43 protein-coding genes (1 of these 43 running past the window's edge) are annotated in these 57671 nt (G+C 41.0%); 23 read left to right on the forward strand and 20 right to left on the reverse strand.

Annotated features, from left to right (window positions below; genetic code table 11):
* Positions 1–98: 98 nt before the first annotated feature.
* Entirely contained in the window at positions 99–626 is a 528-nt protein-coding gene (locus tag AC27JL_RS17470; RefSeq protein ID WP_487196203.1) for a sugar O-acetyltransferase, read from the reverse strand.
* A gap of 174 nt (positions 627–800) precedes the next feature.
* Here AC27JL_RS17470 and AC27JL_RS17475 point away from each other — a divergent pair, with 174 nt between their 5' ends.
* The 8 genes from AC27JL_RS17475 to AC27JL_RS17510 all read left to right on the forward strand — a co-directional run bounded on the left by AC27JL_RS17475 (position 801) and on the right by AC27JL_RS17510 (position 12765).
* Positions 801–4223 carry an FG-GAP-like repeat-containing protein gene (locus tag AC27JL_RS17475; protein WP_487196204.1) on the forward strand — a complete coding sequence of 1141 codons (3423 nt, stop codon included), beginning with the start codon at positions 801–803 and terminating at the stop codon, positions 4221–4223.
* A gap of 184 nt (positions 4224–4407) precedes the next feature.
* On the forward strand, positions 4408–5172 hold the full coding sequence (locus AC27JL_RS17480; RefSeq protein WP_243532145.1) for a DeoR/GlpR family DNA-binding transcription regulator: 765 nt from the start codon (positions 4408–4410) through the stop codon (positions 5170–5172).
* 46 nt (positions 5173–5218) lie between these two features.
* Positions 5219–7039, forward strand: coding sequence for a glutamine--fructose-6-phosphate transaminase (isomerizing) (glmS, locus tag AC27JL_RS17485; RefSeq protein WP_243532143.1), 1821 nt, complete (start codon positions 5219–5221; stop codon positions 7037–7039).
* A 112-nt stretch (positions 7040–7151) separates the two neighbouring features.
* The gene (locus AC27JL_RS17490; RefSeq protein ID WP_487196205.1) at positions 7152–8342 is read left to right on the forward strand and encodes an alpha/beta hydrolase-fold protein; all 1191 of its coding nucleotides are present in this window, start codon (positions 7152–7154) and stop codon (positions 8340–8342) included.
* A 159-nt stretch (positions 8343–8501) separates the two neighbouring features.
* Positions 8502–9809 (forward strand): DEAD/DEAH box helicase, encoded by a 1308-nt coding sequence (locus AC27JL_RS17495; protein ID WP_487196206.1) that lies wholly within the window; start codon positions 8502–8504, stop codon positions 9807–9809.
* 344 nt (positions 9810–10153) lie between these two features.
* Entirely contained in the window at positions 10154–11002 is an 849-nt protein-coding gene (locus AC27JL_RS17500) for a hypothetical protein (protein ID WP_305400030.1), read from the forward strand.
* Positions 11003–11009: 7 nt separating this feature from the next.
* Positions 11010–11918 carry an acyl-CoA desaturase gene (locus AC27JL_RS17505; protein ID WP_487196207.1) on the forward strand — a complete coding sequence of 303 codons (909 nt, stop codon included), beginning with the start codon at positions 11010–11012 and terminating at the stop codon, positions 11916–11918.
* On the forward strand, positions 11908–12765 hold the full coding sequence (locus AC27JL_RS17510; RefSeq protein WP_487196208.1) for an alpha/beta hydrolase: 858 nt from the start codon (positions 11908–11910) through the stop codon (positions 12763–12765). The genes AC27JL_RS17505 and AC27JL_RS17510 overlap by 11 nt, the downstream gene beginning before the upstream one ends.
* A gap of 168 nt (positions 12766–12933) precedes the next feature.
* On the opposite strand, the gene AC27JL_RS17515 is transcribed toward AC27JL_RS17510, so the two are convergent.
* From AC27JL_RS17515 to AC27JL_RS17550, 8 genes are all read right to left on the reverse strand, one after another.
* The gene (locus AC27JL_RS17515) at positions 12934–13836 is read right to left on the reverse strand and encodes a homocysteine S-methyltransferase family protein (protein WP_277053826.1); all 903 of its coding nucleotides are present in this window, start codon (positions 13834–13836) and stop codon (positions 12934–12936) included.
* 166 nt (positions 13837–14002) lie between these two features.
* A complete protein-coding gene (locus AC27JL_RS17520; RefSeq protein ID WP_006792550.1) occupies positions 14003–14248 on the reverse strand; it encodes a DUF3297 family protein in 246 nt (81 codons plus the stop codon).
* Positions 14249–14409: 161 nt separating this feature from the next.
* Positions 14410–14619, reverse strand: a complete 210-nt coding sequence (locus AC27JL_RS17525; protein WP_006792549.1) for a cold-shock protein — start codon at positions 14617–14619, stop codon at positions 14410–14412.
* Between the two features lie 187 nt (positions 14620–14806).
* Positions 14807–15016, reverse strand: coding sequence for a cold-shock protein (locus AC27JL_RS17530; RefSeq protein WP_006792548.1), 210 nt, complete (start codon positions 15014–15016; stop codon positions 14807–14809).
* Between the two features lie 292 nt (positions 15017–15308).
* Positions 15309–16313 (reverse strand): YeiH family protein, encoded by a 1005-nt coding sequence (locus AC27JL_RS17535; RefSeq protein ID WP_039038157.1) that lies wholly within the window; start codon positions 16311–16313, stop codon positions 15309–15311.
* Complete coding sequence (locus tag AC27JL_RS17540) at positions 16313–17308, reverse strand: TauD/TfdA family dioxygenase (protein WP_487196209.1); 996 nt, start codon at positions 17306–17308, stop codon at positions 16313–16315. The genes AC27JL_RS17535 and AC27JL_RS17540 overlap by 1 nt, the downstream gene beginning before the upstream one ends.
* Positions 17309–17317: 9 nt before the next feature.
* Positions 17318–18280 carry an aldo/keto reductase gene (locus tag AC27JL_RS17545; protein ID WP_487196210.1) on the reverse strand — a complete coding sequence of 321 codons (963 nt, stop codon included), beginning with the start codon at positions 18278–18280 and terminating at the stop codon, positions 17318–17320.
* A gap of 191 nt (positions 18281–18471) precedes the next feature.
* Entirely contained in the window at positions 18472–19221 is a 750-nt protein-coding gene (locus AC27JL_RS17550) for a GntR family transcriptional regulator (RefSeq protein ID WP_010557877.1), read from the reverse strand.
* A 170-nt stretch (positions 19222–19391) separates the two neighbouring features.
* Here AC27JL_RS17550 and AC27JL_RS17555 point away from each other — a divergent pair, with 170 nt between their 5' ends.
* From AC27JL_RS17555 to AC27JL_RS17590, 8 genes are all read left to right on the forward strand, one after another.
* Positions 19392–20159 carry a sulfite exporter TauE/SafE family protein gene (locus AC27JL_RS17555; RefSeq protein ID WP_248519968.1) on the forward strand — a complete coding sequence of 256 codons (768 nt, stop codon included), beginning with the start codon at positions 19392–19394 and terminating at the stop codon, positions 20157–20159.
* Positions 20160–20265: 106 nt separating this feature from the next.
* Positions 20266–22326, forward strand: a complete 2061-nt coding sequence (locus AC27JL_RS17560) for a glycoside hydrolase family 31 protein (protein WP_487196211.1) — start codon at positions 20266–20268, stop codon at positions 22324–22326.
* 89 nt (positions 22327–22415) lie between these two features.
* Entirely contained in the window at positions 22416–24155 is a 1740-nt protein-coding gene (locus tag AC27JL_RS17565; RefSeq protein ID WP_039038161.1) for a solute:sodium symporter family transporter, read from the forward strand.
* Between the two features lie 213 nt (positions 24156–24368).
* On the forward strand, positions 24369–26810 hold the full coding sequence (locus AC27JL_RS17570; protein ID WP_276753485.1) for a TonB-dependent receptor: 2442 nt from the start codon (positions 24369–24371) through the stop codon (positions 26808–26810).
* A 207-nt stretch (positions 26811–27017) separates the two neighbouring features.
* Positions 27018–28601, forward strand: coding sequence for an alkaline phosphatase (locus tag AC27JL_RS17575; RefSeq protein ID WP_058430036.1), 1584 nt, complete (start codon positions 27018–27020; stop codon positions 28599–28601).
* An 11-nt stretch (positions 28602–28612) separates the two neighbouring features.
* The gene (locus AC27JL_RS17580; RefSeq protein WP_487196212.1) at positions 28613–30403 is read left to right on the forward strand and encodes an alkaline phosphatase; all 1791 of its coding nucleotides are present in this window, start codon (positions 28613–28615) and stop codon (positions 30401–30403) included.
* Between the two features lie 112 nt (positions 30404–30515).
* On the forward strand, positions 30516–31244 hold the full coding sequence (locus tag AC27JL_RS17585; protein WP_487196213.1) for a hypothetical protein: 729 nt from the start codon (positions 30516–30518) through the stop codon (positions 31242–31244).
* Between the two features lie 278 nt (positions 31245–31522).
* A complete protein-coding gene (locus AC27JL_RS17590) occupies positions 31523–32614 on the forward strand; it encodes an HNH endonuclease (protein ID WP_487196214.1) in 1092 nt (363 codons plus the stop codon).
* Positions 32615–32782: 168 nt separating this feature from the next.
* Here AC27JL_RS17590 and AC27JL_RS17595 read toward each other — a convergent pair whose 3' ends face one another.
* Together AC27JL_RS17595 and AC27JL_RS17600 are read right to left on the reverse strand one after the other, a co-directional pair.
* Entirely contained in the window at positions 32783–34672 is a 1890-nt protein-coding gene (locus AC27JL_RS17595; protein ID WP_487196215.1) for a monovalent cation:proton antiporter-2 (CPA2) family protein, read from the reverse strand.
* A 119-nt stretch (positions 34673–34791) separates the two neighbouring features.
* Positions 34792–37188, reverse strand: coding sequence for a PKD domain-containing protein (locus tag AC27JL_RS17600; RefSeq protein ID WP_487196216.1), 2397 nt, complete (start codon positions 37186–37188; stop codon positions 34792–34794).
* 250 nt (positions 37189–37438) lie between these two features.
* Here AC27JL_RS17600 and AC27JL_RS17605 point away from each other — a divergent pair, with 250 nt between their 5' ends.
* Genes AC27JL_RS17605 through AC27JL_RS17615 form a run of 3 tightly spaced genes read left to right on the forward strand, consistent with a single transcriptional unit; the run spans position 37439 to position 41640 of the window.
* Complete coding sequence (locus AC27JL_RS17605; protein ID WP_487196217.1) at positions 37439–38095, forward strand: ABC transporter ATP-binding protein; 657 nt, start codon at positions 37439–37441, stop codon at positions 38093–38095.
* Entirely contained in the window at positions 38088–40523 is a 2436-nt protein-coding gene (locus AC27JL_RS17610) for an FtsX-like permease family protein (protein ID WP_487196218.1), read from the forward strand. The genes AC27JL_RS17605 and AC27JL_RS17610 overlap by 8 nt, the downstream gene beginning before the upstream one ends.
* 7 nt (positions 40524–40530) lie before the next feature.
* Entirely contained in the window at positions 40531–41640 is a 1110-nt protein-coding gene (locus AC27JL_RS17615) for a lipocalin-like domain-containing protein (protein WP_487196219.1), read from the forward strand.
* Positions 41641–41726: 86 nt separating this feature from the next.
* Here the strand turns inward: AC27JL_RS17615 and AC27JL_RS17620 are convergent, their stop codons facing one another.
* The 8 genes from AC27JL_RS17620 to AC27JL_RS17655 form a co-directional block, all read right to left on the reverse strand.
* Complete coding sequence (locus AC27JL_RS17620) at positions 41727–42620, reverse strand: DUF4097 family beta strand repeat-containing protein (protein ID WP_487196220.1); 894 nt, start codon at positions 42618–42620, stop codon at positions 41727–41729.
* Positions 42621–42826: 206 nt separating this feature from the next.
* Positions 42827–45358, reverse strand: a complete 2532-nt coding sequence (locus AC27JL_RS17625; protein WP_487196221.1) for a TonB-dependent receptor plug domain-containing protein — start codon at positions 45356–45358, stop codon at positions 42827–42829.
* Between the two features lie 291 nt (positions 45359–45649).
* On the reverse strand, positions 45650–46495 hold the full coding sequence (locus AC27JL_RS17630; RefSeq protein ID WP_487196222.1) for a DUF4198 domain-containing protein: 846 nt from the start codon (positions 46493–46495) through the stop codon (positions 45650–45652).
* 35 nt (positions 46496–46530) lie between these two features.
* Positions 46531–47040, reverse strand: coding sequence for a DUF2271 domain-containing protein (locus AC27JL_RS17635; RefSeq protein WP_006792520.1), 510 nt, complete (start codon positions 47038–47040; stop codon positions 46531–46533).
* Positions 47040–47672, reverse strand: a complete 633-nt coding sequence (locus tag AC27JL_RS17640; RefSeq protein ID WP_487196223.1) for a PepSY-associated TM helix domain-containing protein — start codon at positions 47670–47672, stop codon at positions 47040–47042. The genes AC27JL_RS17635 and AC27JL_RS17640 overlap by 1 nt, the downstream gene beginning before the upstream one ends.
* A 134-nt stretch (positions 47673–47806) precedes the next feature.
* Positions 47807–48202, reverse strand: a complete 396-nt coding sequence (locus tag AC27JL_RS17645; protein WP_487196224.1) for a YbaN family protein — start codon at positions 48200–48202, stop codon at positions 47807–47809.
* A 132-nt stretch (positions 48203–48334) separates the two neighbouring features.
* On the reverse strand, positions 48335–49648 hold the full coding sequence (locus AC27JL_RS17650; RefSeq protein WP_487196225.1) for a porin: 1314 nt from the start codon (positions 49646–49648) through the stop codon (positions 48335–48337).
* Between the two features lie 106 nt (positions 49649–49754).
* Positions 49755–50237: a MarR family winged helix-turn-helix transcriptional regulator gene (locus tag AC27JL_RS17655; RefSeq protein ID WP_008131907.1), complete on the reverse strand. Its 483-nt coding sequence runs from the start codon at positions 50235–50237 to the stop codon at positions 49755–49757.
* A 428-nt stretch (positions 50238–50665) separates the two neighbouring features.
* Here AC27JL_RS17655 and AC27JL_RS17660 point away from each other — a divergent pair, with 428 nt between their 5' ends.
* From AC27JL_RS17660 to AC27JL_RS17675, 4 genes are all read left to right on the forward strand, one after another.
* Positions 50666–51517, forward strand: coding sequence for a D-hexose-6-phosphate mutarotase (locus AC27JL_RS17660; protein WP_487196226.1), 852 nt, complete (start codon positions 50666–50668; stop codon positions 51515–51517).
* A gap of 62 nt (positions 51518–51579) precedes the next feature.
* Complete coding sequence (locus AC27JL_RS17665; RefSeq protein ID WP_058430050.1) at positions 51580–52113, forward strand: PH domain-containing protein; 534 nt, start codon at positions 51580–51582, stop codon at positions 52111–52113.
* On the forward strand, positions 52106–53665 hold the full coding sequence (locus AC27JL_RS17670) for a PH domain-containing protein (RefSeq protein WP_058430051.1): 1560 nt from the start codon (positions 52106–52108) through the stop codon (positions 53663–53665). Before AC27JL_RS17665 ends, AC27JL_RS17670 begins: the two co-directional genes overlap by 8 nt.
* Positions 53666–53791: 126 nt before the next feature.
* Positions 53792–56617: a TolB family protein gene (locus AC27JL_RS17675; protein WP_487196227.1), complete on the forward strand. Its 2826-nt coding sequence runs from the start codon at positions 53792–53794 to the stop codon at positions 56615–56617.
* A gap of 66 nt (positions 56618–56683) precedes the next feature.
* Here AC27JL_RS17675 and AC27JL_RS17680 read toward each other — a convergent pair whose 3' ends face one another.
* Positions 56684–57671 carry the 3' portion of a tetratricopeptide repeat protein gene (locus tag AC27JL_RS17680; protein ID WP_039038180.1) on the reverse strand. The gene runs 164 nt beyond the window's last position, so the window shows 988 of its 1152 coding nt (coding positions 165–1152); its start codon lies beyond the right edge, outside the window; it ends in the stop codon at positions 56684–56686.

Genomic DNA, 57671 nt, shown 5'->3' on the forward strand with positions numbered 1-57671 from the left:
GACGGGTTTTTTGCTTTCTGGGGTTTAAAACACCAAACCTTCAACACTCAGATCGGGCGAGCAAAGTGACACCTGACATCAAAAAACATCGATTATAATTATAGTGTTCTTATTTCACGAGCAGGGTTACCTGCAACAACAGTATCCGCCTCTACATTTTTAGTTACTACCGATCCCGCACCAATAACACTGTTATCGCCAATGGTAACGCCAGCTAACACGATAACTCCCGCGCCAATCCACACGTTATTACCTATTGAAATAGGAGCAGCAAAGTTTTCTTTATTGAGTCGCTGTGTAGGGTTAACCGCATGGGATACCGCTAGTAATTGAACATTGGGGCCTATTAAGCAGTCATCACCAATTGTTATCGCCCCCTCACTAATTGGAGCATCTAATACCGTACAGTTAATGTTTATGAAGCTACGATCACCAATAGTTATTTGATTACCATAATCGCAATGAAAACCCGATTCTATAATTACCCCTTCACCGCATTGAGCTAACAGCTCTTTAATGCGTTTTAAATTACCTTTACTTGGGCTTTTATTAAAGAGTCGGCATATTTCGCCAGTTTGCTTTCGTAGCGCTAATAGCGTTTTATCTAAGCTGTTAAATGACTGCATTTACTCTGTACTTCATTGTTTGTCCAAATGTTATAGGCATTATCGCATGCTTATATACCTTTACTAAGATGGTGTTGTAACTTTGTTGCTAATGAAGTCCTTGATCATAACTAGATTATATTACTACTTTATACAAGTTTATTAATGTAAAATTCACGTTACAAGGAGAGAGTGATGCAAAAAAATAAATTAGCCCAAGTATTTTGTTTAATAGTTCTTTTAACTGGTTGCGGGGGAGGCGGTGATGATAAAGGTCAAACGGTTAATAATGATTCAGGCTCTTCAGGAAAAACTGAATTCGTTAAGCCTGTTTATAATGGAAAATTATCTTTATTCGAAATAACACCCAATAATGTAACTGATTTAACTACTCGGTTTTCATATTTACTTGATAGTCTAAATTCAATAGTGTTTGGTGCGGATTACCAAAATTTATTTCTTCACGATCCAACTTTAAATAATCAAACTAATAATTCCGACTGTGTTACAGGCTCTTCTAACATAAAAGAGGAACAGGCTAATCAGCATTATATAATTACCTATAACAATTGTTCTGCCGCTGGATGGGTTTTCAATGGGCAATCTGATATTTATATTAAAAGAGCTAATGCTGAATTTGTTTTTGAGTATGGAATAGTACCGAATCTGACAATTAGTAACGAAGTACTTGGGGTTACCTATTCAACAGAAGGTTTTGCTATTGCTAGTAGCGATGATATAAATAGTGACAGTAGCGCTATTGTAAATATTCAATTTAAAAATGTAGATGAAAGTTCACATGATATTTTGTTTTCGGATGTAAGGCTTGATGCAATTTTAGATGCGACTCACGTTGGGTATGGTATTGGTTTTAACGGTGATATTTATTTTAGTGATTTAGGTAAACTTACGATAAAAACTAATGAGTTTTATCCAACGAATGATATATCTCTGCCTTCAATCATAGGAGCAAAATACAGCCTAATATCGCAAAATACTGCTAGTGTAGGTCTCAAAGCGAATGGTATTTCAACTATACATCTATCGAATCAATTTTTACCACTTCAGTTTTATTTAGCAGAGCTAGACGATGTTTATAAAAACACAGTTAATTCTGCTCCTAAGGCAAGTATTTTAGCCCCTGACTCAATTAAACGAAACTCTATAATTACACTTGATGCATCGCAGTCCAAAGACCCTGATTTAGAACCATTAGGTTATGAGTGGAAATTAACAGCTTTTCCTGAAAATGCTAGTTGGCAGATGAGCACAGGGAGTAAAATAGAATTTCTTGGAGATCTACCAGGTCTTTATCGTATTTCGTTAACAGTTGTAGACCCAAGTGGTGCAGAAAATACTACAGAGCATGAGTTCAAATTAGAAAAACTCCCAGCAGTTATTTCTGATATTACTGCATATGATGAAATTGAATTAGGTGAACACTATACAGCTATTATTAACTTATCTAATGATGAGTTCGATGGTCCTTTTGAGTACAAAATTGCTTATGGACCTAGTAATATCTCGATTTCAGAGCAAGGAGAGGTTGACTGGTTAAGCAACGCGCCTGACTTTGGTAGTAATTTAAAAGTAAGTTTTGCTGTTGATATTTCAAACTCTGATACGCAAACAAGAATTAAGCATCAAATCAACCTTCAATCACGTGGTGGTATAGATATTCGCTCAGTTGGGTATGTGGATAACTCAACATCCGGTGTAGCTTCAATTCAGCTTTTAAACAATAAAAGGGGTGTATTACGTAGTAATGATGATTATGTCTTAAGTCTCAGTGAGACAGGGTTGCTAGAATACAATAAATGGGTGCCCCCCTTAGCTTTTAATGTTGATCATGTAGGTGCATTTCTTAATCAGTCAGGGACGCAACTAAATTGGCTCAGTATTATGTACAACCAAGGGGCAGCTAAACATCAAATATTTTTAAGTAATGAGGACTCGAGTAGTTTGCTCATAGATGATGTTTCGGCTGACAATTATAATTCTTTGGTATTTGATTACAATGGAGATGGCATTGAGGATATTCTTCTTTCGGCAGGTCATTCGTATGATAGTTATCTTATTAATGGGAATGATTTTTCTATCACTAAGCTTATTGTAGCGCCGGACCTTTCACTTAATTATTCAAATAGCTTGATTCAAGTTTGTGATTTGAATAATGACGGCTTTAAAGAGTTAATTGATAGGGGAAGTATATTTGATGTCAAACAGAACAAATACCTTATAGAGCCTTTCTCTGAATATGAATTTAAGGCGTTTACTAGTGGTGATGATTGTCGTGTAACTAGGTATAAAGCTTCCGATCACTATAGTGAACTAATATGGTGGGAAGATGGTGAACTGCAGGTTAGTATTGAAAAGTTTGATACTAATTTCCATGATGGAATTTCAATCGGCCTTGAGGTAGATAGTCCATATAGTCATGTTTACTTTTCAAATTCAAAAGAGCTTTACTACTTTGATCAGCAGTGGGAACTGTTCTCTGTATCTATTGCTGAAAACCCCTTTGGCAGAGTAATAGGAGCCGTTGATTTTGATAATGATGGAATACAGTCTTTATTAGTAAGCAAAACAGATAGTTTAGAAGGAAGTTATTTATACGAAGAATATACGATGCAAAGCTTTAGCTATGAGAATGGGCGATGGCAGCTTGAGTATTCATCAGTGCCTCAAGGTCAACTTCCTAATCTTCATATAGTTGGTACTGTTGATGATACGGTTAGCATTTCAAATTTTGGCCGATTAGCTGAAATAACGCATAATAATGCATCTGTTACTTTCACTGGAGAGATGCTGTTAACGCAAGATAATGAAAATCAAATTGAGTATTCATTAACTCAAATTAACAACGAGACATTTATTGTTAAACGCAATATAGGTTCAACCAGTGTAATTTGGCAAACTAGCGTTTCAGAAGTGACTTTTTCTAATTCGTATGATTTTGCTTTTACAGAGTCCGAAACATACTTGAGTCTTAAAAGTGATATTAGATATTACACAATCGCTAAACAAACTGGTGAAGTCGTATCTAGAGCTTACTTTCCTTACTTGCCGTCGGAAGAGTTGTCGAAAGTAATAATAGGCTATTACGGTTTAGGTATAGCTTTTTACGAAAATCCAAGCTTATCGCCCATTTCAATTGACAGTAGTAATTGGCCTGTTCCTTTAGATTTCTTACAAGAATCAACAAGCCATGTAGCGCATGTACACGCTATTCAGCTAGATTCAGATCCTCAACTAGAGCTAATAATTGATTATCGTACTTTTAGTAGTTTCGATGAAGAAGGTGGTTTAATAGTATTAGATACGAAAACGAAAGCACTAGAAATTTTGGATGGGCAACAAACTAAGGGCTTTACAATTTACCACAAAGAGAAAATTCTTGATGAAGCTATAGGTGGCGTTTATGGCCGTAACTATCTGGCGCAGTACTCTATAGAAAAAACAATTAGCCTAGTGGATAAGTTATCAAATCAAGTTATTTGGGAGAGTCCACAAATCTCTAATAATTACCACGATGTACTAGTTGAAAAAGATGAGCGTGATGCTTGGAGTTTATATATTTTAGGTAGTGAGTTTTTAACATACCCATATTTGAACTAAAAAATAATAGCGTGCTCAGTAATCTAGTTTCTAGCTCATTGAGCAAGCTAGAATGTTTCACCACTTCTACATACTGTTAAATTTAAAAGCGCACATTGCGCTTTTTTTGCTCGTTCACTTGCCATTTAACTAGTTTCGTTTAGAATTACATATCTTTCGAAACGAAACTTAATTTACGAGCTTTATGACTAAACGAAACACACAGCAACGCCGTCATTTAATACTTACTCAGGTAAATGAGCTAGGTGAAGTGGCTGTTGAAAAGCTCGCTGAGCAGTTTCAAACATCTGAAGTAACCATTCGAAAGGATTTAACTGCGCTTGAAAAAAGCGGCTTGTTACTGCGCCGTTATGGTGGAGCTATTGCACTGCCTAAAGAAATCGTTACCGACGAAATAGACTCTAAACGCAAAGTAGCAATAGCTAAGGCTGCGGCAGCACTCATAAAAGATCATAACCGCATTATTATTGATAGCGGGCGCACTACGGCCGCTATGATCCCAGAGCTTGCAAATAAGCGAGGGTTAGTTGTAATGACCAACGCGATTAAAGTGGCGAGCCGTTTACTATCACTTGAAAACGAGCCAACACTTTTAATGACCGGTGGTACATGGGATCCACATTCTGAGTCGTTTCAGGGGCAAGTTGCCGAAAACGTATTATGCTCTTATGACTTTGATCAGCTATTTATTGGTGCAGATGGCATAGATGTAAAGCGCGGCACGACTACCTTTAATGAGTTAGTTGGCTTAAGCCAAGTTATGGCAAAGGCCGCCCGCGAAGTAATCGTTATGGTTGAATCAGATAAGATTGGCCGAAAAATACCAAATTTAGAATTACCGTGGAAAATAGTAACCACTTTAATAACCGATAGTGGCTTAGCAGATGATAAACGCAAAGCGATTGAGGCGTGTGGTGTAAAACTAATTTGTGCAGATATTATTGATTAGTAACTACAAAGTGAGTTACTAGAATTAAAAAATTAATGGAGACACTATGTGTGGAATAGTTGGGGCAGTTGCAGAACGTCCAGTAAACAAAATTTTAGTTGAAGGCCTAAAGCGTCTTGAATACCGTGGTTACGACTCAGCAGGCGTAGCATTGCTTGATGGCAACACACTTAATACTGTAAAAGCAGTCGGTAAAGTAGTTAACGTAGAAGCTGCACTTGAGAAAGCAGGCGTTAGCGGCCATACAGGTATTGCACACACTCGCTGGGCAACACACGGTAGCGTTACTGAAGAAAACGCTCACCCGCACGTATCAAACAACCAGCTAGCACTCGTGCATAACGGTATCATTGAAAACCACGCAAGCCTACGCGCATCGCTTAAAGAAGAAGGCTACGAGTTCCTATCTGAAACAGATACCGAAGTAATGGTGCACTTAATTCATAAGCTTCGTAAGCAACACACTACGTTACTTGCATCTGTTCAAGCAGCGGTTAAGCAATTTGAAGGTGCGTTTGGTACTGTTGTATTTGATAAAGCAAACGACAACGAAATCATCGTAGCGCGCTCAGGTAGCCCGCTTGTTATTGGTTTAGGCCTTGGCGAAAACTTTATTGCCTCTGATCAGTTAGCACTACTACCTGTTACTCGTAGTTTCATATTTTTAGAAGAAGGCGACGTAGCCCGCATTACACGTGACACTGTTGAAATTTTTGATGAAAATGGCGACGCTGTAGAGCGTGAAGTTATTGAATCAAATATCACGCAAGATGCGTCAGGCAAAGGCGACTACCGCCACTACATGCTAAAAGAAATTTACGAGCAACCACTTGCGGTACGCAATACCCTTGAAGGGCGTTTAAACGACGACCGCGTAGCAATTGACGCCTTTGGCGACAGCGCTCAGCAAATATTTAAAGATGTAAAACACGTACAAATTATTGCCTGTGGTACGTCATACCATTCAGGTATGGTTGCCCGTTACTGGCTTGAGCAATTTGCTGGCGTTAGCTGTAATGTTGAGATTGCCTCTGAGTTTAGATACCGCCAATCGTATGTACACGAAAACAGCCTACTTGTGACTATTTCACAATCGGGTGAAACAGCCGATACGCTAGCGGCATTACGCTTAGCTAAAGAGCAAGGTTACATGGCATCAATGACCATTTGTAACGTACCGGGTTCATCGCTTGTTCGCGAATCTGACCTTGCCTTTATGACTAAAGCCGGCGCTGAAATTGGTGTAGCTTCTACTAAAGCATTTACAACACAATTAGTTGGTTTGTTAATGCTTACTGCGTCTATAGCTCAAGAAAAACAGCTTGATCAAAGTGCCATTGTAAATGCTATAAAAGTACTTCCTGCTAAGCTTGAAGAAACATTACTGCTTGCTGATGGCATTGCAGATCTTGCAGAAGAATTTGCCGACAAACATCACTCACTGTTTTTAGGTCGTGGCTCGCAATACCCAATTGCAATGGAAGGTGCGCTTAAACTTAAAGAGATTTCGTACATTCACGCAGAAGCCTACGCAGCGGGCGAGCTAAAACATGGGCCACTTGCACTTATTGATGCTGACATGCCAATTATTGTTGTAGCACCAAACAATGAGCTATTAGAAAAGCTTAAATCAAACGTAGAAGAAGTACGCGCACGTGGCGGCATTATTTACGTATTCGCAGATAAAGATTCACACTTTGAGTCAGACGACACAATGCGTGTAATCAACGTAAACCACACTGACGACATTATTGCGCCAATTGTTTACACACTGCCATTACAGTTATTGTCGTACTACGTAGCGGTAATTAAAGGTACTGACGTTGACCAGCCACGTAACTTAGCTAAATCGGTTACGGTTGAGTAAAATCAATAAGTTATTGTTTGTTAGTTAAAACTAAAAAGGCGCTCAATGCGCCTTTTTTTGTACCTCAAAGCCTGTTAGATTAAATAACACACTATTTTATAAAGGATTAGTAATGCGTTTATTAGCCGTTATTTGTTTTGTTAGCTTTTTTGCTTTTAGTTCACAAAATGCCTTTGCACAATCTGGCACTAAACAGCAAAGTGTAGATTACTCTCAGTTCATGCACTCTATTAAATCGGCTGTTTTAAACGAAGAGCGTACTGTTGTAGTCCAGCTACCAAAGAACTACCAAGCTAACCCAAACAAAGTTTATCCGGTCATTTATCGCCTTGATGGCGCGGGTAACATACCGCTTATAAGTGCTGTGATGGAGCGCTTGCAAAATGATAATCGTGCGCCCGAGGTTATTATTGTCGCTATTGAAAACACCAATCGCTTAAGGGATTTATACCCCACAGTTAATAAAGAGCCACAAGGCCCGGTAGGTGAAGGCGGTGGTGCAGCAAAGTTTTTAGCATTCATTGAGCAAGAACTTATGCCCTTAATTAATAAAAGTTATCGTACGCACAATTATAATGTGATTGCAGGGGCCTCTGCGGCAGGCGTGTTTGCACTTTATACAATGCAAGCTAACCCAGATCTTTTCCAAGCGCATATTGCCTATAGCCCAGCGGTTTGGTGGAACTATGGTGCATCGGTAAAAGCAACTAAGGCGTTTATTAATACATCAAAAGACCTAAATAACTATGTTTACATTAATATAGGCGAAGAAGCAGGCATAATGCGTGAGCGATACAATGAACTTCAGCAAGCTTTGCAATCTAATAGCTTGCCAAATTTACGCTTCTTTAGTGATGCGTTTGATGGTATCTCGCATAACCTGACTTCGGTTGCTGGTTCATTTAATGCCTATCACAACTTATTTTTGCCTAAACAAATGCCCATAAGTGCTTTAACTGACGATGTAACCTCTATTGATACTTATTATCAAAGCTTATCTCAACAATGGGGCGAGCAGATTGCGCCATCGGATCGCGCTGTTAGATCACTCGGTTATAACTTAACGGGCAGCAAGCAATTTATCCGTGCTATTGAAGTGTTTAAGTACAATATAAAAAACCACCCAAAGTCAGTCGATGCGTTTTCAGCCTTATCTTATGGCTATGAAATGCAAGGCGATACTCGCCAAGCGCTTGAACAGATGGAATTTGCTTTAACGATAGCAGACGACTCATATCCATATATACATTACTTAAAAGAAACAAAAGCTAGATTACTAACGCAGCTAAGTAAAACGCAATAATGTAAAAGGATAAAGCGCAGGGAGAGCCTGCGCTTACAGTTACCCTTACAACACGTAGCTGTTACCTATGAGAACATTTAAATCACTAATCCCTACTTAATAAGCGCTAAATACGCTAAAATTACAGGCTACTTTTTTAGCAATAAGCCCGTAATATTCATGACCTCAGCAACAAGCCCTAGCACCTTTAACGATCTTGGCCTTATTCCAGAGCTACAAGCTCGTTTAACCGATTTGGAATATACCCAACCTACGCCAATTCAAGCTAAGGCTATACCTAGTGTGCTTGCGGGAAGTGACTTAATTGCGGGGGCAAATACTGGCTCAGGTAAAACAGCGACATTTGCATTACCAATGCTGCAAACCCTATTTTTAGAGCAAGGCGCTAAAAAAGCAGCGAGCAAAGGTAACTTTGTCACTGGGCTTATTTTGGTACCTACCCGTGAGCTTGCAACGCAGGTGGCCGATAGCGTTAAATCGTATTCTGCTAACTTTAATGGCGCCATTAAAACGGTGGCGGTATTTGGTGGTGTATCGGTTAATACACAAATGCAGGCTCTACGTGGCGGCGCCGATATTATCGTGGCAACACCTGGCCGTTTACTCGATTTAATCTCAAGCAATGCGATTAAGCTCGATAAAGTAACGACCTTAGTGCTTGATGAAGCCGACCGCATGCTAAGCCTTGGCTTTACCGAAGAACTTGCTGAGTTATTAGCGTTAATGCCTGCTAAAAAACAAACAATGTTGTTTTCAGCAACCTTCCCAGAGCAAGTCACTCTATTAACGCAAGAGCTGTTAACTAACCCTGTTGAAATACAAGTTCAAAGTAAAGACGAAAGCACCTTAGTACAGCGCGTATTTACGATTAATAAAGGCGAAAAAACTACGGTTTTAGCGCATTTAATTAAAGAGCATAAATGGCGCCAAGCGCTTATTTTTGTAAACGCTAAAAAAGACTGTGAGCACTTAGCAGGTAAGCTTGAAAAGCGTGGTATTAACGCACAGGTATTTCATGGTGATAAAGGCCAAAGTGAGCGTACTCGCGTAATTGAAAAATTTAAAGCGGGCGAAATCGAAGTACTTATAGCTACCGATATAGCAGCCCGTGGTTTAGATATTGCCAAACTGCCTGTTGTTATTAACTTTAACTTACCGCGTAGCCCCGCCGATTACATGCACCGTATTGGCCGAAGCGGCCGTGCTGGCGAAGTTGGCTTAGCGTTATCGTTAATTGATTATGAAGACTTTCATCACTTTAAAATAATAGAAAAGAAAAACAAACTTCGCTTAGAGCGTGAAGAAGTAACGGGTTTTGCAGTTAACCAAGCAAACCTTGATGCAGCACAAGCACTTAAAAACGAAAAGCCAATGGCAAAGCCAGCAGGCACAGGTAAGAAAAAGAAGAAAAACAAAGTTAACCCAGAAGATGATGCATGGAGTGGTTGGCGAAACCGTTCTAAGTAAGGTTTTATAGTAATTGCTTATAATTATCAGCATATTATATTTTTAAAAAGGCGCATTTGCGTCTTTTTTATTGTCTTTAATTTCTTGCTTTAACTGTGTATTTAGGTTTTTATAGGTTGCAAGTCACATTAAGTAGAGGCTTTTTGGAAATATAAAAATGGCATATGGATCATGTTTATTTGGTATAAAACCAATTATTACGTATTCATAGCAAATTAAAATATGCAGGGTATGTAATGGTCAAAACACAGAAAAATAAAGCTCCTAGTCATATAAGTAAACGGCGCAGAAATATTTCAATCCTACTATTGATAGGTGTTTGTTCGCTGCTAATTCGTGCACTAATGTCTTATAACTTTGACCGAACCGCTTTGCTCTATGTTGGCGTCCCTTTTTTTGTATCCGTTGCTTTACTATACATAGTTAAAAAACCTGAAAAACCAAGCTTAAATAGGTATTACGGACACTTAGTCTTGTGGTCGCTAATCGTTATGCTTGGCACGTCGGTTGTTTTGTTTGAAGGCTTTGTATGTGTGATCATGTTTATGCCAATTTACTTTGGCATATTATTTCTCATGTACTTATTTCAGCTTCTATCTTGCTATTTAAAGAGTAGAAACAAAGGGTCATATTACGCTCATATCTTACCTGTCGTTATTTTTTTAAGCGCATTTGAAGGTGTAGTGCCAAGTACAAGCTTTGAAAGAGAATATTCAATAACTAAAAATATAGTTATCAGCGCCACCCCAGAAGAAATAAAAAATAAGCTTATTGAGCCAATGCATTTAAATATAGAGCGTAATTGGCTGTTAAGTTTATTCCCTATGCCCAACAATATAGATGCAGGTACATTATCAGCAGGAGATGTACATAATATTGATTTTACTTATCATCGTTGGTTTGTAACAAATACCCACAAAGGGCATATGAAACTTGAGTTAACTCAAGTTGAAGATGACTATATTCGTACCACCTTTTTAGAAGATACAAGCTACATAAGTAATTATCTAAAGCTAAAAGGGACTGAAATCCGGTTTATAAAAGTAGATAATGAAAATACAAAAGTGATGCTGACTATTTATTATTATCGATTTTTAGATCCTGCTTGGTATTTTGGTCCACTTCAAAAATATGCTATTGGGCAAACCGCAGATATGCTCTTAAGTGAATTATTTATTCCTGAAACAACTTAGGGCTGCAATGTATACTAATGAAAGAATTATAACTAATGAGCAAAGTAATGCTAGCGTCGGGGATGTAGTTTTATCTCCAATTAAAGTGTTATGGGTTGGTAGCATGCTATTTACTGCCGTTTTAGGTGGGTGGTATACATTTTCATTCAGTGCGCTGCTGGTATTTATTGCAACGACGAGCATCATTTTATGTTTAGGGCACTCATTGGGTATGCATCGCAGGCTTATACATAAAAGCTATCAATGCCCTCTTTGGCTTGAATACCTCTTTGTACACTTGGGGGTCGTTGTGGGTTTAGCTGGACCAATTGGTATGATTAAAACCCATGATATGCGTGACTGGGCGCAGCGCCAACCTGAGTGTCATGATTACTTTGGCCATAAGCAACCTATGTGGAAAGACTTTTGTTGGCAACTCTTTTACGATATTAGATTAAATAATTCACCTACATTTAATATAGAAACTAAGGTAATAGAAAGTCGAGTGTATAGTTGGATGGATAAAACGTGGATGTTACAACAGCTCCCTTTAGCGTTTTTACTATTGTTGTTAGGAGGTATATCTTGGGTTATTTGGGGTATATGCGTGAGAGTAAGCATATCAATCATAGGCCATTGGCTGATAGGTTATTTGGCCCATAATATTGGTCAAAGGCATTGGCATGTAAACCAAGCGTGTATTCAAGGTTATAATGTCCCTTTTGCTGCGTTGCTAACAATGGGGGAAAGTTATCATAATAACCACCACGCATTTCCTGGTTCAGCTAATTTTGCATTAGAAAAAGGTCAATTAGATGTTGGTTGGCTAGTACTTAAAAAGCTAGAAAAGCTAGGTTTAGTTTGGGACTTAATCCAACTCGAAAATCTCCCTGTGCGAAGCAAATTAAAAAGAATCGATTCCCAATATGAAAACTAATTCCTTTTTAAAGTTGTTATTATTACTTGGTGTATTAACTTGTTTTAAATTAAGTGCAAATACGCCTTACGAAATTCCTAGAAGTAGCGTTATTCAGCTAACAGAACCTTCTAGTAAGCGTGTTTACCCTGTTTTTATTCAACTCCCTAAGTCATATAAAAATAAGCCAGGTAAAACATATCCAGTTATTTATTTAACCGATGCGCCGTATACCTTTCCTATAGTGGCAGGGGCTACACGGTTTCCTATGAATAGCGGCAAAATGCAGCAAGCAATTATTGTCGCCATTGGTTATGAAAAAGGGTCTATTGGATCTGCCAGTCGAATTAGAGACTACACACCTACCTTTGCAAAGGATTGGAAAAAACAAACAGGTAATGCGCAAGGGAACATTAAGTTTATTAAAAACACCGTTTTCCCTTATATTGAGCAAAACTACCGAGCAAGTCACACACAAAAAATCTACATAGGTAACTCGCTAGGCGGCTTATTTGGTGCCACTGTTTTATTTACAGAACCCGATTTATTTAGCCATTATATTATTGGTAGCCCGTCTGTTTGGTTTGATAGCAACGCAATCTTAGCGCTACAAGCAAATAAACCTAAAGTGCCTACAAAGGTTTATATATCGGTGGGAGCAAAGGAAATCCCAGCTTTTGGTGAAGGGCAAAATATGGTTGAGGGTGCCAAGCTATTGGTACAAAAAATTAATGCACTTAACAGTAACAACATACAATTAAAAAGTGTTGTTATTGAAGGGGCGAGCCATGCAACCGCATTTCCTACTACTGCAATACAAGGGCTTGATTGGGTGCTGGGAATAACACCGATCGACTCAAATATTTAATCATTCTAGCGTGCTAAATAGAGCGCTAACAGCGTTATGAATTTCTCATGTAGAACAACTACATGTCGATATTTATGCATTGTTATCACGCTATTTATCTGTCGCTATAAATGCCTAATAACTTAACACGATTGGTGCAGCCAATAAGCCCTAAAGGGCACTAAAAGCTTAAGCGCTTTCAAGTTCCTGTTTCCAGTTTACCAGCACTTCAATAAACTCTGGGCCTATACCACAGCAACCCCCAATAACAGTTGCACCCAGAGCGTGCCACTTCTTTGCAAAGCCTAGGTATTCTGAAGGTGAAATATCACGATACGCTTGCGAGCCTTGATTGGCTTGGTAGTCGTGGGCAATAGGCGTAAAGCCGTTTGCAAAGGCGCCCAAAGCCACGGTCTTATTAAGCTTCGACAATACCTTATTAGTATCTATTAAGGCTTGTTCTATTACTTCAGGGATCGAGCAATTAAATAAAATACCTGCAACATTGTGATCAAGCAGTTCAGTTACGGCGTCAGTTACAAATTCGCCTGAGCGCAGGGTTGCTAGTTCGCTAACTTCATCATTTAAGGTAAATGCGTAATAGCATGGTTTGTTTGAATTTTTAAGTACGCTTGCCATTACTTGTGCTTCTTCAATGCTAGAAATAGTTTCGCCAATCCATAAATCTACATACTCGTTTTGTGCTTCATAAAGTGTATTTAAAATAGTAAAACCACGCTTACGTTCAAATAGCTCCGGGCGGTAAGAGCCAAATACCGGAGGAAGCGAACCTGCTACCAGTATATTTTTATTTGCACTTTGAGCCGTTTTTTTTGCAATGATTGCAGCTTGGTTAGCAAGCTCGGCACCCTGTGCATCATAAAGCGCTTCGCCTAAATGAAACGGTACACAGGCGTAACTATTTACAGTAATTACTTCAGCGCCAGCATCTATAAACCCAGAGTGTGCTTGAGTAACAAAGTGTGGCGCTTCTATAAGTGCCTGTGCACTCCAAAGAGGTTGAGTAAACGGAGCACCAATGCGTTTGAGTTCGCGGCCCATGCCACCATCTAAAATAATTACTTTTTTCATAATAAGCTTCCGCTGTTCTATACAATATGACGTCATTCAAGCATGTTTTGCTTAAAAATATAGTGAAACTTCATCAGGTTTAACATGAAAATAGCTCAATACTTTTTAATAGACACAAAAAAAGCGACTGCCTAGAGGAGTCGCTTACTTTTAAATAAGGATTAGCTTATTTGTAAAACGCTTCTACCTTGCCTTTTACTTTCATAAGCAATGGCTGACCGCGGCGATCTAACGCTTTAGGTGCTGCTACTTTAATCCAACCTTCGCTAATGCTGTATTCTTCAACGTCAAAACGTTCTTTGCCATTTAGTGTAATACCAATTTCATGTTCAAACACTTCTTCTACATAAAATTTGCTGCGCGGATTAATAGAAAGTTGATCTGGTAATTCAGGTTTGTTTGTATCAGTCATAATAGGGATCTGCATAGAATATATTGTGCGCTATTGTAGGCAATACAGGAGTTATGCTCAAGCAAGACTGAAATAAATGTTTGAAGGGGTTTTACTAATACTTATAAGAGGTAATTAAGGGGGTAATAAATGCGTTAAAAAACGCATTTATTTAAAACATGTTAAATGCTAACAATGTTCTCAGCTTGTGGGCCTTTTTGACCTTGAGTAACAGTAAACTGTACACGTTGGCCTTCAGCAAGGGTTTTAAAGCCGTCGCCAGAGATTGCGCTAAAATGTGCAAACACATCAGGGCCAGACTCTTGCTCGATAAAACCAAAACCTTTTGCTTCGTTAAACCATTTTACTGAACCAGTAGTTGTAGTAGACATAATATGTATCCTAAAAAATTAATATAAGTGTGCCTGAAAAGAGGCGATTGAGCCGGAAAAAATAGTTAACTTGAGGATAACGCGCAGGATTATTACTAAAACAACGGGGTACTAACAAATAAAACAAAACTTCTTTCAAACTAGTATTCAAAATGGGTTATTGCTAACCCATTTAATTGTTTAGCAATTAGATGCTAACAATGTTCTCAGCCTGTGGGCCTTTTTGACCTTGAGTAACAGTAAACTGCACACGTTGGCCTTCAGCAAGGGTTTTAAAACCGTCGCCAGAGATTGCGCTGAAATGTGCAAACACATCAGGGCCAGACTCTTGCTCGATAAAACCAAAACCTTTTGCTTCATTAAAAAATTTAACTGTACCAGTTGTTGTATTAGACATAATAGATCCTAAAAATAAATAAAAGTGTGCCCTAAATAGGCAATTTAACAGGAAGAAAACGTGCATTTAACTGAGGATAACGCGAAGGATTATTACTAATATCAACGAGGTACTTACAAATAAACTGGGTTTTCATCAACCCGATGCCGAGCAGGATAACAGCATGTTTGATAATACACCAAGCTTTATTGTCATTTTATTTTTTAGCCTTAGAAAGAATTAAATTAAAAAGCCGTGTTTAACATGGTGTATATTGATCTTGAAATTTACGGCTTAAACCTTTTTTATTCAGTTAGTTAAAGAATATAAAGCCCAGTATTAATAACGCTATCCACACAGTTTCAGCCACAATTAAAATAATGGGTTTTATGCCCACTTCGGTAAGCTTTCCCAAGTTAGTTTTCATGCCAATGGCGGCAATAGCTGTAATTAAAAAGAACTTTGACAGTTCATTAGCGCTTTCGAGTAATACGCTTGGCAGCGAAAAACAGCTGTTAATTACCATTAAAATAACAAAACCAATTAAAAAGCCAGGTACCTTAGGTAAGTCGCTTTTATTGCTTTGATTGGAGCGATTAATTATAACCATCATTATAAGTACAACAGGCAGTAACATAGCTACACGTACAAGTTTGGTGAGTGTGGCAATGTCGCCGGTTTCTGGCGATACGGAATAGCCCGCGCCCACAACTTGGGCTACATCATGTATGGTACCACCTAAAAATACCCCTGCGTTATGGGCATCAAATTCTAGGTAATTAACAATGATTGGATAGAGAATCATTGCAATGGTCGACATAGCTGTTACGCCAATAACAGTAAGTAACGTATCGCGCTCTTTGTGTTCGCTGTTGGGCATAATCGACGAAATAGCCAATGCTGCCGATGCACCGCAAATAGCCACAGACCCACCAGTTAAAGCTCCAAAGCGCTTTTGTAAGCCAAATACGCGCGCAAGTATTACCCCTAAAATAATGGTGGTGAATATAGCACCAGCAAGCATAAGTGCAGTTTGCCAGCCCAGTGTAATTAAGTCGCCTAAAGCAATACGTGTACCCAAAAGTACAATGCCGACTCGCAAAATAGTGGAGCCGGTAAAGTCGATCCCTTTTGCGCAAGGGCTGTCACTTTGATACAAAAACGATACCGCCATACCGAGCAATAAAGCAAATAACATAGCGGGTGCGCCGTAATGTTCACTTAAAAATAAGGCTGCAAGCCCAGTCATTGCTGCAATACTTGCACCTTGCCAAAGTGGCGATACATACGCTTTTAATGCATTACTTACTCGCCGCATTAGGCGTTAGCTGCGGTTAATGCAACAAGTACTTGGCGCTTTCGCTCACCAGTAAATGGACGACGCCCGTGCATAGCCATTTCGTTATCAACCAGTGCTACATCGCCATCTTGCCAGGCTAAATCAAAGGTAAACTCTTTTGAAAGCGCAACAATTTTATCAAGTCCCGTTTTAGGAATAGCACTGCCATCGCCAAAAGTAATGGCAACCGATGGGTTTTCTCGTACGCCCTTCCAACCCATGTAAGCGGCAATAAGCTGGTTGTAAAAAACTTGTACGCCGTTTTCAAGGGTAACTACCGCAGGTAAAACCGGGGTAATTGCTTTTAAAGAGCCATCGTCTAGCCACTCCCACTCATAACCTAGCTCGGTAAGTTTACTGTGCGCTTCTTCTTTATTTTGTACGCTGAGCGTGCTTTTCCAACTGCGGCCTTGGCCCGATGTTGCATCGTCGGCTGCAGGCATGTAAGTGGTGTACTTTAAGCCTTTTTGTTCAAAGTCATCGGCTAATTGGCTATCAAATTGCTTTAAAGCGCTAAATAATTTATCTGAGCGGCAAAGCGGTGTTGCGCCGCCTTCCTCTGCTGCCGATTTACAAAAAAAGAATAATTTACTTGGCGAAATAGGCGTTTGAGCCATTTCGTGGTGTAAGTATATTTCTACATCTTTTGGCGCTTCGTTAGCGGTAAATACACGCTCGGTAAAGTTAATACGTACCGCGTTAGATAGCGACTCTTGGTAAGTAAAGTTATCGTAATCAAACCCTGCTGAAAACGTATCAAAGGTTTCAGCGCTATTAATCGGAAAGCCACGAAACAGTACAGCACCAGCGCTGCGCAGTTTGGTTTCTAGTTCGGGTTTATTTGCTCGAATGAAAGCCACCGCCTCTTCAACGGTGCTGGCGTTATTATTATTAACCACAATGCACGGAAAAACCGAGTCATCAAAGGTTAATTGAGTAGGCACTGCGGCGTAGTTAAGTTCGGTAGCTGACATTGTATTTTCCTAATCGTAAATAGGGTGAAAACGGTTAAACGCTGCTTCACAAAAGTGACCAGGGTCGTTAAAGCGGCGGTTAATATTAAGTGCAGAAATATCGGCCATTTCTTGCTCATTGAGTTCAAAATCAAACAGCGATAGATTTTCTGTCATGCGTTCAAGTTTTGATGTTTTAGGGATGATGGCTGTTCCGCGTTGCACGCCCCAGCGCAGCACAACTTGTGCTGGTGTTTTACCATGGTTTTGCGCCGCAGCTTTCACTACGCTTTGCTCAAGCACAGACTCTGTTTGATCGGCCATTTCAAGCTCTAGGTACGAAAGCGCGCCCAGTGGAGAAAATGCAGTAACCGGAATGTCGTATTGTTTTGCCAACCTTATAAGGCGCTCTTGCGTTAAATAAGGGTGCGATTCAATTTGCAGCATAGCGGGTTTAACGGTGGCGTAGGTCATTAAATCGTGGAGTAATGCGCTTGAGTAATTACATACACCAATGCGTTTTGCTTTGTTGTTATGTACTTGCTCTTCCATTGCTTGCCACGTTAAATGTAGTGGTACTTTTGCCAACTCCATGTGTGGGTTTTGGGCATCTGGGTCTACAAACCACTCTGACGGGTAGCGTGTCTCGATTGGTACAAAGGTTTGCGCAATCGGAAAGTGAATTAAGTATAGGTCGAGGTAGTCGAGCTTTAAATCGCTGAGTGTTTTATCAATCGCAAGCTCTACATGCTCGGGCGCATGAAAGGTATTCCAAAGTTTTGACGTTATCCATAGCTCTTCTCGGGTGCACAGGCCGTCGTTAATTGCTTGGGCTATGCCATCGCCAACCTGTTCTTCATTACCGTAGTCTGCGGCACAATCAAGATGGCGGTAACCCGCTTTAATGGCTTGATACACCGTTTGCGCGCAATCTTCTTGTGCTACTTTCCATAAACCGAACCCGACTGGCGGGATGTTATTTAATGAACTCATTGGGAATTCCTGTTAAAATTGCATAATGACTTTGGTCTTGTATAAGACATAAGTTATTATACGAATCTAACAGTGTCAACACTGTGCGCACCGCTAGGTGTTAAAACAGCGAATTAAAAAAGCTGCAGATAGCAAAAAGGCAGCGATTGCTGCTTTTAAAAAATTTTTATTTGTGAGTGGCTTTACATCTGTTAATCAAGCTCAATTTGGTAATGGTAATGATCGCTTCGGCACTTGCTTTGGCGGTATTCAATACGTTTACCTTCAATTGATTCGGTAATGCGTGACACTAATAACAGTGGATCGCCAGTTTTAATTGCGAGCATTTTTGCATCAGTTTCGTCGGCTAATACCGCTTTTATGCTGTCTTGGGTTTTGTGCACGGTTTGATTAAATTTGGTTTGGTAGTAGTGGTACAATGTATGCGGAATATCACTACTTTGATGTATATCAGGAAAGTAGCTTTGTGGAAGGTATATAGTTTCGCTCATACAAAATTCGTTATCAAGAATACGCCTACGCACAAGCTTAGTTACTTTGTCTTTTTTATTAAGTTGTAAGGCATCGATAACATCGTGTGGTGCGGGGCATAGCTCAACCGATAACAGCTCTGCCTTGGGTAAGTCTGCACCTTTACCATCGGCCTGAAGCGGGAAAAATCTAAACAGTGCGTCTTGCGCGGTATGCTCAGATACAAACGTACCTACACCTTGTCGGCGAGTGACTATTTTATCGTCGGTTAGTAAGTTAAGGGCTTTACGAACAGTGCCTTGGCTTACATTAAATTCTTCAGCAAGGCGAAACTCGCTAGGTAATGCTTCGCCAGGTACCCAGCGTCTTTCAACAATGAGCTGTTTAATATAATCAGCCACTTGTAAGTAAAGTGGTTGAAAAGCCAAGCTTGGGCCACTTAATTTGTGATCAAACATAGAGTTACTCATTGTTATTTACCGTTAAATTCAATCCACCTGTAGTTATAACATAGGTGGTACTTTTTGCGCATCTTTGCGTGCTATCAGTTAATTGTGAGCTATTGTATTACAGCTTGTTTTTACATTATGCCTAAAAACAAATCGTTACACTACAATAGCGCACCCCAAGGAAATTTAAAGTGTTCAGTATTTCATTCGAACTTATATTAGTTATGGCGCTTTGCTTAAGTGCAGCCACACTATTGCAAACACTCAGTGGGTTTGGTTTTGGGCTTTTAGTGGTAGCCAGTTTTACGCTATTAGATGTATTGCCATTAACGGCAACCACGTTTTTAGTAAGTTTGTTAGGGCTTGTTAACTCAACCACTGTGGTGGTTAAAAACCGCAATGCAGTAAAAATCCCCGAACTAAAACTCATGCTGTATACGGGCATTCCGCTAATGTTGCTAGGGTTTGTTTTACTTGAATATATGTCGGCGCATTTAACTCAGTTTTTAAATTTTATATTGGGCATTAGCATTTTATTGTGCTGCGCTTTAATGCTAGTAAAACGAAAGCGAACCGACAGGCAAAGTCGTCCTCGCTCCTTTTTAATTGCAGGTGGGGTAAGTGGTTTACTGGGCGGGTTGTTTTCAACGTCGGGACCGCCGCTGGTATTTCAGTGCTATAAACAAGCTTGGTCTATTGAGGCAATTCGTAGTACGTTACTTGCAGTGTTTACTATTGGTGGCATAGTGCGGGTGGGTATTGCTTTATTTGGCACCTTGCCTGATCTCGATATTATGTTTTTAATTGCGGCTGCAATTCCTTTAGTATTACTTGTGACTCATTTTTCAAGACGCTTAACCCCATACGTAGATGCAAAATGGATACGCATTATTGCCATCACGCTACTGGGTGTAAGTGGTGTATCGCTGGTGGTTACCTCGGCGCCTACCCTAGTTTAAAGTGAGTGGTGTTGATTAATTAAAGTTAAGTTTATTTACATTGACATAGGGATCACAATTATTTAACTTGTGTCTTATACAAGACTATAGTTGGTAAGGAACTCCCATGAATGCATTTGAATTACGTGAGCCAGACTGGAACGCAATAGAACCAGCGCGCTTAATTGCAGAGCCTAAATTGCAAGGCCATGTGCTAGTTTTACCGACTCAATTTGGTGAGGTCAGCGTTACCATAAGCGAGTTTGGTTTACGTTTAAATGCAGGCATAACGCAAGACCACGCGTTTAATATACTCAGCGCCACTCCTACTAATTTACCGCTATTACTTAATACATTAGGCCAAGGCTTTGAAGCAACAGCCGGTGAGTACCGTTTAGAATTTTACAGCGACCCATTTCATTTTAAGCTTTATAAAAACGACAAATTAGTACAGCAATCAGCAACCGATGGCCACTTTGTACGCCAGCATCGTTTACCGCCACTGGCTAAAACTGATCACGGCTGGATTTTAAGCCTGGAGCTTAATTACGACGAAGCCGTATATGGCCTTGGTGAAAAGTGGGGCAAGCTTGATAAACGCGGCCAACTTATTCGTTCATACAATCACGATGCACTGGGCGTAAATGCCGAAAAATCATATAAAAATACCCCATACGCTTGGAGCCCAGAGGGCTGGAACTTATTTGTACACACGCCAGCGCCTGTTACCCATGGCGTAGGTTACGCACTTTGGTCGCAACGTGCTTATGTGTGTTTAGTTGAAGACGACGCACTTGATGTATTTTTATACCAAGAGCAAACGCCTGCACAAAGTATTAATCACTACTGCGAGCTAACTGGTTTTGCACCGGTACCACCGCAGTGGAGCTTTGGCGTTATTTTATCAAAAGCGTACTACAAAAATGCTGATGAGCTATTAAGTGTTGCCCGCGAAGTACGTGCTAAAAATATGCCGTGTGATGTAATTACCCTTGATGGCCGAGCATGGCAAGACACCGACACCCGCTTTGCTTTTGAATGGGACCCAACACGTTACGCCGACCCAAAACCTGTGCTTGATGAACTAAAAGCCATGGATTTTAAAATTTGTGTGTGGGAATACCCGATGATCTCGGTAAACAACCCATTATTTGCTAAAGCGGCCGAGAACGGCTGGCTAATAAAAGACAAGCGCACAGGTAAAGCGTATCAATACGAGTGGGATTTAAGCCCCTTTGGCGAAGTGCTTACGCCATTGCCGGAGTCGGGTATTTTAGATTTTACTCACCCCGACGCTTACGAATACTGGCTCGAATCGCACAAGCCATTATTTGAGCTTGGCGTAGATATGATAAAAGCAGACTTTGGCGAACAGCTAGAAGACGAAAACATGGTATCGCACAGTGGCGACAGCGGCATTAGACTGCATAATGTTTATAGCATGCTGTACAACCGCTGTGTTTATGAAGCTGCCGAAAAGTACTGTAAAACAGGCCCTTTTTTGTTTAGCCGCTCAGCGTGGACGGGTAGCCAACGATTCCCTGCACAATGGGGCGGCGATCCACAAGCCGATTGGCAAGGCTTAGCAGCAAGTATTCGCGGCAGCTTAGCGTGGGGCATGTCGGGCGGGCCATTTTTTGCAACCGATATTGGTGGTTTTTATAAAGATACGCGCGATGCAGAGCTTTATGTACGCTGGGCGCAAGCGTCGGTATTTAGTGCGCACATGCGTTTACATGGTATTGGCCCACGCGAACCGTGGTCTTACACCGAGCAAGCAAGTGACGCGGTGTTTGCAGCGCTTAAATTGCGTTATCAGTTAATTCCATATTTACAAACATGTGCAGAGCAAGCGCAGCAAACAGGGTTGCCTATTCAGCGCGCTATGGCACTGGCATTTCCTGATGATTTATTAGCACATAGTTTTGATCAGCAATTTATGTGCGGCGAAAAACTCCTTGTTGTGCCATGCGTTGTACCAAACGGTAAAGTGAAGTTTTATTTACCGCAAGGGAAATGGTTGAGCTTTCCTGATGGGCAGGCATACCAAGGCGGAAAGTATTACGAAGACACGCTTGAGCTTACACAAATGGCCGTATTTGTTCGTAAAGGCGATACGCTATTGCTAGGCCCAGATGTTCAACACACAGAGCAAGACATGAGCCAGTTAACTGCGTGGCCAAATTAAAAACTCGTTTGAAAACACACACAACACACATAATAATAAAGATATTAGCTTACTTTTTAACGAGTTAAGTAAGCTTAAAGGAACACAGTATGGAAGGTATGAACATTACCATGACACTGCTATCGTGCTTGGCGTTTATGGCGCTGGTGGGATATATCTCGTACCAAAAAACCAAAGGGGAAGTTAACACCCAAGACGGTTACTTTTTAGCGGGCCGTGGTTTAACAGGTACATTTATAGCAGGGTCGATGATCCTCACTAATTTATCGGCCGAGCAACTTATTGGCCTTAATGGCTCAGCGTATGGTTACAACCTTAGTTCAATGGCATGGGAAGTAACCGCAGGTATTTCTACCATTATTATGGCGCTGATCTTTTTACCGCGCTATTTAGCTGGGGCATTTTCTACCTTACCCGAGTTTTTACGAGATCGTTTTGACGATACCGTACGCCGCATGACCGTGATCTTATTCATGGTCGGATACTGCTTTATTACTATTCCTTCGGTTTTGTACTCAGGATCCATCGCCGTGCTTAGGCTATTTGATGTACCCGCCTTATTAGACATGAGTTATCAAGCAAGCCTTATTGTTACCATTATTATTGTCGGCTCTGTGGGCGCTATATACGCGGTATTTGGCGGTTTAAAGGCGGTTGCCGTATCCGATACTATTAACGGTGTTGGGTTACTTATTATTGGTATTTTAGTGCCAACGCTTGGGCTTATTGCGCTTGGCGATGGCAGCTTTGCTGATGGTTTAAGTACTTTAGTAAATACCGATACCGAAAAGCTTAATGCTATTGGTAGCGAGGATGATCCCGTGCCATTTGGCACTATTTTTACCGGTATGATCCTCGCTAATTTATTTTATTGGGGTACAAATCAGTACGTGATCCAGCGTACATTAGGTGCTAAAAACTTAGTTGAAGGGCAAAAAGGGGTATTGTTTTCAGGGTACTTTAAAGTACTAGTCCCCTTTATGATGATGATCCCTGGGGTTATTGCATACCATCTTTATAAGCACGAAAGCCTACAAACTATTGATTTAGCCTACCCACACTTAGTGAAAGATGTACTTCCTCAGTACTTATCAGGGTTCTTTTTAGCAGTATTGTTAGGTGCGGTATTTAGCTCGTTTAATTCACTACTAAATAGCGCCGCAACGCTGTTTTGTTTAGATGTTTATAAACCCATGAAAAAAGACAAAGTAAGCGACGAAAAGCTCATTAAAGTGGCCAAAATAACCAGTATTGTTATTGCTGTTTTGTCGTTTATAACCGCGCCATTACTCATGTTTGCACCCGAAGGCTTATGGCACATTATTCGTGTATTTACCGGTTTTTATAACATTCCGGTCATCACAATTGTGTTAGTGGGTTTATTTACTCGTAAAGTGCCTGCATTGGGCGCTAAAGTGGCGATTATTTTTCATGTTATTGCCTACACGCTACTTAAATTTGTGTGGGATGTTGATATTAACTTTATCCATATTTACGCCATTTTATTCTTTATTGAATTGGCAATAATGCTAGGAATTGGTTACTACAAGCCACTTGCAAAACCGTGGCAATTTACCCGCAAAGCCGAAGTAAACTTAAGCCCTTGGAAATACGCACTGCCGTGCGCCATTGTATTGGTTAGCTTAATAGTGAGCTTATATATTGTGTTTTCTCCTTTAGGCCTAGTTGGCGGTACCAGTGTTTATTTTGTGCCTAGCCTAATTACTGTTTGGACATTAGCTGCATTGTTTAGCTGGTGGAGCGTGCGTCGTTGGCATGTGCGATACGAAAACAGCCTCGCCCATATAGGTGTCACAAAGGCCGCATAAACACAGGTTATAACCACTATACGTGATTTTAAATCACATTTTATTCACATAATGTTTGCATTACGAAGTTTGATTGTTTAAATTTGTAGCTCTTATATAAGATATAAGAGCTGGTAAGGAAAATACTTAACACACACTGTCACCGTAATTTAGCAAACCATACAATTGCTAGCGCGGTACCACACAGCACACACGCACAATATGGAGAATGACATGAGAGCTAAAAAGTCTATCTTAAGCTTGGCTGTCTCGTTAGCAATGACAACTGGTTTAGCTGTTAGCGCGCAAGTTAATGCTGCGCAAGAACAAGCAAATCAAACGCAAGCGGAACAAGAACAGCAAAATAATAAAAACGATTCATTTGAAAAAATAGTGGTGACATCGCAAAAGCGCACGCAAAGCTTAAACGAAGTGCCGGTTGCCGTATCGGTGCTAAATAGCGATCAAATTAATTCAGCGTTTGCTAATAATATGGAAGGTTTACAATCGCTTGTGCCGTCTGTGAGCTTTAGAAAAGGCACCACAACCCGTAACTCGGCGCTCACCGTGCGTGGTATTGGTACAATTTCATTTAGTATTGCTGCCGAGCCAAGTGTGGCAACGGTTGTTGATGGCGTAGTACTTGGTCGCTCTGGTCAAGCTTTTGCTGATTTATATGATGTAGACCGTATTGAAGTACTGCGCGGCCCACAAGGCACACTATTTGGTAAAAATGCCTCGGCTGGTGTGGTAAATATCACAACAAAAGATCCGTCTTACGACACTACCGGCAGTATAGAAACCTCGTTTTATCAAGACAACGAATACCGCTTTAAAGGCGTTGTAAGTGGCGGCCTAAGCGACGACTTAGCAGCAAGCTTAACCGTATTTAAAGGTAAGTTTGATGGTTACATAGATAACGTATATAACAACGAAAAAGTAAACGGCTACGACCGTGAAGGTGCGCGTGCTGTATTTAAATACGAACCAACCGACGACCTAAACGTTAAATTTATTGCAGAATACTACAACGCCGATGACGACTGTTGTGCCGATTTAGAAGCCCTACCAAGTGGCCGTAATCCTGATTCAAAAGCGGCGCCAAACAGTAACGGTATTGTTGATGGCGTTGCTGACATAGACCTAGATCAGCGTAAAGTTGACCACGACTATGAGTCGCGCACAATAGATAAACACAGCGCGTTTTCAGTACAAGTTGATAAAACCATTGGCGACCACACGTATACGTCAATTACTGCACAGCGCTCGTGGGATAACACCGAGTTTCGTGAAGGTGATTTTACCTCTATTGCCGGCGACAGCAATCAACCCGTATTTGGTGTGCCATTTCAGTTACATGATATTGGTGAGCAACAATGGGATCAGTTTTCACAAGAGTTTCGTGTAACGTCTAACCTAAGTGGGGCATTTAACTACGTGGCTGGTTTATTTTACTGGAACATGGACTCACAACGTAACTTTACTCGCGATGCCAGTTGCCAAAATAACGCAGGCCAGTTAGATAGCGCCATGGCGTTTTACGCGCAAAATAACTTGTCGGGTGCAGAGCTAGACGCAGCGCTTGCCGATTTAGATGGCTACGCACAGGGCTTAGGCGTTAGCTGTAATGCGAACGACATTGTGTCGGCTACTGCATACATGAGTACAGAGTTTAATAACTGGGCAGCCTTTGCCGATGGTACTTATGAGTTATCTGACGATTTAACCATGCTATTTGGCCTGCGTTATACCGATGACGAAGTATCGTACACGCACCGCCGTGTCAGCAATGATGTATATGGCCGTCGTGGTGTAGGTGTACGCCCTGCAACATTAAATACTGACGAGCAGGGTAAAGCTGAAGAAACTAACGTATCGGGCCGTTTAGGTATGCAATACGATTTAGGCGATGGCCAAATGGTATACGGTACTTACTCGCAAGGTTACAAAGGGCCTGGCTTTAATATTTACTACAACTTTAACCCTGACAACGACGGTCGTGAAATAGCGCCGGAAGAGTCTGACGCGTTTGAACTTGGCTATAAGTATGCAAGCAGCGATTTTGTGTTTAACTTTGCAGTATTTAAAACCGAAATTGAAGGCTTCCAAGCAAACAACTTTGATTGTTCAGACGGCACCTGTATTACTCGCTTAACAAACGCAGGCGACGTAAGCACACAAGGTGCAGAAGTTGACTTTATGTGGGCCGCAACCGATGCGCTTACGCTAACCGGTGGTATTGCTTATATTAAAGCCGAAATTGATGAATTTAATTGTCCGCCAGAAGTGGCCGCAGGCTCGTGTACTGACCGCTCAGGGCTAGATGTTCCATTTTCGCCAGACTTAAAGTACTCATTAAGCGCTGACTACTTTATTGAAACCGAACACGGCTTTAACGTGCACGTAAATGGCTCGTACATATACACTGACGAGCAATACTCTGACCTACCTAATAATGTAGGCGAGTTTAACCCAGCAGCCTTATTACCAGATTACGGTATTTTAAATGCAAGCGTAGGTTTATCGTTTAAAGACGATGCCTTTAGAGTATCGCTTATTGCTAAAAACCTAACAGACGAAAGCTATGCAACAACCTACAGTGGCGATAATTTCCGTTACCAAATACCGCGTGATGCAGAGCGCTACTTTGGTGTGTCGTTTAAGGCGCGCTTTTAATAGTTAAAAAATTTTCCCTTGTATAACAACAAGCGTAGCGTTAAACCGCTGCGCTTTTTTGTGTCTTATTTTTGTAAATCTTTGGTCACTTTTTCTTCATTAAAACGTCCTTTATTAGTCATATGTATTTTCTATAGTGCAGCGGTTACTTATTTGAGGTTTTAGCTTCAAGCAAAAATAACCACTACATAATGGGAATAATAAAGGATGAAAATTAAAAAAGTCGCTGCGGCGGTTGGGCTAACATTTATGTTAAGCGCTGCAAGTCATGCCAATGTATTACCACAAAGCCAAACAGACAATAACTGGTATACAAACGCACAAACTACGTTAGCTACTAAAAATACTCAGGCACAAAGTGCACAAGTTACAAAAGCAAAAAACGTAATTTTATTTGTGGGTGACGGCATGGGTATTTCTACCCTAACGGCAGCACGTATTTTAAAAGGCCAACGAGCAGGCAACCCAGGTGAAGAAGGCTATTTAAGCTTTGAAGAGTTCCCGTATTCTGCGCAAGTTAAAACGTATAACGTAGATGCGCAAACGCCGGATTCTGCAGGCACAATGACCGCAATGATCTCAGGTGTTAAAACTGATGTAGGCGTAATTGGTGTAGACGAAGACATTGAGCGCGGTGTGTGTTCAACTGTATCGGGTAACGAGCTTTTAACAGCCACAGAGCTTGCCGAGATTAAAGGCCTAGCAACCGGTGTTATTTCAACAGCGCGTATTACCCATGCAACGCCAGCGGCCACGTATGCTAAATCGGCAGACCGTAACTGGGAAGATATTTCAGATATGCCAGAAGGGTCAGAAGCCTGTGAAGATATTGCATCTCAACTAGTTAACTTTGAAAAAAACCTAGAAGCGCGCTTTTTAGGTACCGACGTGGACGGCCTTGATTTTGTAATGGGCGGCGGTCGTCGTCATTTTTTACCAAAAGATGCTGCGGCTAATTCAAGCGATGCAACAAGCGCCGTTGAAGGCGATCGTACCGATGAGCGTAACCTTGTCACTGAGTGGCAAACACAATATCCAAATGCAACATACGTCATGGACCAAGCTGGGTTTGACGCTATTGCCGATGACGCTACGAAAGTATTTGGCTTATTTAACGAATCGCACATGCAATACGAAGCTGACCGAGCAAACGACGTAGCAGGCGAGCCGTCACTTAGTGAAATGACCACAAAAGCAATCGATGTGCTGGGTAAAAACGACAATGGCTTTTTCTTAACGGTTGAGTCGGGCCGTATTGACCATGCGCACCACGCAGGCAATGCTTACAACGCACTTAACGATACCATTGAATTTGCCAATGCAGTTCAAGCAGCAATCGATAATACCAACCCAGAAGAAACCCTTATTTTAGTGACTGCCGATCACAGCCACGTATTTACTATTGCTGGTTACCCTAAGCGCGGTAACCCAATTTTAGGTCAAGTAGTGGCCGTAGGCCAAACAGCGCCAAGCCTTGCTGCCGATGACATGCCATACACTACAGTAGGTTATGCAAATGGTTTAGGTTTTAGAGACCTAGGTGATGAAACAAACGCTGATGCAACCTACTTAAGCGGCCCAGTAGCTGGGCGCGTTGAGTTAAATGGTGTTGATACAACAACCCCAGGTTTTCACCAAGAAACAACCGTGCCACTCGGTTCTGAAACACATGCCGGTGAAGATATTTCACTGCATGCTAAAGGCCCAGGTGCACAACTTGCTCAAGGCGTTATTGAGCAAAACGTTGTATTTCATCTAATTAACCAAGCTCTTGAATTAACTCAGCAATAATGGCGGCGAACATGAAAAAATTAACAGTACTTTCTTTAGCAGTAATGGTCGCGCTAGCGGGTTGTTCAAGTGATGACGATAAAAGTGATAACAACATTATCGCAGTAGACAACGCCATAGCCGTGGGCTCAGCGCAATGTATTAATGGCGGTGTAGAAACCCAAGTGGGCGTAGATACAAACGAAAATGGTGTACTCGATAGCGACGAAGTTAACTCATCTAACCTCGTGTGTAATGCGCCGGCAACGTCGCTAACTACTGAGCAATTAGTTAACCTTACAGGTAATGCCTGGTATAGCGACGCGCAAACAAAGTTATCAGCAACACAGCAAGCTAATACCGAGGCGGTTACAGAGTCGGGCAAGGCTAAAAATGTTATTTTATTTGTTGGCGACGGTATGGGTATTTCTACCGTTACGGCTGCACGTATTTTAGCGGGCCAGCTTGAAGGCGGTATGGGTGAAGACTACCAACTTAGTTTTGAAACCATGCCTTACTCAGGCTTTGTTAAAACGTACAACGTAGATGCACAAACACCTGATTCAGCAGGCACAATGACGGCGATGGTGTCAGGTGTTAAAACTGATGTGGGCGTAATCGGTGTAGACGAAGACATTGAGCGCGGTGTTTGTTCAACCGTTGCAGGTAATGAGCTGGTCACCTCGCTTGAGCTTGCTGAAATAGCAGGTAAAGCAACAGGCCTTATTTCTACGGCGCGTATTACTCACGCAACACCCGCGGCAACGTATGCGAAGTCGGCTGATCGTAACTGGGAAGATAACTCTGATATGCCAGCAGGTTCAGACGCATGTGAAGACATTGCATCGCAACTTGTTAACTTTGAAGCTAACCTAGAAGCACGCTTTGCAGGCATTGATGTAGATGGTATTGACGTAGTAATGGGTGGCGGTCGTCGTCACTTTTTACCAAAAGATGCCGCGGCTAATTCAAGCGATGCAATCAGCGCAGTTGAAGGGGATCGTACCGATGGCCGTAACTTAGTAACCGAGTGGCAAGCTACTTATCCTAATGGCAACTACGTAATGGACCAAACAGGGTTTGATGCAATTAGCGACGATGCTACAAAGGTGTTTGGTTTATTTAACGAATCTCACATGCAATACGAAGCAGACCGTGCAAACGATGTAGCGGGCGAGCCTTCGCTTTCACAAATGACTGAAAAAGCAATCAACGTGCTTAACAACAACGAAAACGGCTTTTTCTTATCGGTAGAGGCCGGGCGAATAGATCACGCACACCACGCAGGCAATGCATACAACGCGCTTAACGACACCATTGAATTTGCTAAAGCCGTTAAAGCCGCTATGGACAGCACTAACCCAGAAGAAACGCTAATAGTAGTAACTGCCGATCACAGCCATGTATTTACTATTGCAGGCTACCCAAAACGTGGTAACCCAATATTAGGTAAAGTGGTTGCAGTTGGCCAAACCGAGCCAAGCCTTGCAGCCGACGACATGCCATATACTACAGTAGGTTACACCAATGGTTTAGGCTACAGAGACTTAGGCGATGAAACCAATGCCGACGCTTCTTACTTAGCTGCACCGGTTACAGGGCGTGTTGATTTAACAAATGTTGATACAACCACACCGGGCTTTCACCAAGAGTCGTTAGTACCACTTAGTTCAGAAACCCACGCGGGTGAAGATGTAGGTGTTTACGCAATGGGCCCAGGTGCACATTTAGTAACAGGCACAAACGAGCAAAGCTTTTTATTCCATGTAATGGACTTTGCCGCAGACCTAGTTAAAACAGCCGATGAAACAGTGGCTCAGTAAATAGAGCCAATTAAAAGCCCGCATTATTTTGCGGGCTTTTTTATGTCATAAAAATGCCATTGTTAGTGGTTATGTTATGGCAATAACAGTGACGTTAAATATAGAGAGCACCATGAAAACAGCATTATCATTACTCGCAACCATGTTGGTTGCCACACTAACAAGCGCCAGCGCAGTTGCCACTCAGTGCAACCTAAATAGCCAGTATTTAAAAGCCGACTACACAATTACCAACACCCACAAAAATAAGCAAAGTAGTCAGGTACTTACACTTTGGCGTAATAACCAGCAAGTCGCACATCAAAGCGATGTTACTACTGAGCTGTGGCAACATTTAGCTAATAAACAAATTCGTCCAATACGTTATTTTAATGCCCAACAACGCGGTATTGAGTATCAGCCATCGGAAGTGCGCGGCGTACAAAATTGGAGTGCTAAAAATCAGCTGGTGGATAATCACTTAATTAAAAAAATGACCCTTACAAAAACGCAAGGCACAGGCTGTGATGAGGTAAAAAACTACACCTACCAAGAGGGTGAAAATACCTACACACTTGCTTTTTATAGCCAAACCCAGCTTGTTAAATCTTTTAGTGTAAATAACACAAAAAACCAAGCAATCACGTTACTAAGCTTAAATGACGTAAGCTACAACAAGCAGCAAATTACTTCGCAATTTGCACAGTGGGACCGCTTTCAAACCACCGACTACGCCGACATTGGCGATAACGAAAACGACCCGTTTTTAGCAAAAATGATAAACCTAGGTTTTATAGAGCACGGTGCAACAGGGTTTTACAACCAGCAAGGTGAAGCGATTCAAGGTGGGCACCACCACTAGGGTTTAGCGTTTTTAAATGTAGTAGCTCATAGCTGAAAGAATGACAGGCGGCTATGAGCTACAAGCTAATATTCAAAAGTAAATTAATTTAAACCATTCCCGTCCAAGCAATATTGCAAACACTTTCCCATTTTTATAAGACACACATCATCAGCTGCATAAGATTTATAGTTGGTAATAATTTATACAATTTGATAATAATATGGTTCTTACGATGGAAATGTTTTCTCAAATACGGTCAAGCAAAGTTGCTAAACTAACTACTAAATTGAGGCCTTATGCTTACTTGTGTTTATTGTAATAAATCTAAATTTTCTTCAGGTAAAGGCTCCAAGGAGCACGCAATTTTATCGTCTTTAGGTGGTAGGAAGTTATCTCAGAATATTTGTTGTGAAGAGTGTAATAACCGTTTAGGGAAAAGTATAGATGATGGGCTATCTAATAAATTAAGCCCTATTTCTACGCTATTAAATATAAAAACGGGTAGAAATAAGAGTGCACCAACTCAAATTAATGCTATTGAATTAAATAGTGAGTTCTATAACTTGCAGCCTTCAGGAGAAATGACTCGGAATGGGGTTCAACAAGAGTTTACTAAATTGGATGGAGTTACATCATTTCGTATAGTTGCTAACAACAAAGAGCAAGCTATGAGGGTTCTCGAGGGAAAGTTAAAATCTCAAAATAAATCACTCAAAGACGTAAAAGACGAAACTATCACAAAGGTAAGTCAATATGGGGCTCAGATAAGTTTTACTATTTCATTTACTGAAAATGATTTACGCTCTATCGCTAAAATGGCTCTTACGATGTTAGCGACAAAAGTTTCACCACAACGGTTGCGTGATAAAGCTTTTTTTAATGTAGTAAATTACATTAATGGCGGTAATGAGGATGGTATTGCACTTAATGATACTAATACCGAATTTCCCTCAGAGCATAAAGTATCAGATGCTAACCACCGTATATTTATCTATGCTTCAAAAGAAGAGAATATATGTATAGCGTTAGTTGAATTGTATGGTGGCTTTAGGTTTAGTGTATTACTTTCTAAAGAGTGGCATGGTCCAAGTATAGCTTGCTGTTATGTTATTGATCCAATTACAACTGAAAAATTGGATTATGATGTTTCTGAAAGAACTAATCTAAGCTTCATACTTATGAATCGAGGATGCTACCAAGAAAAAGCTATTCAACAACTTGAGCCTCTTTTAAATTTTATAGACAATTTAGATTTACAAAGGGAAGAAGCTAAAATTTTGGAGAAGCTTAATTCAAATTGTAATGATGAGGATATAAAAGCTATAGCGGCGGAGTTAACTCAACTGTATATGAATAGAGCTTTGAACAAGTACTGGAAGGTGGATTAAAAAAGCTAAGTAAACAGCTGAATATTACTGACAATAATTGGCACTTTAATCTGGGCTTCTGGAGCTTTTTTAAATTCGTTTATATGATCATTACACACCATAAAAATTTATCGCATTGTCTAAGGTAATATAGCCATCTGCTAACAATACAAACACAGCCGCCTGACACTACTCCAAATGAGCATCATCAGGCTTTTTAGGTTTATCAGCGAGTTCTGTTAGGCCGTCTTCACAGTCGCCGCTATCGCAGGTATTTAAATCGCTTTGTGCTTGCCTGTCTTGTTGTAATACTTGCTTTAAATCTTCCATACGTTGGCGAACGGCTACGCCGTAGCTGGCATCGTCACCCCATAGTTCGGCAAGTTGTACAACTGCAGCGCGATCGTGTTCTCTAAACAGCTTACCGGCGCGCTCGGCGTCTTGCTTGTTGTTTCCAAGTAGCTCGAGTGCTTCTACGGCTAAATTAATAGCTGAGTCGACGGTTTCGCGGTTAAAGGCATCTACTTTTAAATTAAGTAATTTGTAAGCGTGGCGACGGTCTATTGCGCGGGCAACAATTTTTAATTGTGGGTAGTTTTTGTGGGCAAGCTCAATTATTTCAATGGTTTTGTCTGGGTCATCAATGGCAACAACCAGCATTTGTGCGGTATGAGCGCCTGCGGCTTCAAGGAGTTCTTGGCGGGCGGCGTCACCATAAAATACGGTATTACCAAAGCGGCGTAGTAATTCTATTTGGCTGGGGCTGTGATCGAGTACTGTTATTTCGTAGCCCTGGGCGTGTAATAAACGGCCCATAATTTGTCCAAACCGTCCGTAGCCCGCAATAATAACGTGTTTAGCTGTGCTAATTTGCTCTGGCTTGTCGAACTCTGGCGCACTGGTATGGCTGCGCTTTTCGAGTTGTTCGTACATCATTAACAACAGCGGCGCTACTAACATGGATACGGCGACGACCAGGGTTACTAAGCTTGTTTGTTCTGGTGTTAAAATGGCTAGTGTTGTGGTTACGCTTAATAATACAAAGGCAAACTCGCCGCCTTGTGCAAGGGCTAATGCAAATAGTAAGCGCTGTTTTTTACTGATGTTAAAGGTAATGGCAAGGGCATATAAAATACAGGCTTTTACCACAATAAGTAATGCAACAAGTGCGATAACAGTTGAAAACTCACTAGCCAATAACTCAAAGTTAATAGAGGCACCTACGGTTATAAAAAATAACCCTAAAAGTAGGCCTTTAAAGGGCTCTATATCGGCTTCGAGCTCATGCCTAAATTCACTTTCGGCAAGGACTACCCCTGCTAAAAACGTTCCTAATGCTGGTGAAAGCCCAATACTTTGCATAACAAGAGCAATAGCCACCACTAAAAATAGCGCAAAAATAGTAAATATTTCACGCATGTGAGTTTTAGCTATGTATCTAAATAATGGGGCTGATACGTATTTACCACCGGCAATAATGGCTGCGATCACGCCTACTGATACAGCAACTTGTTGCCATACTGGCCAGTTGGCAATAATAGAATGGCTGATTTCTTTAGAGCTACTTGGTGGAGCAAAGGCAAGCAATGGCAGCAGTGCCAAAATAGGAATAATGGCTATGTCTTGAAATAATAAAACTGAGAATGCATTTTGGCCGGCTTCGCGCTTTAGCCAGCCTTTTTCTTCAAGGCTTTGCAGTACAATAGCGGTTGACGATAACGCGAGCATTAAACCAATAGCGAGTGCGGTTTGCCAAGGCATGGTAAAAAACCAAAAGCAAAACGCAAAAATAACGGCGGCGGTTAGCACGACTTGCAGGCCACCGAGTCCTAAAATTGAGTGGCGAAGCTTCCATAAGCGGGAAGGTTGCAGTTCAAGGCCAACTAAAAATAGCATCATCACTACGCCAAATTCGGCAAAGTGCATGACATCGGTTTGATCGCCCACTACCCCTAATGCATATGGGCCTATCAAAATGCCTGCAATTAAATAACCTAGCACAGAGCCAAGTCCAAGTCGTTTTGCTATGGGAACTGCAACAATGGCAGCAGCTAAGTAAATTAAAGCTATTTCTAACACGTGCTTACCTTATTAACGTTGAGATAAATAGCATGGCTTAGGTGCGTATAAAATACAATGAGTTATGTGGATATATGCTGTTATTTGTTGTGTGCGTTTTAAAAACGCACACAACAAGGCTAAATATTACATATGTTTATAATAGCTGATCTTGGATCGTCAGACGCTGAATAAAAAATAGTAATAGGCCAATTATAAGTGTTCTCAACGTTGCTTTCGGTTACCGTCACCTCAAATTTAGCAGTTGCTGGTAGGTCTATAAGCAGTTCGCTATCTAGGTAGGTGCTTCCTGATTTTTGCAAAACGAGTGCCTGAGTTTGGTTAAATTGATATTCAAAACGTGCAGAGGCTAGCAGTGTTTCGGTCATGTTAAAGTTTACGTTAATGGTATCTGGCCCGGTAAACTCAGGGCATACAAATACGGTAACTTCTACGCTTTGAAATACGGGTAAACTGTTTTGTTCTAAGTCTATCGTAAAGTTATTTTGGGTAATTGCGGGAGAGTTATAGATGGCATTAGCAAGGCGCGGATCGGTGCTGGTTATAGTAATGTTTTCACCTTCAGCTAAGTTAAGTGTTTCGTTAAACTGACCTGCGCTATTTGTGGTGTACGGCACATTGTTAATTGTGAGTTTGGCATTACTAATTGCGGTTCGTTGCACGTTGGTAATTTGCCCTTTTATGTTGCCCGTTATTTGCGATGAATCAGTCGCTGTAACTGTAAATTGAATGCTAGCTTGGTAGTTGTCGGCATCAGTCACCGTGAGCGTTAAGGTGTAGTTACCAGTTAGATCAGGTGTTAATTCGGTTATGTTTTGGTTGGTGCTACTTAAATTAGCAGATGAATCTGTTGGTGTAGACAGCTCCCATTCATAGCTAAGCGCGGTCCCCTCTGGGTCATAGCTTTGGCTTGCATCAAAGGTAACTGTACTACCAACGGTGCTATAACGGACTAGCTCACCGGTATACATAATAACGGGCTGGGCATTTTGCGTAACATTAATAGTGAGTGTTTGCGTGTCTGAAAACTGCTCGCCATCATTGGTTTTAAGTGAAACAACAACTTGCCCTTCCGTCGGCGCACTAAGTGTGGGCGCTGAGCTACTTGTACTGCTTAATACAGCTTGATTTGACGACGAAACTATTTCCCAATGGTAACTTAAAACGGCGCCTTCAGGGTCGTAACTGGCTGAGGCATCTAAGATAGCTTGCTCGTCAACACTAATTGAAGGTTTGTAACTTACTAAGGTAACTGGTTTTTTATTATCCTTTGCATGCAGCACCGAGGTTGCTTGTGGTGAGCTGAGTTCACCGTCAGATACAACTAGGGTAACGACGTAATCGCCTTCGACATCAGCATTAAGCGAAGGAGTAGGCGATGTATTTTGCTGTAATTGCGCAGTGCTGTTTTCAGGCTTTGCTTGCAGTTGCCAATTATAAGTTAGTGGATCGTTATCGGGGTCGCTACATTGCAGGCATTGTAGGGTAGTTAATGTATTTAAGGTTATGTCTGTTTGTTCTGTAAGAACAGCAATAGGCGCTTTGTTTTCGGTGGCAACGGTTAGGGTTACTTGTGCGGTATCACTTAGGCTACCTTCATCGGTTACGCTAAGGGAGATTATGTAATCACCTAACTCATTCGATGCAAAGCCTGCATTTTTGGCAATTGCATCAGATAAACTTGGAACGCTGTTCTCAGGCTTAGAGGTGATTGCCCATTGATAACTTAGCGTGTCGTTTGTATCCGGATCGGTACTTTGTTCACCATTTAGCGTTACGAGTTGGTTGGGTGAAAGTGTACTGTTTTGAACCGAAATCACGGCATTTGGCGCAGAATTTACAGTAAGCTGCTCACTTTTTATAAGTACGTTACTGCTGGCAGTATCGCCAACTGAGTTAGTAATAGTTAATTTAACGCTATACTCGCCTACTTTATCGGCAATAAATTGGCTGTTAACTCGGGTGCTGTTTTCAAGCTGTGTGGTGCTTGATGTCGGTTTGTTGGTAAATTGCCATTGGTAGCTATTAATTACCGCATTAGTAGCGGTGCTTTGTGCTGCTGTTAATCTAACTACATCACCTTGTTTTACGGTTTGTGTGCTGCCTGCGTTTGCAATGAGCTGTGCGTTTGAGGTAACGGTAATTTGTTTGCTTACTACAGAGCTTGAAATTTTGCCGTCGCTTACTACAAGTTCTAACGTGTAGTCTTGCGCCTTCGATACCGAAAATTCAACAGTGCGTTGGTTGTTGGTATTAAGTGATATGTTTTGTTGATTATCTGTGCTACTGAGTTGCCACTGGTACGTGAGTGTATCGCCGTCAGGATCGCTACTATTTTCTGCACTAAAAATAATGGGTGTATTGATTTTATATTCTGATTGTTCAGTACTTATAACAGCCACGGGTTGCGCATTTGTGCTGACAGGAGGAGTGACTTGCTTTGTGTCAGAACTACCTGAGCCACAAGCAGCCAATGTAAACAAAGTGGGTAATATAACTAAAAGTGTCCGTTTCATATTAATATCCTTATAAAGTTGATATTAATATGTACCCAAAATGGATATAAATCAAAAAATAAAAACAAACTTTTGTAGTTACTGTTAGGCGCTATGCAGTTATTTGGGTTTTAGTTGCTGATTTAGTTAAATAAACGCATTTACTATGAGTCAAAAAATTAATCAAAATTCCGCTTAAGTGACCGTATTACTGTTATGGTATCGTTTATATAACGGGCCGTATTTTTATTACAGGAATAACCTTTCTTTTATGATTTCGCTAAATAATGTGTTTTTTACACGCCAAGATGGTGGCACAAAACGACAAATAATTAATGATTTATCGTTAACTATTTTACCCGCTGCACACATTGCTTTACTGGGCGATAGTGGCTCGGGCAAAACAACATTATTAAATTTATTAGCCGGTTTACTGTCTCCTGATGCAGGAACTATTTCGGTTAATGAGCAAAAAATTAGTGAATTGACTGCCAGTGAGCTTGCGCTTTATAGGCGTAAAATAGGGATTATTTTTCAGCATTATCAATTACTCAGCCCGTTAAATGTAAAAGACAACATGTGCTTTCAAGCAAGGCTTAATGGGTTATCGCCGAGCGACGATGAAGTAAATACAATGGCTAAAAAGCTAGGCTTAGAAAATAAGCTAACAGCGATGCCTGAACAGCTATCGGGTGGTGAGCAGCAACGAGTAGGAATAGGCCGTGCGCTATTAAATAAGCCTAAGCTACTATTGGCTGATGAACCGACCGGCAACCTTGATGCCGCTCGCTCACTCGATATCGTTACGCTATTAAAAAGCTTGTGTGAAGAAGAGCAAATAATACTAATTATGGTCACTCATAGTCAGCAATTGGCTAATCAATTTACTACGCAACTATTTTTAAAAGATGGCCAAATTAATGGCTGAACTTAAACTTATATTAATAACGTATATGCAGTTTTATCGCCGTCATGTAGGGCTGTTATTACTGTTTTTTATTGGTTTTAGTTTAGGTGCGGCGTTACTTACTGCAATACAAGGTTTAAACCTTGAGGCCGGTAAGCGCTATCAACAAACCACAGCACTAATTGCAAACCCCGTGACGCATTTTATACGCCCTGTATTAGGTGAAAACAGGTTGCCCAACAGTATGTGGTCGCGCATTAGGGCCGCTGGTTTTACGCAGGTTCAACCCGTTTTAGAAGGTGTAATTGAAACCGATAAGCAGCAAAAGCTCGCACTTAGAGGTGTCAATTTATTGCAATGGCTTACACAAAATACCGACAGCTCAGCATCAGCATCAATAGCAAACAATAGTTACTCCGGTTTTGAACAGCTACTAAATACTGTTTATATCGATCCTAAATTAATGCAGCGGCTAAATTTAAAAAACAGCCGTATTAATATAAAAATGGGCAATGCCACCCGCGCTTTACCGGTAAGTGAACTGCAAGGTTTAGGCATGACCATGCTGGTGGACATTAGCCTTGCTGATAAATTACTGCGTGCAAATGGGGTGATCAGTTACTTTGAAGTAAGTGGTTTAAATAGTAAACAAGCAGCTAAGTTAAACGCATTGCTAGGCGAGCAAGCACGCCTTGAAGCTGCGCAAGAGCAAGCTTTTGACGCGCTATCGGAGGCGTTTTTCTTTAATTTACAAGCGCTGGCATTGTTGGGTTATGTGGTAGGTGCGTTTTTAAGCTTTAACGCAATTAAGCTGGCATATAATGCGCGCGCTCACTTACAGCAGCAAATGTGGGTGTTGGGGTGTCAGCGGTCGGCGTTAATTAAGGCGCTGGCTATTGAATTAACGTTGCTTAGTTTTTTTGCGGCTGTGTTAGGTGCGATATTAGGCGCGGCACTAGCAAACGCCTTGGTTATGGATGTATCGGCCACTCTGAGAGGGCTTTACCAACTAGATAGAAGCTTTGTAGTAAACCTTGATAGCAGCATGGTTGCCAGTGGCTTTACACTTAATATTTTTGTTTTGTTAGGATTTTTAGCCAGCCAGTCGGCTCGATTAAGTACTGTTTTAGCGCGTATTAAATGGCCAATGTTAATGCTCGCCATTACAGCAACCAGTTATTTAGCGCTAACGGCAAATACCAAAATGGGCGCCTTGTTGCTGTGTGTTTGTGTGCTACTCCTCTTTTTTGTTATTACGCCACCGGTAGTTAAAGCCGTTTTTAAACTGCCATGGCCAACACAAAACCCCATTATTCAGTGGTTAAAAGCCGATAGCATAGTGCAATTACCCGCATTACTAAGCTCAGTGCTCGCTATTTTAATGGCGATGGGGGCCGCCGTAGGTATGCAAATTATGGTTGGCAGTTTTAGCGACACCTTAGATACACACCTTGAAAAACGCCTAAGCGCCGATTTATACGTAAGGCCCGATCAAAACATTCAAGCGTTAGGGGTTAAGTTGCGTGAACTCCCAGAAGTTGAAAAGGTGGGCGTATATTGGTCAGCTAACAGTGAGCTTAAAACACCTAAAACCATGGTTGCTGTTGATGTTATGGCATTTGGTGCAACGGCCAGTTACAACCAACATCTTACTTTGTTAAACAATAAAGCACCTACATCTACAGTATTTGAAAAAAACAAAAATGGGATTGTGGGTTGCTTAGTGAATGAACCCGCCTTGCTGCAGTACTCGCTTACAGTCGGTGACGTAATAACCCTAAGGCAGCATATTAATACACTAACGTGCCAAGTACGCGCTGCCTATTATGATTACGGCGAGCAAGGTTTAAATGTGGTAGTCACTACAACAGCACTATTAAATAGCAGCTTAAGTTACACCGAGTATGGTTTATCGCTTTGGCTAAAGCCCAATAGTGACGTTGACGCCATAGCCGAATATATTCAAAAACAGCACCAATTAGATAGCCAACAAGTCATTGCTAATCAGCAGTTTAAGCGCTTTGCTAAGCAGTTATTTGGTAAAACTTTTTATGTTACTCAGGCGCTTAATATATTTATTATGCTGATTGCATTGTTTGGTATGTGGGTGAGCTTTTTAACCCTGGGGCGGGGGCAATTGCAGCCTATGGCAGTATTACAAACGTTGGGTGTGACTCAACTGCAATTATTGGGTGCAAAAATATTGCAAGCCGCACTTATTATTTTAGCCACCTTGTTATTGGCTATACCTTTGGGGCTTTGCCTTGGGTGGGTATTATTAACTTACGTAATGCCCATTGCCTTTGGTTGGACCATGGCCATGACCGTTAATTGGCTGCAATTAGGTGGTTTTACTGTGCTTATATTTATTTTAGCCTTATTTGTGAGTGCGTTACCGCTAATAAAATTAACGCGAAGCGCAGTTGCCGATAATGTCGCCAAGTTATAGGACTTACATGAATAGACTAAAAGCAGCCATTATCTTTGTTTTTATTGGCACATTAAGCGTGTGCCAGCCAGAAGTAGAGCAATTAAGTAAAAATAAACAAATGCATAGCGGATTTGCACAGCAATTTGGTGAACCTGTAAATAAACACCAAGGGCTGAGCTTTCCAAGCGACCATGGGGCGCATCATCAGCAAGGTATTGAATGGTGGTACGTTACTGCTAATTTAGAGGCCGATAATGGCGACACCTTTGGTGTGCAATGGACTTTATTTAGGCTCTCTGTTGATGATAAAAACACTGCAACTGAAACGTCGCCATGGTGGAACGGGCAGCTGTATTTTGCTCACTTTGCAATACAATCAGATACCCAGCACCATGCGTTTGAAAAGTATGGTCGCTCGGGGCAAGTTAATATTACTGCGCAGCCATTTGAGGCTCGCTTAGATGATTGGCAGTTAGCAAGTAAAGAGGCAACATTTTTACCGCTTAACTTAAAGGCGCAGCAGGAAAATTACAGTGCTAATTTGGTGCTGGCTAATAGTCCGCTTGTAAAGCATGGCGAGCAAGGTTATAGCCAAAAAACTCACCAAGGGCATGCCTCTTATTATTACAGCTATCCGTTTTTACAAGCCAAAGGCAACATTACATTTGCAGGTGAAACGTATAAAGTAACCGGAGATGCTTGGTTAGACAGAGAGTGGTCTTCGGCGTTAATCGATCCGAGCCAAAATGGGTGGGACTGGTTTAGCATTCAGGCTGATGATAAAAAGCAGGGTGGTTTGATGGCATTTTGTATTCGTAATGGCCAGCAAAGTTATGATTACTGCAGTGCATCGCACATTACTTCCGATGGACAAGTGCGCGCTATAGCAAATAATGACGTGACCTTACAGGTATTAAAAACATCTGAGCTTACAACCCAAACGGCGCAAACAACGCCAAGTAATAAATCCTACCCTATTAAATGGCAGCTTAATGTTGAGGGGTTTGAGCCTATAACCATTGAAGCGCGTAACCCCGATTCACGTAATCAATTGAGTATTCCCTACTGGGAGGGGCGAATTAAAACCCAAGGTGGTTTTAAAGGTAAAGGTTATGCAGAGTTAGTTGGCTATTAGTGGATTATAAAGTTTTTAAAAAGAAATGCACTTAAGCGCATGCTAAGTGCATTTTATTATTTAAAGCTGAGGTGATACAGCTGATCTTATTGGTTGTATTTTACAGGGCCGTTCACATTATCAATGCTTACATCGCCCGAGCCTGCTTCAGTAATAGTCAATGATTTTGCATGATTAACACGAATACTGCCCGAACCATCTTCGATGGTAACGTTTGCATCAACATGCTCAATGGTTAAGTCGCCTGAGTTATCTTCAACGTCTACAGCGCCATTAATATGTTGTATTGCTATGCTTCCTGACCCGTCTTCAACAGTTAATGTACCGCGCACATTATTTACACTCATATCGCCTGAGCCATCATCAATATTTGCATTGCCATTAACGTTATTAATAGTAATGCTGCCCGAACCATCGTTAAGATCTAGGTTGCCGGCAATGCTTTGAAGCGAAATATCACCCGAGCCGTCGTCTATGTTTAGATTTTTAGCGCCATTGATTGATAAGCTGCCAGAGCCATCCTTTACATCAATATTATTTGTCATGGCATTAATAGTTATATCGCCCGAGCCATCATCAATATCTAGCTTAAGGTTGTTAGGGACTGTGACCACTAAATCAATGCTTGGCGATTGACCGCTGTAAAAGCTAATTCCATTATTACTTGTATTTTGGGCAACAAGCTTTGCTTTAGTTCCACTCTGATCGAGTGTGAGTTCGTATTCGTCGTCAATATCGGCTGTGTAAATAGTGGCGTCAACATTAATACTGGTTGCTGTTGATGAGCCCATTATTTTAAGTGAACCTGCGCCGCTTAATACGTCTAGGTATTCAAGGTTATTGCTAGGTAATGTAAGTTGTTGTGTTTGTTTTACCGATGCAACGCTTGGCGAAATATGAAACACGCAGCCACTTAATAATAAAATACCGCTAATTAGCGAAAGTGGTTTAGCAATGGTAGATACAGTTGATGAGCTCATGGTTAGTCCTTTTAATGTGACGTTATTTGTTAATATAACAAGACTAGAGCAATAATGGGGCCTAAATTTAAGTATTTGTTTTATAATAAATTTAGTTTTTTGCTAAAAATTAAAAGACTAATTAGTGGTTAAAATTACTAACTATTAATAAAAAGGATGCATAGCGCATCCTTTTTTGTTTTAACGACTGGTTTTAATTATACAAATTAAAAGCTGTAAGTAATGTTACCGTATAAAAAGCGGCCATCTAAACTGTACGGTGTATAGGGTGTGTACGGGAATATTTGGCTAAAGGTAGAGTAACCAATGTTATCGACCGTAGCTTGCGGGTATTGGTCAAATAAGTTATTGGCACCCAGTGCAAATTTCCATTCGTCATTAGGACGATATGCCACTTCTAAATCGGTTATCCATTTGGCGTCTAGGTATTCATCGCGATCGCTTGTTGTGGAAATATCAGCAACTTCACCGTAACGTGTTGCACGTAACGTTGTTTGCCATTCGTTAAAGTTCCACACGGCCGACAGATTCAGTTTGTTGTCTGGTGTGCCTTCTTCAAAACGACCTACTTCACGGCGTGCAAATACAACGTAGTCGTCTCCTAAAGAGTTTAGTTGTTCAGGATTATCGTCAACGTGTGTCACTTCGGTGTCGTTAAAGTTAGCCGCTGCGTTTAAGCGCACATCGCCAAAGTTATCTAACTGAAGTAGGTAAGTTGCAACAATGTCTACGCCTTGCGTGCGTGAGTCGATTGCGTTGGTAAAGTAGCGTACGCTTTCGGTATTTAACTCACCAGCATCCGTTAAAATTTGTTGTACTGCGGCACCGCTTAAATTTTCAGAGAGCACAATACGGTCATCAATATCAATACGGTAGGCGTCAACCGTTAAGCTAAAGTTACCTTGGGTGTATACAAAGCCAGCAGTTAAATTAACTGAGTCTTCAGCGTCTAACTGTTTTCCGCCAAGGGCTTGCGCTGCGGGTGCATCTGTTGGGAATAGGCCTACTTCAAACGCTTGGTTGTTTTCAAGTACGGTTGAAATTTGGCGATACGAGCTTTGTGCAAGCGATGGTGCACGGAAACCTGTGCTAATTGCCCCACGTAGCGATAAGTTTTCGTTTACGCTGTAACGTGTTGCAAGCTTTGAGATAAAGGTGTTGCCAAAGTCGCTGTAATCTTCGTAGCGGCTTGCTAAAACCATGTTCCAGTTGTCGGTTAGGTAGGTGTCAAACTCAACAAATAGTGCAACGTTATGGCGGCTTTCATCGGTTACGCTTTCTGGACCAAAACCCGAAAGTACCTGCGCGCCACCGGCAGCAATTGGGTTGCCATTGCTATCAAGTGCAGTAATGTAAGAGGCTTCTTCACCCTGTTCTATTTTATAGCTTTCGTGGCGGTATTCAGCACCTAGAGTAAAAAACACGTCGTCAGGTAATCCTAAATCAAGGGTTGTGCTTGCATCACCATTGACTATAAATTGGTCATAAACTAGTGCGCCGTTATCAAATTCGGTGGGGCTGGTGGCACCCAAAGACGTATTTAAGCTATTTACAACGCCTAATGAAAAGTCGTTGCGGCCATAGTTGGTACTTACATCCCATGTCCAGTCGCCCGTTTCACCTTCTAGACCTAGGGCAAATGAGTAATCTTCAACATCGGTTTCAATTTGCGGTAAAAAGCCATCTGGGTAAAGTGCTAATACGTTGCGGCTGTCTTGCGCACGGCGGTAAAAGCCACCTGAGTTACCTTCTCGTTTTGAGTAGCTACCAAATGAATACAGGTTTAGGCTGTTATCTAGCTCGTAACCCATATTGTAAAATAAAGCGTAATCTTCAAGGTCAGCTTTACCAAAACGATGGTTGTAACGGTCAATAGTAAATTCGCGCGGGTCTAGGCTGCCATCGTCAAGGCGGCTATATTGCTCGCGAGGATCAAAACCAGAGCGTTGTGTTGGGCTGTTATCGCGGTATTCAATCGATAGATTTACAAAGCCGCTGTCTGATAATGCAAATCCAGAGTTAGCGCTAATTGTGCGTGTGGCGCCATCGCTAATTTCGCGGTCATCACCCAGGTTAAATGCAAGGTCGCCGTTTGCATCTGCGTAGGTGCTTTCTAAGTTCGGTGCGCCCGCCATTTGTGTATCGTATTCACCATAGGTTACGCTTACACTGCCGCCTTCAGAGGCATCCTTTAAAACAATATTAATCACCCCAGCAATGGCATCAGAGCCGTATTGCGCTGCAGCGCCATCGCGAAGTACTTCTACGCGCTTAATGGCTGATGTAGGGATCATGTTTAAATCTACCGCAGTAGATCCTCTACCTACAACACCTGCTAAGTTTAAAAGCGCGCCAGAGTGACGGCGTTTACCATTGATAAGCACTAAAGTGTGATCGGGCGCTAAGCCGCGCAGTACAGCAGGTTTTGCGTGGTCTGTTCCATCACCTAAAGTGGCACTTGGAAAGTTAAAGCTAGGCACTTGGTTGGCAAGAACTTGGCTGATTTCAAGTTGACCTGTGCTTGCCATGTCGCTGCTAGTAATAATATCTACTGGCACTGAGCTTTCAGCAATACTTCGCAAACTACGGCGAGTCCCTGTTACTGAGATTACTTCTATATTCTCTTGTGCTTGGGTATCTTGTTCTGCCGCATTAGCTGTAACGAAAGAGCTGCTAAGTGCAGAGGTTACGGCCAAGCTAAGTGCTAATTTATTAGCTGATAAACGCTTAAAAGTCATTTATGTTCCTTAAGAACGTCGTTGTTTTGGTGAGTTTGAAAAAGGAGCGAATCATATAGAAGCGCTCAGCTACGTGCAAAGATAAAAACCATCTATGTTATTCACGTTTTTAATAAGTAAGGCCACTGTTTACGTACGTTACAGACGGTTAGATCGTTACTGTTGTAATCTTGTGGCGAATGGTTGCGAAATCAATAAAAGTAAAAGAGAGATTGAAAAAAAGTGATAGGCATAAAAAAGCCAAGTTAAAAACTTGGCTTAGAAAATACGTTTAAATAAATGCCTAAAAAATTACTCAGGCGCAACTTCAAGTGTTGTAAATAATGCATAACGACCTGAGTCTACGCCCTCTTCATTTACATCAACTTCAGTGGCGGTTTCAATCAAATAGATACCCGGTGCGTTCCATGTTGTTGTAAAGAAGCCGTTTTTATCGGTGGTTACTTTTACTTCGCCACGTTCGTTGCGGTAGCGAGTATCACCTCTTAAAATATTTACTTCAATACCTTCGCCTGCAGGCTTCCCGTCTTGTAGTAATTGAAAACGCGCTTGCTCGCCTACAAATAAATCGTTTGGATGGGTTGGGCCACTTAGTTCAAGGCCTAAACCTAATAATGCAGGCTTAGATGTACCGTTACGGCTTACAAACGTGTCTACCGTTGAAATCATTTTAGTGGTGCGTACGCCTTGAGCGTTGCTAGGTAATTTAGCGTCTGTTTTTTTGCCAAATACACGTTTGCGTTTACCTTCTTCATCTTTATAAAAGGTCATGTACATTGGCTTTTGTGTCATTGCAATGTGGTAGGTGCCCTGTTCAGTTAAACTAACTGCGGCTGAGCTTTTGCGTTTTAAGTAATAAGCACGAATAGTGTCGCTAACCGGCTCGCCGTTTGGCATAAGCGCCATGAGTAATGTGTCGTCCCATTGAGCGTCTTTCTCTTTTGGCTTAAAGGCTTTGTCGGGGGCAAACATTTCGTTAGAAATACTCGCATCAATCATTACATAATGCGCTTTATCCCCAGAAAGTGAGGTGTGTGATGGTAATAACCAACGGCCATGTGCGCTGGCTGATGTAGATACCAGCGCTGATAAGCTAAGTGCGCCAATTAATGCTGTTTTTAATAAATTAATTTTCATTTTTCTGTCCTTTAAATTCGAATTATAAATAGCTACTACTTAGCGTTTACGGTAACAAAACTGGTTGAAAACTCTTTTTTACCATCGATGGTAATTTTACCTGGCTTTGTTAAATCGAGTTCGAGGCGTTTGTAATCACGGCCTCCTTCTTCACGAACAACTTCAATATTTAAAAGGTATTTACCAGGTGCTACGGCGTTGCCGTCTAAATCTTTACCTTGCCAATCAATTGTATAAGTACCAGCGCGCTTAGTGGCGCCACTTATACCGTCAAAGTTAATATTGGTTTTACCTGCTTTACGCCACCATTGACGTAAGTCTTTAAACCATTCAGCTTTTTGAACCCAAAGTGCAAGCGTTGTTACGTGTTTGCGCTCTGGTGTTTCTAGCCACACAGCAACGTACGGTCGATGATAAGGTTGTACATCAAGGTCGGGTAGGGTGAGTTCAATCTCTAGCTGTGGCGTTTGTGCCTGAACCGTTGTTTGAAATAGTGCGGCAACCATTAATAATGCTGCGCTAAATACAGTACTAACTTTTAACATTAAGACACTCCTTTAATTTGTGGTACCCAGCATAAATAAATAACCAATGGCGTTGCGATGCCTAAAACGGTTATCCATATACCTGCTAAGCGTTTTTTTCTGTTTTGAAACAAAATAATCATGCCGGTGATGGCAAAAATAATCATCAATACCGCTGAGATATCAATTACCCAGCTCCACACTTCACCGGTGTAGCGACCTTTATGTAAATCGCCAATAAGGCTTAAAAAGCCGCCTGTTTGGTAATCGAGGTTTAGCTCGCCAGTTGTAAAGTCAAGCTCAGCGTAAGCAAAACCGGCCGGAAGGGGATAGTCGAGCATGACAAGTGCGTCTTCTTTTTCCCATTCAATACTTTTTACCTTGGTGAGTGAGTATTGTGTAGCTAGATAGGCTTCTATTTCTGGGTAAAGCAAAGGCAGTGTATTTAGCTGTGCGTTGGCTTTAGTTACAAGCTCAGCTGGAATAGTTGCGGTGACTTGCCCGTTACTTTTATCGTTTTTAAGCCAGTCAACATGGTTAAGTACAATACCGCTAACGCAAAATAGAATGAGTAAAAAAAACAAAGCGGTAGAAATATAAATATGTAGGGCACGGCTTGTACTGTACAAAGCTCGCTTATTAATAAACGACATAAATAATTTAATGTAATAAAATTTATTACATGATAATGATTTGCATTACTTATTACAAATTTACTTACGTAACTTTACATTAATATTTTAAATAACCTGAATTCAGGCTAAATGTTAGTGCGTTTAAACGAGGTTTAGTGCTGAGGGGGTTGTGAGGGTCTTAAAATAAGGTAAATCATAACCGCAATTTCTATTGCTGCTACAAGGTATACAACCCAAATAGGTGCTGTTGAATTAAGTAAAAGTATAAAGCCAGTAAGCATACCAATAGCGGCAAAGTACTTAGCTTTGGTTGGTACCACTTTATGAGCTTGCCATTGCTGCAAGGTAACACCATAGCGAGGGTGATTAAGTAACCAATTTGCAAGTGCAGGTGATGAGCGAGTAAAACAAGTGAGCGCCAAAATAAAAAATATAGTCGTGGGCATGACCGGAAGCATAATGCCTACAATGCCTAGCGCCACTAAGGTTAAGCCTAGCATTTTTAACCCTACATTTTTATAACAGATAAGTGACGATTTTATATTCATTGACGGCGCTATAGTGAGTGGCGACTAATTTAAAGTGTAGGCCAATTTTACATTTATTATAAAGCTAAAACGCTATTCCAATAAAAAAGGACATACCCAGTATGCCCTTTTTTGTAGACTAAACAGTAGTTATTAAAAATAATAACCAATGTTTATATTAAAGCGTTTTTCTGTTTCGCTGCTGTCACCGGCAATCGATCCACCAACGAAAGGTTGGTTTTTAGCATGTACAAAATCAAAGTAGGTAAACAAGCCGCCAGCGGCTACAGAAACACCCGTCACGTTCATCCACGTATCTGCGCTGCTGTCAGATTTATCGTAGATAATCCCGTAATCGTTATAAAATTGTAGGCCTGTCACTGGGCCCCACTCAACTGGCATACTGTAAGCGATGTTTGCATTGGTCATGGTTGCTTCTGCGGCAATACTGTCGTAAAACGAGTAAGCACCTACGGCCATACGATCAATATTATCTATGTCGTAGTTGTATTCACCATGTTGAAGCTGAAAGTTCCATGCATCAATATTGCTATTTAGGTGCATAGCCCATGCATAATAGTCGCCTGCGCGGTCATTACCGTCATGTAACCCGCCAGATAACGCAGAAAAACCTAACTCGGTTGTGCCGCCGTCATGTTCAAAATGGTAACCGTAACGGCCCGAAAACGTATTGTATTCGCCTATTTGGGTTACAGGTTCTGCGTAAATGCCGTCTTCTGGGGCTCTTACGCCAACTACATCGTATGAATAGCGATCGCTGCGGTTGTCAACGTAGCCATCTACGCCACCAAGCTCATCGTTTTTGAAAAAGCCGAGATCTAATTGCCAGTTATCTGCAATTTTACGTTTAAACATGATGCCTAAATCGTGATCATCTTCTAAACCGATGTAATAGGTGGTGTTAAAAAACCAGTTGTGCGAATTATAAGGCCAGTTACCAAAGGGTACTTTGGTGATACCTGCTTGTACTTGCCAATCGTCTGCAAAATCGTACGCTGCATAAGCATATTTTACTGCGGTCATGTAATCAAAAAAGCGAATTTCTGCGTTAAGAATAACGTCGCCTACATCACCAGAAAAATTAAGTCTAAAAACGTCAAAATCGAAGTCGCCGCCGCGGTCTTCGTTATCGTCATCATACGATGCATAACTAAAGTTAGTACGAATAGCACCGCCTACCTTTATGCCGCTGCTTTTTTCTTTCGGCGCTTCTGCCACCACAACGTTTTGGTCAGCTTTTTTCTCGATAAGTGCAACTTGCTCTTGGTGTTTTTCGTTAATTTTTTGCTGTTTAGATTTTTCTTCAACTAGTTTTTGTTCAAGCAGCTTCATTTGCTGCTGTAGTTGTTTTAATTGACTTTGAAGCGTGTCGATATCGGTGGCGTAAGAAGTACTCGAAACACTACCTAAAATAAATGCGAGCGATAATTTTGAGAGTTTGGTCATATTAGCTGCTTCTTTTCGTTTGGTTAAAAATAAAAACCCAAGATATTAATAACACCTTGGGTTAAGAGCTTAGTACAAAACCATTATATTTTTTATTGTTCGTTTTTTATTCTTTAGGCGCTTGTGTAAGTGCGCCCACTTCAAGTAAGGGAGATGCATCTAATTTGTCTGCATCCATCATTGCTGCTATGCGCTGCATAGAGGAAAGTAACAAAGATTGCTCCCATTCAGCCAGGCCAGAAAACTTTTCTATAAAGTGTTCTTGTAATGGTTGAGGGGCTTTAAGTAGTAATTCTTTCCCTTTTTCGGTGAGGTGTAAGCTCACTCGACGTTTATCCATTTGGCTTCGAACGCGCGTAACCAGATCTCTGCTTTCAATTCTGTCGAGAATATTAGTTACGGTCGCTGGACTTAAATTTACATTTTGCGCAATGCGGCTAGCAGTGATGCCATCAGTTTGAGACACTTCGTGCATTATAAGCAGTTGTGGGCCAGTTAAGCCGGCTGTTTTATTAAGTTGCTTTGAATGTAAATCAATCGCTCGGATCACTTTACGTAAAGATACCAATAACTCGTCATATTTTTGCATGTGTTTATCTCGTCGAAAAGCGATGCTTTGCCATAATCGCGAAATGTTACACATCAAATAAATTGAATTCAAATTAAAAATTTAATTTTTTACTGCTGTTACTCGTTTTTATTAATTAGAGTAGAAACTAATTTACCTTAAAGCAAGCCCCCTTTAATTAAGGGTGTTTAATAGGTGGGAATGCTTAGTTAAGCATTTTAGCTACGTTTGAACTATTAAATACACTGCTCAAATTGCTTTTTTACGATTCATTTTATGCGTTTAGTGTGTAATTAATTAAATTATAGATTAAGTAAGTGCATGATATACAACTATCAATATGCTCACAATGATTGTCTGAATAAGCAAAAACTTATTTGCTTGGTTTATACTTTACGTTATATGTAAGAGTATTGAACGTTGTGATTATTAATATTAAAGGGAAAGGCATGAAATTATCGCCATCAGTGAGCATTGAACACACCGAAACCGGTCTTGAATTTATTAATATTGAAAGTGATTTGTGCGATGCAAAAATATTTTTGCAAGGTGGTCAAATTACGCAATTTACACCTAAAGGTAAGCAACCTCTTATTTGGGTGTCGGGTAATGAAACGTTCTCAGAAGGCATGAGTATTCGCGGTGGTATTCCTATTTGTTGGCCTTGGTTTGGGACACATGCTAACGGTGGTTGGCCCGCACACGGTTTTGCCCGAACCAGCTTGTGGCAAGCTGATGAGGTTAATGAAACTGAGGAATGTATTACTGTGAGCTTAAAACTACCCATGAAGTTGGTGAACGCTGAATATTGGGCGCATCAGTCGGCATTGAAGGTGGAATTTGTTTTAAGTGATTCGCTTGAGGTGAGACTAACCACAACAAACTTAGGCGATACGGCGTTTAGCTATACACAAGCGTTGCATACATATTTTCCAACGTCAGATATTACTAATACACACGTTGACGGCTTACAAGGCGCGCAATATATTGAATTTGCTGAAGGACCTTTTACGCAACAAGCGGTTGTTGGATTTGAACGTGAAACCGATATGGTTTACACCCAAGCCACACCTATTCAATATATAAATACGCCCGAAGGCGTTATTAAAGTTGGGCGAGCAAACTCTAGTTCGTGTGTGCTTTGGAATCCGTGGATTGAAAAATCAAAGCGCTTGTCTAATTTTGCTGACGATGAATACAAAACCATGTTATGCCTAGAAGCCGCCAATGTATTAGATGATGCTGTTACTCTTGCACCACAGCAAAGCCACACGTTGGTAACATCTATAGAATGGGCATAATTAGATATGCCTAATTAGGCTTTGTGTACGAATAAAATAATAAAAACAGTATAGGAAATAGTGTGTTTAACAATCAGCAAATAACGGATTTACCACAGCATAAAAACATTGAATTTAAAGCGCTTGCCGATAAAGCATTGCTGCATGCACAACTTAACTGGTTAGTGTTTTATATTCCCTTTAGCGCAATATTAGCCGCAATTTGTTACTTCAACGAAAATTTTGCGAATAACGCGCAAACGTACTTATTAATTGGTATGCCTATTTTAATTCTCACTTCTATGCTTTACAGCGTTGCGAGCATTAAATTGCAAGGTGTGGCTATGCGTCAGCACGACATTGCGTTTAAAAAAGGAATTATTTGGCAGCGGGTTACTATTTTACCGCTAGCGCGCGTACAGCACATTGAAATACACCGCGGCCCTATTGAGCGAAAGCTGGGTTTAGCCAGTTTAAAATTGTATAGCGCCGGTGGTATGAGTGCCGATTTGCAAGTAAGCGGGCTTACACACACGGATTGTAAAAATATGCGCCAGTTTGTTCAAGATTACCGCCAAGAGCAAACGTCTACTCAGGCTGTACCAGCCGATGAGTGATTTTACACCTCATACTACACAAACGGGTGCTGGCCAGACGCAATTGTGGCAAAAGGTATCGCCTTGGGCACTTGTGTATTTTGTTGTCCATTTTGGTGTGCGTTTTGTGCGTGACGGTATATTTAACCTATTACCGCTTGGCTTTGTATTTGTTACACAAGTAGAAAACAAACTCTTCTGGGGGCAAATTGCAGCAGCAGTGGCTGTAAGTGCTTTGCTTTTATACTCGGTTTTATATTACAGAAACTTTAGGTTTTGTATTTCAAGCGATAACGAAATACTACTCAATAAAGGTGTTTTTAAAAAAGAACGTTTAACGCTTAAATTTGAGCGAGTACAAAATGTAAATATTGCTGAGCCTTTTTACTTTAAACCAGTAACGTTGGTTAATTGTATTTTTGATGCGGCAGGTAGCGCGGCTCAAGAAGCTGTATTGCCGGGCGTAACCCAAGGTTACGCAGAGCAAATGCGAAAGCAAATATTTGCTTATAAGGCCCAGCAGCAACTTGAGCCAGACAGCGAAGTAGAAACAGACGAGGCTACTGAGCAAAGTAGTTTGTTTATTTCAAACAAAGAAATAGCCAAGTTTGGTTTAATGTCAAACATGGCTATTTTAGCGCTAGCCGCCATTGCACCACTCATAAATGTGGTAGCCGATGTGCTTGAAAAGCAATTAATCACAAAAGTAGAAGGGTTTTATGAGCAAGAACTTGGTCTTGTAGCCAGTGCAGCGTTATTTGCTATATTCACAATGTTTGTACTTGTGGTGCTTATTGCTGTTTTGCTTTCGGTGGGAATGTCGCTGATTCGGTTTTATAATTATCAGCTTTATTTTAAAGGTAAAAAGTTTAAACGCATTGCCGGTTTATTAGAGCGCCACCAGTTATCGATGAGCTTAGACAAAGTGCAGTCGATTGTCATTAAGCAAAATATTATTGCCCGGTTACTTAAGCGCTTTACCGTTGAATTTTTGCAAGCGAGTAGCGGTGGTGCAATGGCGGGTATGGCCGCTAAAAAAAATAAACAAACCTTAGTTTTACCTGTGTTAAATAACGAGCAAGTAAACAGCGTATGCCAGTGGATTTACCCGTGGTTTAACAACAGCGCACTGGCATTTAAGCAGGCAGAGCGAGCACTTTGGTATAAAAACTTAGTCTTGTATGCATTGTTACCTAGCTTACTTGTGGCTGTTTTTTGTTATTTTAATGAGTTTAATTACTTTATCAGCGTGGGTGTGCTTGTTGTATTTGCAGGCTTGGTTACCTTGTCGTATCAACGTTATGGTTACTATTTACATGAAGATGATGGCCGATTTTACATGGTTGTGCGTAAAGGCATGATTGGCGTACATTATCGCGTGTTTGAACTATATAAAGTACAAAGTGCTAGTAGCGAAAGTACCTATTTAATGCGGAGATCAGGATTGAAAAGCCTGTATATACAACTTGCTCATGGCTTTGCGTTTATGCCATACATAAAAGAGCAAGACGCTGATTTTGTGATTGATTTTACGCTTAAACAGGCTGAGTCAGACACTCGTAGTTGGATGTAATTTCTGCAAACAATAAAGTATGTGCGAAAACACATTTGCACATGCTTTATTACACTTTTTTACTGCAAACTCAGTGAGTTTAATAATACTCTAAGCATTATTGAAAATGCTACTTAAGGGATTATTGTGAAAAAGTCACTCATTGCCTCAGCTTTGTTGCTCGCTGCCCCCGCGTTCGCTGCGGATTGGCAAACCATTCATACCGAGCATTTTAATGTGCACTACAGCATTGAGCATATTGATTTTGCTAAATCGACCGCGGTTGAACTTGAAATTGTTCGCACGAAAGTGCTTGAACAACAAAATCGTGCACTCGATGAAATAGTCGATGTTGTCGTGTTTGACCCCTTAAATGCGGCGAACGGGTTTGCCTTGCCTACATCAAGCAACCCAGTAATGGCACTTTTTACTACCCCACCGCAGTCTGATACGGTGATTTCAAACAGTTCTGGTTGGCAGCAGTTACTGGTGTTGCACGAATACATTCATTTAGTGCATTTGGCCCAGCCTACACGCAACCACTGGCAGCAAAAAGTGCGCGGTTTGTGGGATATTTACGATTTAACCTACAGTGATACGCCGCGCTGGGTTGCTGAAGGGTATGCAACGTTAATTGAATCTAAAATGACCGGACGAGGGCGCTTATTTGATAATTACTCTGAGTCGATATTACGTGAATTTGCTCAACAAGGTGCGCTACCAACCTATGGGCAATTGAATAGTGATAATGGTTTTATGGGTGGCTCTATGGCCTATTTGATGGGCAGTCGGTTTTTATATTGGCTAGAGCAAACATTTTCTGAGCAAATACTTGATAGTGTATGGACCCGAATGCAGGCGGTTAAGTCGCGTGATTTTGATGAAGCATTTGAAGGTGTGTTTGGCCAAAGTGCGGCGAAGTTATATCGCCGTTTTATTGCTGAATATACGTATAAGGCCATGCAGCAAGAGCAAGGAGAGCAACCACTCAATAGTGAGTTATGGCTAGAGCTTGATTTATACGCAAGCACTCCAGCACTTTCACATGATGGCAGTAAGCTTGCAATAGTTGAGCGTGATGTAAAGCGTAATACTAAGCTCGTTATTTATAGCACCGAAGATAACACCAAAGCGATGGAGAGCTTTGAAAAGGCACAAAATGAGTTAATTAAGCAAGACCCACTCGATATACCAGATACGCCACCGAGCGTGTTTAAGCGTGAACAAAAACAAGTGCTTAATCAAATAAACCGGGCAGGTATAGCCAACCCTCAATGGGTAAATAGCACGACGCTGTATTTTAATGCTTATAGTACTGAAGAGTCGGGTATTTATAATCGGGTGTCTGATATATTTAGCTATAACATTGAAACCGGCAACATAGAAAAGCTAACTGAGTTTGCAGGGCTAAGACGCTTTAATGCAACAAGCGACGGTAAAGCAGTGTATGCAGAGCAAATACGTGATGGCTATTCTGAATTAGTAAAAGTAGATATTAATACCGGCACCATAACGCCGTTGTTCAAAAAAAGCTTAAATACTGCATACGATTACCCCACGCTTAGCCCCGATAATAAAAAATTAGTTTATTTATCAGCTTCTTTAAACGAAAACTGGCAAATGTATATACAAGATGTTGATGGTGGTATTAGCCAGCCTGTACCTATGCCAAACGGGTATCAATATTTAACCCAACCTAGCTTTAGTGACAATGGCGAATCAATCTATTTTGTTGCGGGATTAAATAAAACGACTGATATTTATAATTACCATATAGCCAGTAATACCCTAAAGCGTTTAACACATGGGCAAGAAGCGGTTGCTCACCCCATTGAAATGCAAGATGAAACGCTGCTTTATTTATCGATTAATGCCGACGGCCCTGATGTAAAAAGCCTAGCGAATACCAGTATTAAAACGACGGTGACCGATTTAGCTGCTAATAGCAAAGCCCCGCTATTAATGGTTAATGAGCACACATTGCCAGAGGCTAAAGTATACACGCAAGAGGCTGGCGAACAGCGCGATTATGCAATATTTGATCAGCATGCAACCTTTGCGTTGGGTTCTCAGTATTATTCTGCATCGACCAGCTTATTAAGTATGGGTATTAAAAGCAGTGATTTATTAAAGCAGCTAGACCTGCAAGCCGGTTATAGCATTGACTTAAACGATGATGCATTACATGGCGGGTTTGTAAACGCTAAATATAATGCGCTTGATGTTAAGTTTAAACTCGCTTTGTATGACTACAACTTAGATACCTCACGGCAATATCAAGCTTTAAGCCCAAGCAATTTAAATAACGAAATAGATGCTCTTGGTGGGTTTGTAGCAATGAGCTATCCACTTAAGTTTGGCCAATTAAGCTTAACCCCTGAGCTTGCTTATAACTATACTGATTACAAACAAAGCCATACTCGTTGGACGCGTGTCGGTTTTGCTCAACGTTGGCAATATGACCGCCAAACGTTTGCTATAGGACAACGTGTTAATGCTCGTTGGTACGAAGGTAAAGGTGAAAACAATTGGCAAGGTTATGACCTCGATGCGAGCATATTTGGTAAGGTGTATAACGCTCCTTTGTACATTAACTTTACACAAAAGCAGCGAGACGATGCACGCCTTGCGCTAGGCGGGTTTAACTCAAACCTTATAAACCAACACTACAATAGCGAATTTGTGCTTGCTGCTGATCTGCCTTTTTATAGTGCAACTGCCGAGCGTTACCAAGGATATGGCGGCGGAGTTACTTATAAAGAAGGTATGCCATGGCTTTATTACACTCAGCATCAATTAGATGACAGCGTTTATGCACAAAGTTACGGTTTAAAATATCAAGGTGACTTTAGCTTTGGCATGGGGCCTGCGGGTGTTAACGATTTAACATTTAATGTGGGTGTGTCGCGTGTTGAGGGCAGCAGCTTTGATGATGAAATGCGTGCATGGCTGAGCTTTTATTATTCGCTTTAAATAAATTTAATGAGCTTAGTTGAACTGTGGGTAGTAAATCGATTAACCACAGTTCAATTTAGCCTGCTATTTATATTGTAGCGACAACAATTTGGCTTGATATACGTCTAGCTTTTTATCGTCTCGTTCGTATTCAATTGCTTTTTTGAGAAGTCGCTTTGAACGCTCGGTTTTACCTTGCTGGTAGCGAACTTTAGCAAGTTCTAGATACAACTCAGAGATATAGGGGGCTTTAAATAAAGCGAGTTCTAAGTGGTCTTTTGCTCGATTAATATAACCGGTTTGTAATTCGTTTTTTGCTAGAGCAAGCAGTTCATAAGGATCTCTTTCTTTGTAATTTAATTGGCTGGTTAGTTGCTCTACAAGTACAGTTTTACCAAGTTGTTTAGCTAATAGTTGATAGTTATTAACTAAATTGACGCTCGATAAATTATTGTTTATTGCTGTTTCGTAAATTACTTCTGCGTTTTTTAAATCTCCCGCACGGCGATGTAACATACCCGCCATGTTAAAAAGCTCAGGATCATTCGGGGTAAATTTATTGGCTTGTAAAATAAAAGAATAAGCAGCGTTAAGATTTTCTTCAGCAAATGCTTTAGCTGCTAAGTTGCCATAAAACTTCGCCACTAAGTCATTGTAGCTGGCGCTGCCAGAATAAAAACTACCGCGTGTAGGAAAATAATCAATCAGGGTACCTGGTCGAAAAACTTGAATAACGTTATCTTTTTTCTCAACTTTTGGTGCATATACCATGGTTCTGAAATGATTAGCTACATAGACCATTCCACTTTCTTTTGCGTACACAGGTTCACTAGTAACTTCTTGAAAGCTGGTTTCTAGCCCCAGCGCATTTGCATAACTTTGTGTAAGAACCGCTAAACTAATACAGTTGCCGTGTGCGCGAGTCAGAGTTTGCGAAGAAGTTAATGTGTCACCATGGTAACTAAAATCGCTAAGTTGGTTTTCTAAATAGTTGTAAATAATACGATCGGTTCTAACACCATTTAGTTGCTGCTGGTCGGCATAAGCTAAAAAGCGTTTTTTTTCGGCGTTT

It is taken from the genome of Pseudoalteromonas sp. 4NS20-0020 (assembly GCF_057554385.1).

Bases quoted from the DNA above. Each gene is read 5' to 3' on its own strand.
- AC27JL_RS17495 (WP_487196206.1), top strand. From the start codon at position 8,502: ATGACCTCAGCAACAAGCCCTAGCACCTTTAACGATCTTGGCCTTATT.
- AC27JL_RS17670 (WP_058430051.1), top strand. From the start codon at position 52,106: ATGAGTGATTTTACACCTCATACTACACAAACGGGTGCTGGCCAGACG.
- AC27JL_RS17565 (WP_039038161.1), top strand. From the start codon at position 22,416: ATGGAAGGTATGAACATTACCATGACACTGCTATCGTGCTTGGCGTTT.
- AC27JL_RS17540 (WP_487196209.1), bottom strand. From the start codon at position 17,308: ATGTCAGCTACCGAACTTAACTACGCCGCAGTGCCTACTCAATTAACC.
- AC27JL_RS17490 (WP_487196205.1), top strand. From the start codon at position 7,152: ATGCGTTTATTAGCCGTTATTTGTTTTGTTAGCTTTTTTGCTTTTAGT.
- AC27JL_RS17480 (WP_243532145.1), top strand. From the start codon at position 4,408: ATGACTAAACGAAACACACAGCAACGCCGTCATTTAATACTTACTCAG.
- AC27JL_RS17590 (WP_487196214.1), top strand. From the start codon at position 31,523: ATGCTTACTTGTGTTTATTGTAATAAATCTAAATTTTCTTCAGGTAAA.
- AC27JL_RS17550 (WP_010557877.1), bottom strand. From the start codon at position 19,221: ATGAGTAACTCTATGTTTGATCACAAATTAAGTGGCCCAAGCTTGGCT.
- AC27JL_RS17560 (WP_487196211.1), top strand. From the start codon at position 20,266: ATGAATGCATTTGAATTACGTGAGCCAGACTGGAACGCAATAGAACCA.
- AC27JL_RS17520 (WP_006792550.1), bottom strand. From the start codon at position 14,248: ATGACTGATACAAACAAACCTGAATTACCAGATCAACTTTCTATTAAT.
- AC27JL_RS17635 (WP_006792520.1), bottom strand. From the start codon at position 47,040: ATGTTAAAAGTTAGTACTGTATTTAGCGCAGCATTATTAATGGTTGCC.
- AC27JL_RS17650 (WP_487196225.1), bottom strand. From the start codon at position 49,648: ATGACCAAACTCTCAAAATTATCGCTCGCATTTATTTTAGGTAGTGTT.
- AC27JL_RS17615 (WP_487196219.1), top strand. From the start codon at position 40,531: ATGAATAGACTAAAAGCAGCCATTATCTTTGTTTTTATTGGCACATTA.
- AC27JL_RS17500 (WP_305400030.1), top strand. From the start codon at position 10,154: ATGTCTTATAACTTTGACCGAACCGCTTTGCTCTATGTTGGCGTCCCT.
- AC27JL_RS17530 (WP_006792548.1), bottom strand. From the start codon at position 15,016: ATGTCTAATACAACAACTGGTACAGTTAAATTTTTTAATGAAGCAAAA.
- AC27JL_RS17570 (WP_276753485.1), top strand. From the start codon at position 24,369: ATGAGAGCTAAAAAGTCTATCTTAAGCTTGGCTGTCTCGTTAGCAATG.
- AC27JL_RS17525 (WP_006792549.1), bottom strand. From the start codon at position 14,619: ATGTCTACTACAACTACTGGTTCAGTAAAATGGTTTAACGAAGCAAAA.
- AC27JL_RS17580 (WP_487196212.1), top strand. From the start codon at position 28,613: ATGAAAAAATTAACAGTACTTTCTTTAGCAGTAATGGTCGCGCTAGCG.
- AC27JL_RS17515 (WP_277053826.1), bottom strand. From the start codon at position 13,836: ATGAAAAAAGTAATTATTTTAGATGGTGGCATGGGCCGCGAACTCAAA.
- AC27JL_RS17585 (WP_487196213.1), top strand. From the start codon at position 30,516: ATGAAAACAGCATTATCATTACTCGCAACCATGTTGGTTGCCACACTA.
- AC27JL_RS17620 (WP_487196220.1), bottom strand. From the start codon at position 42,620: ATGAGCTCATCAACTGTATCTACCATTGCTAAACCACTTTCGCTAATT.
- AC27JL_RS17660 (WP_487196226.1), top strand. From the start codon at position 50,666: ATGAAATTATCGCCATCAGTGAGCATTGAACACACCGAAACCGGTCTT.
- AC27JL_RS17630 (WP_487196222.1), bottom strand. From the start codon at position 46,495: ATGAAAATTAATTTATTAAAAACAGCATTAATTGGCGCACTTAGCTTA.
- AC27JL_RS17645 (WP_487196224.1), bottom strand. From the start codon at position 48,202: ATGAATATAAAATCGTCACTTATCTGTTATAAAAATGTAGGGTTAAAA.
- AC27JL_RS17505 (WP_487196207.1), top strand. From the start codon at position 11,010: ATGTATACTAATGAAAGAATTATAACTAATGAGCAAAGTAATGCTAGC.
- AC27JL_RS17605 (WP_487196217.1), top strand. From the start codon at position 37,439: ATGATTTCGCTAAATAATGTGTTTTTTACACGCCAAGATGGTGGCACA.
- glmS (WP_243532143.1), top strand. From the start codon at position 5,219: ATGTGTGGAATAGTTGGGGCAGTTGCAGAACGTCCAGTAAACAAAATT.
- AC27JL_RS17625 (WP_487196221.1), bottom strand. From the start codon at position 45,358: ATGACTTTTAAGCGTTTATCAGCTAATAAATTAGCACTTAGCTTGGCC.
- AC27JL_RS17510 (WP_487196208.1), top strand. From the start codon at position 11,908: ATGAAAACTAATTCCTTTTTAAAGTTGTTATTATTACTTGGTGTATTA.
- AC27JL_RS17600 (WP_487196216.1), bottom strand. From the start codon at position 37,188: ATGAAACGGACACTTTTAGTTATATTACCCACTTTGTTTACATTGGCT.
- AC27JL_RS17610 (WP_487196218.1), top strand. From the start codon at position 38,088: ATGGCTGAACTTAAACTTATATTAATAACGTATATGCAGTTTTATCGC.
- AC27JL_RS17640 (WP_487196223.1), bottom strand. From the start codon at position 47,672: ATGTCGTTTATTAATAAGCGAGCTTTGTACAGTACAAGCCGTGCCCTA.
- AC27JL_RS17535 (WP_039038157.1), bottom strand. From the start codon at position 16,313: ATGCGGCGAGTAAGTAATGCATTAAAAGCGTATGTATCGCCACTTTGG.
- AC27JL_RS17655 (WP_008131907.1), bottom strand. From the start codon at position 50,237: ATGCAAAAATATGACGAGTTATTGGTATCTTTACGTAAAGTGATCCGA.
- AC27JL_RS17475 (WP_487196204.1), top strand. From the start codon at position 801: ATGCAAAAAAATAAATTAGCCCAAGTATTTTGTTTAATAGTTCTTTTA.
- AC27JL_RS17575 (WP_058430036.1), top strand. From the start codon at position 27,018: ATGAAAATTAAAAAAGTCGCTGCGGCGGTTGGGCTAACATTTATGTTA.
- AC27JL_RS17545 (WP_487196210.1), bottom strand. From the start codon at position 18,280: ATGAGTTCATTAAATAACATCCCGCCAGTCGGGTTCGGTTTATGGAAA.
- AC27JL_RS17470 (WP_487196203.1), bottom strand. From the start codon at position 626: ATGCAGTCATTTAACAGCTTAGATAAAACGCTATTAGCGCTACGAAAG.